The 55,186-nt window shown below is 73.4% G+C and carries 61 protein-coding genes (2 of these 61 only partly in view); 28 read left to right on the top strand and 33 right to left on the bottom strand.

The window, feature by feature from the left end; genetic code table 11:
* On the bottom strand, nt 1-380 hold the 5' portion of the coding sequence (locus tag GA0070213_RS07520; protein ID WP_091059528.1) for an SAV_6107 family HEPN domain-containing protein. Its footprint begins 148 nt before the window's first position; only the first 380 of its 528 coding nucleotides appear in the window; the start codon lies at nt 378-380; its stop codon lies beyond the left edge, outside the window.
* A gap of 546 nt (nt 381-926) precedes the next feature.
* On the opposite strand from GA0070213_RS07520, the gene GA0070213_RS07515 reads away from it, so the two are divergent.
* Genes GA0070213_RS07515 through GA0070213_RS07470 form a run of 10 tightly spaced genes read left to right on the top strand, consistent with a single transcriptional unit; the run spans nt 927 to nt 9,868 of the window.
* On the top strand, nt 927-2,324 hold the full coding sequence (locus GA0070213_RS07515; protein ID WP_091059525.1) for a ferredoxin reductase family protein: 1,398 nt from the start codon (nt 927-929) through the stop codon (nt 2,322-2,324).
* Between the two features lie 20 nt (nt 2,325-2,344).
* Nucleotides 2,345-2,869, top strand: a complete 525-nt coding sequence (locus GA0070213_RS07510) for an FMN-binding protein (RefSeq protein WP_091059520.1) — start codon at nt 2,345-2,347, stop codon at nt 2,867-2,869.
* Complete coding sequence (locus GA0070213_RS07505) at nt 2,866-3,663, top strand: FAD:protein FMN transferase (RefSeq protein WP_091059518.1); 798 nt, start codon at nt 2,866-2,868, stop codon at nt 3,661-3,663. Before GA0070213_RS07510 ends, GA0070213_RS07505 begins: the two co-directional genes overlap by 4 nt.
* Before the next feature lie 37 nt (nt 3,664-3,700).
* Complete coding sequence (locus tag GA0070213_RS07500) at nt 3,701-4,519, top strand: TetR/AcrR family transcriptional regulator (RefSeq protein ID WP_245716298.1); 819 nt, start codon at nt 3,701-3,703, stop codon at nt 4,517-4,519.
* 49 nt (nt 4,520-4,568) lie between these two features.
* Nucleotides 4,569-5,063: a YbaK/EbsC family protein gene (locus GA0070213_RS07495; protein WP_091059514.1), complete on the top strand. Its 495-nt coding sequence runs from the start codon at nt 4,569-4,571 to the stop codon at nt 5,061-5,063.
* A complete protein-coding gene (locus GA0070213_RS07490; RefSeq protein WP_091059510.1) occupies nt 5,060-5,791 on the top strand; it encodes a monooxygenase in 732 nt (243 codons plus the stop codon). The genes GA0070213_RS07495 and GA0070213_RS07490 overlap by 4 nt, the downstream gene beginning before the upstream one ends.
* Nucleotides 5,788-6,351: a GNAT family N-acetyltransferase gene (locus tag GA0070213_RS07485; protein ID WP_091059508.1), complete on the top strand. Its 564-nt coding sequence runs from the start codon at nt 5,788-5,790 to the stop codon at nt 6,349-6,351. The genes GA0070213_RS07490 and GA0070213_RS07485 overlap by 4 nt, the downstream gene beginning before the upstream one ends.
* A gap of 56 nt (nt 6,352-6,407) precedes the next feature.
* Nucleotides 6,408-7,244: a carotenoid biosynthesis protein gene (locus GA0070213_RS07480; protein ID WP_091060143.1), complete on the top strand. Its 837-nt coding sequence runs from the start codon at nt 6,408-6,410 to the stop codon at nt 7,242-7,244.
* Complete coding sequence (locus tag GA0070213_RS07475) at nt 7,241-8,368, top strand: glycosyltransferase family 2 protein (protein WP_091059506.1); 1,128 nt, start codon at nt 7,241-7,243, stop codon at nt 8,366-8,368. Before GA0070213_RS07480 ends, GA0070213_RS07475 begins: the two co-directional genes overlap by 4 nt.
* A gap of 12 nt (nt 8,369-8,380) precedes the next feature.
* Nucleotides 8,381-9,868: a phytoene desaturase family protein gene (locus GA0070213_RS07470; RefSeq protein ID WP_091059504.1), complete on the top strand. Its 1,488-nt coding sequence runs from the start codon at nt 8,381-8,383 to the stop codon at nt 9,866-9,868.
* Between the two features lie 64 nt (nt 9,869-9,932).
* Here GA0070213_RS07470 and GA0070213_RS07465 read toward each other — a convergent pair whose 3' ends face one another.
* Nucleotides 9,933-10,622, bottom strand: coding sequence for a CDP-alcohol phosphatidyltransferase family protein (locus GA0070213_RS07465; protein WP_091059501.1), 690 nt, complete (start codon nt 10,620-10,622; stop codon nt 9,933-9,935).
* Between the two features lie 44 nt (nt 10,623-10,666).
* A complete protein-coding gene (gene metF / locus GA0070213_RS07460; protein WP_091059499.1) occupies nt 10,667-11,584 on the bottom strand; it encodes a methylenetetrahydrofolate reductase [NAD(P)H] in 918 nt (305 codons plus the stop codon).
* 220 nt (nt 11,585-11,804) lie between these two features.
* On the opposite strand from metF, the gene GA0070213_RS07455 reads away from it, so the two are divergent.
* Both GA0070213_RS07455 and GA0070213_RS07450 read left to right on the top strand, forming a co-directional pair.
* Complete coding sequence (locus tag GA0070213_RS07455) at nt 11,805-12,230, top strand: helix-turn-helix domain-containing protein (RefSeq protein WP_245716297.1); 426 nt, start codon at nt 11,805-11,807, stop codon at nt 12,228-12,230.
* 9 nt (nt 12,231-12,239) lie between these two features.
* Complete coding sequence (locus tag GA0070213_RS07450; RefSeq protein ID WP_091059496.1) at nt 12,240-13,322, top strand: polyprenyl synthetase family protein; 1,083 nt, start codon at nt 12,240-12,242, stop codon at nt 13,320-13,322.
* Nucleotides 13,323-13,428: 106 nt separating this feature from the next.
* Here the strand turns inward: GA0070213_RS07450 and GA0070213_RS07445 are convergent, their stop codons facing one another.
* Entirely contained in the window at nt 13,429-13,809 is a 381-nt protein-coding gene (locus GA0070213_RS07445) for an Rv2175c family DNA-binding protein (RefSeq protein WP_091059493.1), read from the bottom strand.
* A gap of 143 nt (nt 13,810-13,952) precedes the next feature.
* Between GA0070213_RS07445 and pknB the strand changes: the two genes are divergently transcribed.
* Together pknB and GA0070213_RS07435 are read left to right on the top strand one after the other, a co-directional pair.
* Nucleotides 13,953-15,938 carry a Stk1 family PASTA domain-containing Ser/Thr kinase gene (gene pknB, locus GA0070213_RS07440; protein WP_091059490.1) on the top strand — a complete coding sequence of 662 codons (1,986 nt, stop codon included), beginning with the start codon at nt 13,953-13,955 and terminating at the stop codon, nt 15,936-15,938.
* 20 nt (nt 15,939-15,958) lie between these two features.
* A complete protein-coding gene (locus GA0070213_RS07435) occupies nt 15,959-16,816 on the top strand; it encodes a deoxyribonuclease IV (protein ID WP_175441258.1) in 858 nt (285 codons plus the stop codon).
* Nucleotides 16,817-16,819: 3 nt separating this feature from the next.
* Here the strand turns inward: GA0070213_RS07435 and GA0070213_RS07430 are convergent, their stop codons facing one another.
* From GA0070213_RS07430 to GA0070213_RS07420, 3 genes are all read right to left on the bottom strand, one after another.
* Nucleotides 16,820-17,839: a threonine aldolase family protein gene (locus tag GA0070213_RS07430; protein WP_091059484.1), complete on the bottom strand. Its 1,020-nt coding sequence runs from the start codon at nt 17,837-17,839 to the stop codon at nt 16,820-16,822.
* 1 nt (nt 17,840) lies between these two features.
* Nucleotides 17,841-19,247, bottom strand: a complete 1,407-nt coding sequence (locus tag GA0070213_RS07425) for a class II 3-deoxy-7-phosphoheptulonate synthase (protein ID WP_091059480.1) — start codon at nt 19,245-19,247, stop codon at nt 17,841-17,843.
* Between the two features lie 89 nt (nt 19,248-19,336).
* On the bottom strand, nt 19,337-19,825 hold the full coding sequence (locus GA0070213_RS07420; protein WP_091059476.1) for a hypothetical protein: 489 nt from the start codon (nt 19,823-19,825) through the stop codon (nt 19,337-19,339).
* Between the two features lie 214 nt (nt 19,826-20,039).
* Between GA0070213_RS07420 and GA0070213_RS07415 the strand changes: the two genes are divergently transcribed.
* Nucleotides 20,040-21,014, top strand: a complete 975-nt coding sequence (locus GA0070213_RS07415; protein WP_091059473.1) for a helix-turn-helix domain-containing protein — start codon at nt 20,040-20,042, stop codon at nt 21,012-21,014.
* Nucleotides 21,015-21,087: 73 nt separating this feature from the next.
* Here GA0070213_RS07415 and GA0070213_RS07410 read toward each other — a convergent pair whose 3' ends face one another.
* Nucleotides 21,088-22,728, bottom strand: a complete 1,641-nt coding sequence (locus tag GA0070213_RS07410) for a glycosyl hydrolase family 18 protein (RefSeq protein WP_091059469.1) — start codon at nt 22,726-22,728, stop codon at nt 21,088-21,090.
* A gap of 143 nt (nt 22,729-22,871) precedes the next feature.
* Between GA0070213_RS07410 and GA0070213_RS07405 the strand changes: the two genes are divergently transcribed.
* Nucleotides 22,872-23,360: a glutathione peroxidase gene (locus GA0070213_RS07405; protein WP_091059466.1), complete on the top strand. Its 489-nt coding sequence runs from the start codon at nt 22,872-22,874 to the stop codon at nt 23,358-23,360.
* A 63-nt stretch (nt 23,361-23,423) separates the two neighbouring features.
* On the opposite strand, the gene GA0070213_RS07400 is transcribed toward GA0070213_RS07405, so the two are convergent.
* Entirely contained in the window at nt 23,424-24,227 is an 804-nt protein-coding gene (locus GA0070213_RS07400; RefSeq protein ID WP_091059462.1) for an SGNH/GDSL hydrolase family protein, read from the bottom strand.
* 190 nt (nt 24,228-24,417) lie between these two features.
* Here GA0070213_RS07400 and GA0070213_RS07395 point away from each other — a divergent pair, with 190 nt between their 5' ends.
* The gene (locus GA0070213_RS07395) at nt 24,418-25,101 is read left to right on the top strand and encodes an NADPH-dependent F420 reductase (RefSeq protein WP_091059459.1); all 684 of its coding nucleotides are present in this window, start codon (nt 24,418-24,420) and stop codon (nt 25,099-25,101) included.
* Between the two features lie 99 nt (nt 25,102-25,200).
* On the opposite strand, the gene GA0070213_RS07390 is transcribed toward GA0070213_RS07395, so the two are convergent.
* The 5 genes from GA0070213_RS07390 to GA0070213_RS07370 all read right to left on the bottom strand — a co-directional run bounded on the left by GA0070213_RS07390 (nt 25,201) and on the right by GA0070213_RS07370 (nt 28,802).
* A complete protein-coding gene (locus GA0070213_RS07390; RefSeq protein WP_091059454.1) occupies nt 25,201-25,551 on the bottom strand; it encodes a DUF2203 domain-containing protein in 351 nt (116 codons plus the stop codon).
* Nucleotides 25,552-25,597: 46 nt separating this feature from the next.
* Entirely contained in the window at nt 25,598-26,407 is an 810-nt protein-coding gene (gene proC, locus GA0070213_RS07385) for a pyrroline-5-carboxylate reductase (protein WP_091059451.1), read from the bottom strand.
* 84 nt (nt 26,408-26,491) lie between these two features.
* Complete coding sequence (locus GA0070213_RS07380; protein ID WP_091060140.1) at nt 26,492-27,520, bottom strand: 6-phosphofructokinase; 1,029 nt, start codon at nt 27,518-27,520, stop codon at nt 26,492-26,494.
* Between the two features lie 178 nt (nt 27,521-27,698).
* On the bottom strand, nt 27,699-28,202 hold the full coding sequence (locus tag GA0070213_RS07375) for a pyridoxamine 5'-phosphate oxidase family protein (RefSeq protein ID WP_091059448.1): 504 nt from the start codon (nt 28,200-28,202) through the stop codon (nt 27,699-27,701).
* 102 nt (nt 28,203-28,304) lie between these two features.
* On the bottom strand, nt 28,305-28,802 hold the full coding sequence (locus GA0070213_RS07370) for a polyadenylate-specific 3'-exoribonuclease AS (RefSeq protein ID WP_091060136.1): 498 nt from the start codon (nt 28,800-28,802) through the stop codon (nt 28,305-28,307).
* 246 nt (nt 28,803-29,048) lie between these two features.
* Here GA0070213_RS07370 and GA0070213_RS07365 point away from each other — a divergent pair, with 246 nt between their 5' ends.
* Entirely contained in the window at nt 29,049-29,741 is a 693-nt protein-coding gene (locus tag GA0070213_RS07365; RefSeq protein WP_091059444.1) for a Crp/Fnr family transcriptional regulator, read from the top strand.
* A 134-nt stretch (nt 29,742-29,875) separates the two neighbouring features.
* Here GA0070213_RS07365 and GA0070213_RS31445 read toward each other — a convergent pair whose 3' ends face one another.
* Nucleotides 29,876-30,031: a hypothetical protein gene (locus tag GA0070213_RS31445; protein WP_175441244.1), complete on the bottom strand. Its 156-nt coding sequence runs from the start codon at nt 30,029-30,031 to the stop codon at nt 29,876-29,878.
* Nucleotides 30,032-30,245: 214 nt separating this feature from the next.
* Between GA0070213_RS31445 and GA0070213_RS07360 the strand changes: the two genes are divergently transcribed.
* Nucleotides 30,246-31,466: an MFS transporter gene (locus tag GA0070213_RS07360; protein ID WP_091059441.1), complete on the top strand. Its 1,221-nt coding sequence runs from the start codon at nt 30,246-30,248 to the stop codon at nt 31,464-31,466.
* Between the two features lie 52 nt (nt 31,467-31,518).
* Here GA0070213_RS07360 and GA0070213_RS07355 read toward each other — a convergent pair whose 3' ends face one another.
* Nucleotides 31,519-31,692 (bottom strand): hypothetical protein, encoded by a 174-nt coding sequence (locus tag GA0070213_RS07355; protein WP_245716295.1) that lies wholly within the window; start codon nt 31,690-31,692, stop codon nt 31,519-31,521.
* Nucleotides 31,693-31,902: 210 nt separating this feature from the next.
* Here GA0070213_RS07355 and GA0070213_RS07350 point away from each other — a divergent pair, with 210 nt between their 5' ends.
* Nucleotides 31,903-35,370: an ATP-binding protein gene (locus tag GA0070213_RS07350; protein WP_091059435.1), complete on the top strand. Its 3,468-nt coding sequence runs from the start codon at nt 31,903-31,905 to the stop codon at nt 35,368-35,370.
* A gap of 2 nt (nt 35,371-35,372) precedes the next feature.
* Here GA0070213_RS07350 and GA0070213_RS07345 read toward each other — a convergent pair whose 3' ends face one another.
* From GA0070213_RS07345 to GA0070213_RS07335, 3 genes are all read right to left on the bottom strand, one after another.
* The gene (locus tag GA0070213_RS07345) at nt 35,373-36,068 is read right to left on the bottom strand and encodes a lysophospholipid acyltransferase family protein (protein ID WP_091059432.1); all 696 of its coding nucleotides are present in this window, start codon (nt 36,066-36,068) and stop codon (nt 35,373-35,375) included.
* Nucleotides 36,069-36,342: 274 nt separating this feature from the next.
* Nucleotides 36,343-37,449 carry a hypothetical protein gene (locus tag GA0070213_RS07340; protein WP_139128641.1) on the bottom strand — a complete coding sequence of 369 codons (1,107 nt, stop codon included), beginning with the start codon at nt 37,447-37,449 and terminating at the stop codon, nt 36,343-36,345.
* 99 nt (nt 37,450-37,548) lie between these two features.
* On the bottom strand, nt 37,549-37,806 hold the full coding sequence (locus tag GA0070213_RS07335; RefSeq protein ID WP_091059425.1) for a hypothetical protein: 258 nt from the start codon (nt 37,804-37,806) through the stop codon (nt 37,549-37,551).
* Nucleotides 37,807-37,963: 157 nt separating this feature from the next.
* Here GA0070213_RS07335 and GA0070213_RS07330 point away from each other — a divergent pair, with 157 nt between their 5' ends.
* A complete protein-coding gene (locus GA0070213_RS07330; protein ID WP_091059422.1) occupies nt 37,964-38,176 on the top strand; it encodes a helix-turn-helix transcriptional regulator in 213 nt (70 codons plus the stop codon).
* Between the two features lie 153 nt (nt 38,177-38,329).
* Nucleotides 38,330-38,878 (top strand): hypothetical protein, encoded by a 549-nt coding sequence (locus GA0070213_RS07325; RefSeq protein ID WP_139128640.1) that lies wholly within the window; start codon nt 38,330-38,332, stop codon nt 38,876-38,878.
* 262 nt (nt 38,879-39,140) lie between these two features.
* Here the strand turns inward: GA0070213_RS07325 and GA0070213_RS07315 are convergent, their stop codons facing one another.
* From GA0070213_RS07315 to GA0070213_RS07280, 9 genes are all read right to left on the bottom strand, one after another.
* Entirely contained in the window at nt 39,141-39,467 is a 327-nt protein-coding gene (locus GA0070213_RS07315; RefSeq protein WP_091059414.1) for a hypothetical protein, read from the bottom strand.
* Between the two features lie 3 nt (nt 39,468-39,470).
* Nucleotides 39,471-39,749 carry a hypothetical protein gene (locus GA0070213_RS07310; protein WP_091059411.1) on the bottom strand — a complete coding sequence of 93 codons (279 nt, stop codon included), beginning with the start codon at nt 39,747-39,749 and terminating at the stop codon, nt 39,471-39,473.
* Nucleotides 39,750-40,034: 285 nt separating this feature from the next.
* Nucleotides 40,035-40,460 (bottom strand): hypothetical protein, encoded by a 426-nt coding sequence (locus GA0070213_RS31440; protein ID WP_175441227.1) that lies wholly within the window; start codon nt 40,458-40,460, stop codon nt 40,035-40,037.
* Nucleotides 40,461-40,530: 70 nt separating this feature from the next.
* Nucleotides 40,531-40,941 (bottom strand): helix-turn-helix domain-containing protein, encoded by a 411-nt coding sequence (locus tag GA0070213_RS07300; protein WP_091059404.1) that lies wholly within the window; start codon nt 40,939-40,941, stop codon nt 40,531-40,533.
* Between the two features lie 273 nt (nt 40,942-41,214).
* The gene (locus GA0070213_RS07295) at nt 41,215-41,745 is read right to left on the bottom strand and encodes a hypothetical protein (RefSeq protein ID WP_091059402.1); all 531 of its coding nucleotides are present in this window, start codon (nt 41,743-41,745) and stop codon (nt 41,215-41,217) included.
* A 65-nt stretch (nt 41,746-41,810) separates the two neighbouring features.
* Nucleotides 41,811-42,041: a hypothetical protein gene (locus GA0070213_RS31040; protein ID WP_139128638.1), complete on the bottom strand. Its 231-nt coding sequence runs from the start codon at nt 42,039-42,041 to the stop codon at nt 41,811-41,813.
* 245 nt (nt 42,042-42,286) lie between these two features.
* Entirely contained in the window at nt 42,287-44,494 is a 2,208-nt protein-coding gene (locus GA0070213_RS07290) for a phage/plasmid primase, P4 family (RefSeq protein ID WP_091059399.1), read from the bottom strand.
* A gap of 128 nt (nt 44,495-44,622) precedes the next feature.
* A complete protein-coding gene (locus GA0070213_RS07285; RefSeq protein WP_245716294.1) occupies nt 44,623-44,859 on the bottom strand; it encodes a DNA-binding protein in 237 nt (78 codons plus the stop codon).
* Complete coding sequence (locus GA0070213_RS07280; protein ID WP_091059391.1) at nt 44,856-45,071, bottom strand: helix-turn-helix transcriptional regulator; 216 nt, start codon at nt 45,069-45,071, stop codon at nt 44,856-44,858. The genes GA0070213_RS07285 and GA0070213_RS07280 overlap by 4 nt, the downstream gene beginning before the upstream one ends.
* 481 nt (nt 45,072-45,552) lie before the next feature.
* Here GA0070213_RS07280 and GA0070213_RS31820 point away from each other — a divergent pair, with 481 nt between their 5' ends.
* From GA0070213_RS31820 to GA0070213_RS07260, 6 genes are all read left to right on the top strand, one after another.
* The gene (locus GA0070213_RS31820) at nt 45,553-45,678 is read left to right on the top strand and encodes a ribbon-helix-helix domain-containing protein (RefSeq protein WP_217628595.1); all 126 of its coding nucleotides are present in this window, start codon (nt 45,553-45,555) and stop codon (nt 45,676-45,678) included.
* Nucleotides 45,675-46,079, top strand: a complete 405-nt coding sequence (locus tag GA0070213_RS31035) for a helix-turn-helix domain-containing protein (RefSeq protein WP_139128637.1) — start codon at nt 45,675-45,677, stop codon at nt 46,077-46,079. The genes GA0070213_RS31820 and GA0070213_RS31035 overlap by 4 nt, the downstream gene beginning before the upstream one ends.
* A 67-nt stretch (nt 46,080-46,146) precedes the next feature.
* On the top strand, nt 46,147-46,440 hold the full coding sequence (locus GA0070213_RS07275; protein ID WP_091059388.1) for a hypothetical protein: 294 nt from the start codon (nt 46,147-46,149) through the stop codon (nt 46,438-46,440).
* Nucleotides 46,437-47,687, top strand: coding sequence for a tyrosine-type recombinase/integrase (locus GA0070213_RS07270; RefSeq protein ID WP_091059384.1), 1,251 nt, complete (start codon nt 46,437-46,439; stop codon nt 47,685-47,687). The genes GA0070213_RS07275 and GA0070213_RS07270 overlap by 4 nt, the downstream gene beginning before the upstream one ends.
* A gap of 165 nt (nt 47,688-47,852) precedes the next feature.
* Nucleotides 47,853-48,692: a DUF308 domain-containing protein gene (locus GA0070213_RS07265; RefSeq protein ID WP_091059382.1), complete on the top strand. Its 840-nt coding sequence runs from the start codon at nt 47,853-47,855 to the stop codon at nt 48,690-48,692.
* A 174-nt stretch (nt 48,693-48,866) separates the two neighbouring features.
* Nucleotides 48,867-50,285 carry an alpha,alpha-trehalose-phosphate synthase (UDP-forming) gene (locus GA0070213_RS07260; RefSeq protein WP_091059379.1) on the top strand — a complete coding sequence of 473 codons (1,419 nt, stop codon included), beginning with the start codon at nt 48,867-48,869 and terminating at the stop codon, nt 50,283-50,285.
* Nucleotides 50,286-50,300: 15 nt separating this feature from the next.
* Here GA0070213_RS07260 and GA0070213_RS07255 read toward each other — a convergent pair whose 3' ends face one another.
* The 5 genes from GA0070213_RS07255 to GA0070213_RS07235 form a co-directional block, all read right to left on the bottom strand.
* The gene (locus GA0070213_RS07255) at nt 50,301-51,125 is read right to left on the bottom strand and encodes an alpha/beta hydrolase (protein WP_091059375.1); all 825 of its coding nucleotides are present in this window, start codon (nt 51,123-51,125) and stop codon (nt 50,301-50,303) included.
* The gene (locus GA0070213_RS07250) at nt 51,122-52,528 is read right to left on the bottom strand and encodes a flavin-containing monooxygenase (RefSeq protein WP_091059372.1); all 1,407 of its coding nucleotides are present in this window, start codon (nt 52,526-52,528) and stop codon (nt 51,122-51,124) included. Before GA0070213_RS07250 ends, GA0070213_RS07255 begins: the two co-directional genes overlap by 4 nt.
* Nucleotides 52,529-53,090: 562 nt before the next feature.
* Nucleotides 53,091-53,792, bottom strand: a complete 702-nt coding sequence (locus GA0070213_RS07245; protein ID WP_091059368.1) for an endonuclease/exonuclease/phosphatase family protein — start codon at nt 53,790-53,792, stop codon at nt 53,091-53,093.
* Nucleotide 53,793: 1 nt separating this feature from the next.
* Complete coding sequence (locus GA0070213_RS07240) at nt 53,794-54,741, bottom strand: ROK family glucokinase (protein ID WP_091059365.1); 948 nt, start codon at nt 54,739-54,741, stop codon at nt 53,794-53,796.
* A gap of 73 nt (nt 54,742-54,814) precedes the next feature.
* Nucleotides 54,815-55,186 carry the 3' portion of a hypothetical protein gene (locus tag GA0070213_RS07235; protein WP_091059363.1) on the bottom strand. It continues 282 nt past the right edge of the window, so only the last 372 of its 654 coding nucleotides appear in the window; its start codon lies beyond the right edge, outside the window; it ends in the stop codon at nt 54,815-54,817.

Here is a 55,186-nt window from a genome sequence, read left to right as displayed (position 1 = left end):
TGTTCGGCGGCGCGCAGCAGGTCGTCGGCCTCCCGGGCGGTGACCACCCGGGGGATGCCGGCCTCGGCGGCGGCCCGCTTGCCGGCGCCGGCGGCGAAGAGGGCAGCCCACTCGTCCAGCTCGGGCGCGACGGTGGCGAGCAGCACCCAGACGCTGGTGATCCGGTTGCGCCGGGTGGGGGCGGGACGGGCCCGGGCGGCGAGCACGGCGGCGGCGGCGCGCAGCGCCGCGAGGTGGGCGGCCGCGTAGCGGAGGCCGTCGGGGCGGGTGCGGGCGGCCTCGACCAACCCGTCGCGGGCCACCACGAGCAGCTGGGCGGGGGTGCGGTGCGGCAGCACGTGCGCGGGCACCGTGGGCGCCTGGGCCGGACTGGTCGGCATGGGTCTCTCCTCCGCGTGGGGCCGGGGCGGGCGATCGCGCGACGGGGAACCGTCGCCCGGTCACCCGGAGCGGTCGGTGCGGAGGAAGACGCACCAGTGTTGGCGGCCGGCCGGGTGTGAACGCTTCCCCACACCCACACCCGGCCGGCGTGCCGGCGGGTCCGTCGCCCGCCGCCCGGGGGTCGTGGGCGGCGGGCGACGACCTGCCTGTCGGGCTCGGACTCGCGACTGTCCGAAGCCCCGGTGCGGCCCGCGGAGCCGCACCTTCCGGAAGCCGGTGCCGCGAAACACCGCCTCCGGAGCTTGGCGAACGGTGTATGCCCCGATCGCGTCGGCGGGGAACCGATCGCGATCGAATCGAACACTCGTTCTAACTACCCTGACAGTACACCTCCCCACCGACGAAAACGCAATGTGTGACGCGCCGGGGACACGCCGGCGCGCGGTACGGATTCCCAGCCGGGGCACAGCCCCGACAAAGGAGAACCGGAACTCACCGGCAGACGGTTACCCCATGAACGTCTGCCGTACCGAGAAGACCGCCCGGTGACCGCCACCGTGGCCGGCCGGCGGGCCGGACGCCCGACGCCGCCGGCCGCCCCGACCTGGTGGGCCGACGTCGCCGGCACCCTCGCGGCGCTCAGCCTGCTGGTCGTCACCGCGCTGTGGACCGCCGACCGCGGGGTGCAGGAGCTGCTGGCCGGCGCCGCCACCGGGCTCACCTCGCTCGGCCGGCTCACCGGCCTGCTCAGCGCCGACCTGATGCTGGTCCAGGTGGTGCTGATGGCCCGGGTGCCGCTGCTCGAACGCCGCTTCGGCCAGGACCGGATCGCCCGCTGGCACCGGCTCGCCGGCTTCACCTCGTTCCACCTGCTGCTGGCGCACGTGCTGCTGACCGTCCTCGGGTACGCCGGCACCGCCCGCCAGGGGGTGCTCGCCGAGGCCTGGGACCTGGTCGTCACGTACCCCGGGATGCTGCTGGCCACCGCGGCGCTGGCGCTGCTGGTGCTGGTGGTGGCGACCTCGGTCCGCGCGGCCCGGCGGCGGCTGCGCTACGAGTCCTGGCACCTGCTGCACCTCTACGCCTACCTGGGTGTCGCGCTGGCGTTGCCGCACCAGCTCTGGACCGGCGCCGACTTCCTCGCCTCGCCGCTCGCCCGCGCCTACTGGTGGACGGTCTACCTGCTGGCCCTGGCCAGCGTGCTCGTCTGGCGGCTCGGCCTGCCGGCCTGGCGCACGCTGCGACACCGGATCGAGGTGGCCGCGGTGGTGCCCGAGGCGCCCGGGATCACCTCGGTCTGGCTGCGCGGGCGGAACCTGCACCGGCTGCCGGTCCGGGCCGGGCAGTTCCTGCTCTGGCGGTTCCTGGACGGCCCCGGCTGGTCGCGCGCCCACCCGTACTCGCTGTCCGCGCCGCCGCACGGGGACCTGATGCGGATCACCGTCAAGGACCTGGGCGACGGCAGCGCCCGGGTGGCCGCCCTGCGCCCCGGCACCCGGGTGCTGATCGAGGGGCCGTACGGGCGGCTCACCGGGCAGCACTGGCGCGGCGGCGGGATCACGATGCTGGCCTGCGGCGTCGGTCTCACCCCGCTGCTGGCGCTGCTCTGGGAGCTGCCGTACGCGCCCGGCCAGGCGGTGCTCGCCTACCGCGCGCGTACCGGCGAGGACCTGGCCTTCTCCGCCGAGCTGGACCGGCTCGTCGCGGAACGCGGGCTGGTGGTGCACCACCTGGTCGGCCCCCGGGCGGCCCGGCCGTCCTGGCTGCCCGCGTACGCCGAGGGGCTCGCCGACGCCGAGGCGCTGCGCCGGCTCTCCCCCGGCGTGGCCGGGCACGACGTCTTCCTCTGCGGCCCGGACGGCTGGGTCGACGCCGTGCGCGCCGCGACCCGCGCGGCCGGGGTGCCCGACGCGCACGTCCATCACGAACTGTTCGCCTGGTGACGGGCGCGAAGGGAGGATCCGTGCGACGGATCACCATCTGGCTGCTGTCCACCGTGGCCGCGCTGGTGCTGCTGTTCAGCTACCGGACCAGCACCATGGGCGCGGGCGGGGAGACCGGCGCGGTCGCCACCGGGAACGACCCGGGCGGCGGCACCTGGAGCGGCACGGACGGCGGCTCGGGACCGTCGGGCGGTGACACCGGCGGCGGCTCCTCGACCGGCGGCGACGGCGGCACGACCGGCGGCGACGGCGGCACGACCGGCGGTGGCGGCACGGCGACCGGGTCGGTGGCGCAGACCCGGTGGGGTCCGGTGCAGGTGAAGATCACCGTCTCGGCCGGGAAGATCACCGATGTCGCGGCCGTGCAGGTGCCCGACGGCAACCGGCGGGACCAGGAGATCAACGACTACGCGGTGCCGATCCTGCGGCAGGAGGCGCTGGCCGCGCAGAGCGCCGAGATCGACAGCGTCTCCGGGGCCACCGTCACCAGCGACGGCTACCGGGAGTCGCTCCAGTCCGCCATCGACGCGGCGCACCTCAAATGAGCGGGCCGGAGCGCCGGGCCTGGGTGGCGCAGGTGATGGGGCTGCCGGTCAGCGTGCACCTGCGGGGCCCGCTGGTGCGTACCCCGGAGGTCGAGGAGCGGGTGGCCCGGGTCCTCGCCGAGCTGCGCGCCGCCGACGCGGTGTTCAGCACCTGGCGGCCGGAGAGCGTGCTGGGCCGGCTCCGGGGGGCGCCGCCCGGCCCGGCGGCCACCGCCGACCCGCTGGTGCGCGAGGTGGTCGGGCTCTGCGAGACGGCCCGCGCGCGAACCGACGGGTGGTTCGACGCCCGCCGCCTGCCGCTGCCGCTGGGCGGCACCGGCTACGACCCGTCCGGCCTGGTCAAGGGCTGGGCGGTGGAACGGGCCGCCCGGCACCTGACCGACCTGGCCGACCACGACCTGTGCCTCAACGCGGGCGGGGACGTGCTGCTGCGGACCGCGCCGGGCCGGCCGCGCTGGCGGATCGGCATCGAGGACCCGGACCGGCCCGAGCGGATGCTCGACGTGGTCGAGCGGGCCGGCGGCGCGGTCGCCACCTCCGGCACCGCGCGGCGCGGCGCGCACATCACCGACCCGCGTGCCGGGCGGCCGGCCGAGGCGCTCCGGTCGGTCACCGTGGTCGGCCCGGACCTGCTCTGGGCCGACGTGTACGCGACCGCGGCGGTCGCCCGGGGCGCGGACGCACCGGACTGGCTGGCCACCCTGGACGGGTACGCGGCCCTGCTGGTGGACACCGCCGGCCGGGCCCGGGCCACCCCGGGCTGGCCCGGGCGGGCCACCGTATCGTCTCCCTGACGGCGGACCCGGGCCGCCGGAGGCGGGAGGGCGATCCGTGCGGGCCGGTGAGGTCGACAAGAAGCGGCTGTTCGAGCTGCTCTGGGGCGCGCCCGCCGGCCCCCGGCGCGGGCCCCGCCCCACGCTCTCCCCGGCCGCCGTGGCCCGCGCCGGCATCGCCGTCGCCGACGCGGACGGGCTCGACGGGCTGACCATGCAACGGGTCGCCGAGTCGCTGGGCGTCACCAAGATGGCGCTCTACCGCTATGTGCCGGGCCGGGCCGAACTGGTCGCCCTGATGCTGGACGAGGCGCTGGGCGAGCCACCGCCGCCCGGCCCGGACGCCGGCCGGGAGGCGGCCGGGGCCGACGCGGACTGGCGGGCCCGGCTCGACGACTGGACCCGGCGGCTGGTCGAGCGGTTCCGCCGGCATCCCTGGGCGCAGGCGGCGGCCGTCGGGGCCCGGCTGCCCGGCCCGAACGAGCTGTCCTGGGTGGACCGCGTGGTGGCCGCGCTCGCCGGGACCGGGCTCACCGCGACCGAGCGGCTCGACGTGGCGACGCTGCTGGTGGGGCACGCCCGCAACCTGGCCGGCCTGCCACCGGACTCCGGTCGGGAGGCGGCGTTCGCCGCGCTGGTGCACGGCCGCGAGGCCCGCTTCCCGGCCCTCGCCGCCGCCCTGGCCGCCCCCGCCACCCCCCACTCCCCCACGGACCCCGCCTCCCCGACCCCCGACCCCACCCTCGACTTCGGCCTCACCCGCATCCTCGACGGCATCCAGACCCTGCTCCACTCCCGCGCCGCCGCCACGCCACCCTCGGTCGACCACGAGGTTGGCGGTCCGACACGCCGGGCGGCGACACCGCCAACCTCATGATCGACGCACCCGGCGAGGGTGGTCCGGCCGGCGGGGGGAGAATGGGGGCATGCAGTCTGAGCCACATCCGAACGTGCGGGCGGTGCAGCGGGCGCTCGACGAGGCGGGGGCGCGGGACTTCTCCGGGCACGCCAGCGCCGTCCGCCTGCTGCCGGAGGCGGTGCACACCGCCGCCGCGGCGGCCGCCGCGCTCGGCGTCGACGTCGGCGCCATCGCCAACTCGCTGATCTTCGACGCCGACGACGCGCCGCTGCTGGTCCTCACCTCCGGCGCGCACCGGGTGGACACCGCCGGGCTGGCCGCCACGCTGGGCGTGGCCCACCTGCGCCGGGCCAGCCCGGACTTCGTCAGGCGGCACACCGGTCAGGTGATCGGCGGGGTCGCCCCGCTCGGCCACCCCGGGCCGCTGCGCACCCTGGTCGACACCGCCCTGAAGAAGTACGACGAGGTGTGGGCGGCCGGCGGCGTGCCGCAGGCGGTGTTCCCGACCACCTACCCGGAGCTGCTGCGGCTCACCGGCGGCGACCCGGCCGAGGTGGCGTGAACCCCGGTCTCGTCACGCTGCACGTGTGGCGCGTCCCCCGCCGGGCGGTGCCCGGCGCGCTGGCCCGGATGGCGACCCACCCGGCACGGCTGCGCCGGCTGCCCGGCGTCCGCTTCGCCAAGCTGCTCGGCACCGGGACCGGCACCGGCTTCGGCCCCGGCGACGCCGACCTGACCCGGTGGGCCGCGCTGGTGGTCTGGGACTCCCCCGCCGCCGCGGCCTGCTTCGACGCCTCCCCGGTCGCCCGCTCCTGGGCCCGGATCGCCGACGCCGCCGTCCGGCTGGAGCTGCGGCCGCTGACCAGCCGCGGCGAGTGGTCCGGCCGGGAGCCGTTCGGCACGCCGGCCGGTGGCCGGGTCACCGGGCCGGTGCTGGCGCTGACCCGGGCCCGGCTGCGGGCCCGCCGGGCGGCCACGTTCTGGCGGGCGATCCCGCCGGTCGCCGCCGAGCTGCACGCCGCCCCCGGGCTGCTCGCCCGGTTCGGCGTCGGCGAGGCGCCGCTGGGCTGGCAGGGCACGGTGAGCGTGTGGCGCGACCCGACGGACCTCGTCGCCTTCGCGTACCGTTCCCCCGAGCACCGCGCCGCGATCACCCGCACCCCCACCGAGGGCTGGTACGCGGAGGAACTGTTCGCGCGGTTCGCGGTGGGCGACGTGGTCGGCGACCGTACGGTGCTCGGCTGGGTCGCCGCCGACGGCGACCCCGACTCGGCGAGAGGGAACGCATGAGGCTGGTGCGCTGGACGCCGGACGACCTGGTCCGCCGGCTGGACGACGTGGTCGCCGTCTACGGCGAGGCGATGGGCTACCGCGCCGACCTGCTGGAGGCCCGGCGCGGCTACATCGCCACCCACGTCCGGCGACCCGGGTTCCGCGCCGTCGCCAGCCTCACCACCGAGGGGCACCTGGCCGGCTTCGGGTACGGCTATCTGGGCGCCACCGGGCAGTGGTGGCACGACCAGGTGCACCGGGCGCTGGACGCGGAGACCCGGCAGCGCTGGCTGGCCCGCCCGTTCGAGGTGGTCGAGCTGCACGTGCGCCCGCCCGCCCAGGGGCACGGCGTGGGCGCCCGCCAACTGCGCGCGTTGCTCAGCGTGGCCGAGGGCGACACCACCCTGCTCTCCACCCCGGAGGCGGACGAGCGGACGTCGCGGGCCTGGCGGCTCTACCGCCGGTTCGGCTTCGTCGACGTGCTGCGCCACTTCCACTTCCCCGGTGACGAGCGGCCGTTCGGCGTGCTCGGCCGGGACCTGCCGCTGCCCGCCGCCGGCCCGGCGGAAGCCCCGTGAGCTCGGGGGGTGAACCGGGCCCGCGAGCCCCGCGCTCGCGGTCCGGCGCGTTCCGGCTGCCCTGGGCGCTGTTGGCCGTGCTGGTCCTCGCCCAGATCTGCTATCCGCTGACCGGCGGTGCGACCCGGGCCGGGCTGACGGTGGCCACGGTGGTGCTCGGTTGGCTGCTCTCCGTCGCCCACGCGCTGCTCACCCGGGGCGCCCGGGTCGCGGCCGCGCTGGTCGCGGTGGTGACCGGCGGCGGGTTCGCGGTCGAGGCGCTCGGCGTGGCCACCGGGTTCCCGTTCGGCAGCTACGACTACTCCGGCGAGCTGGGCCCGAAGCTGGCCGGCGTGCCGCTGATCATCCCGCTGGCCTGGACCTGGATGGCCTGGCCGGCGTGGCTCACCGCGGTCCGGCTCACCCAGGGGTTAAAAGGGGGCCCCGCCTCTACCGGAGGCGTTAAGAAGGGGCCCCGCCTTGCACGGGTCGCGCTGGCGGCGGTGGGGCTGGCCGCGTGGGACCTGTTCCTCGATCCGCAGATGGTGGCCGAGGGCTACTGGACCTGGCGGGACGCCACCCCGGCGCTGCCCGGCCTGCCCGGCATCCCGGTCAGCAACTACCTCGGCTGGCTGGGCTTCGCCGTGCTGCTCGCCGTCGCGCTGCGCCCGCTCGCCGGGCCGTCCGTCGACCGGGTCGACCGCCGCGACGCCCCGATGTTCGCGCTCTACCTCTGGACGTACGCCTCCAGCGTGCTGGCGCACGCGGTCTTCCTCCGGCTGCCCGCCTCCGCGGTGTGGGGCGCCGCCGGCATGGCGGTGGCCGCGGTGCCGCTGGCGGTGGTGCTGTGGCGGGGCCGCCGGGAGCGGGCCGTCGCCGCCGAACCCGCGCCCCGGGTCGACGCGCCGGCATGACCGCCGCGCTCGCGCTGGTGGTGGCGGTCGCCTCGCTCACCGGGCACACGCTCGTCAACGCCCTCGCCTGGCTACGCCGCCCCACCGGCGGGCCGGCCGGGGTCGGCGAGGGCGTGGCAGTGCTGCTGCCGCTGCGCGACGAGGCCGACCGGGTCACCCCGTGCCTGCGCGCGCTGCTCGCCCAGCGCGGCGTGCCCGGGCTGCGGATCGTGGTGCTCGACGACGGGTCCACCGACGGCACCGCCGACGTGGTCCGCGCGGTGGTCGGCGCCGACCCGCGGGTCACGCTGCTCACCGGCGTCGCCCCGCCGCCCGGCTGGCTGGGCAAGCCGCACGCCTGCTGGCAGCTCGCCACCCGCACCGATCCGGAGCCGACCGTGCTGGCCTTCGTCGACGCCGACGTGGTGCTCACCCCGTACGCCGTCGCGGCGGCGGTGACCGAGCTGCGCGCGGCGGGCGCGACGCTGCTGTCGCCGTACCCCCGGATCGTGGTGCGGACGGCGGCCGACCGGCTGGTGCAGCCGCTGTTGCAGTGGTTGTGGCTGACGTTCCTGCCACTGCGCGCGATGGAACGCTCGCGGCGGCCCTCGCTGGCCGCGGCCGGCGGGCAGTTCCTGGTCGTGGACCGGGCCGGCTACCTGCGGGCCGGCGGGCACGCGGCGGTGGCCGACAAGGTGCTGGAGGACATCGAGCTGGCCCGGGCGGTGAAGCGGGCCGGCGGCCGGATCGCGCTGGCCGACGGCTCCCGGCTGGCGTCCTGCCGGATGTACGACGACTGGCCGCAACTGCGCGACGGCTACACCAAGTCGCTGTGGGCCTCGTTCGGCCATCCGGCCGGCGCGGCGGTCGTGCTGGCCCTGCTGCTCCTGCTCTACACCGCGCCACCGCTGCTGGCCGGCGCCGCGCTGCTGGCCGGCGCGCCGGCGGTGGCCGGGATCGCGACGCTCGCCTACCTGGCCGGCGTGACCGGGCGCGTGGTCAGCGCCCGGGCCACCGGCGGGCGGGCCTGGCCCGACGCGCTGGCGCACCCCGTGTCGGTCGTGGTCCTCGGTTGGTTGACCGTCCGGTCGTACCATCTGCGGAAGCGACGCCGGCTCACCTGGCGGGGTCGCCCGGTCACCTAGGAGGAGCACCCCATGGCGCGCATCGTGGTCATCGGCGCCGGCGTGGGCGGACTCGCCGCCGCCGCCCGGCTCGCGGTCACCGGGCACGAGGTCACCGTCCTGGAACGGGCCGGCACGGTCGGCGGCAAGCTGGGCCGGTGGGCGCACCACACCCCGGAGGGGTCGTGGCGCTTCGACACCGGGCCGAGCCTGGTCACCCTGCCGCAGGTCTTCCACGACCTGTTCGAGGCCACCGGGGCGAAGCTCGACGAATACCTCGACCTGGTCCCGCTGGACCCGATCGTGCGGCACGTCTTCCCCGACGGCGGCCCCACGCTGGACTCCTGCGCCGACCCGGACGAGTTCACCGCCCGGATCGGCGCCGCGTTCGGCGACCGGTCCGCCGCCGACTGGCAGCGGCTGTGGCGGCGCGCCGCCCGGGTGTGGGAGGCGTCGCACCGGGACATCCTGCGTCGCACCGTGGACTCGCCGCGCGACCTGGCCGCGCTGGCCTGGCGGCTGGGCGACCTGGCCGCCATCGGTCCCGGCCGCACGCTGCGCGGGCTGGGCCGCCGGCACCTGTCCGACCCGCGGCTGCGGATGCTGCTCGACCGGTACGCCACCTACACCGGCGCCGACCCGCGCCGCGCGCCGGCCGCGCTGGTCGCCGTCCCCTACGCCGAGCTGGCGTTCGGCGGCTGGTACCTGCGCGGCGGGCTGGGCACGCTGGCCGACGCGTTGCTGTCGCGCTGCCTGGACCTCGGCGTGGTGGTGCGCACCGGCGCGGCGGTCACCCGGATCGACGCGGCCGGTGGCCGGGTGCACGGGGTCCGGGTCGCCGGCTCGGCCGCGCCGGTCCCGGCCGACGTGGTGGTGGCCAACACCGACGCGCTCACCGTCTACCGGGACCTGCTGCCGCACCCGCGCCGGCTGGCCGCGCTGACCGACCGCAGCCTGGCCGGCTTCGTGCTGCTGCTCGGCGTGCGCGGCGACTCCGGGCTGGCCCACCACAGCGTCTTCTTCCCCCGCGACTACGACGCCGAGTTCGACGCCGTCTTCGGCGACCCCGGCCGCGGCGTACGGGCCCGGCCGGCGCCCGACCCGACCGTGTTCGTCACCGCAGCCGACGACCCGGCGGTCCGGCCGGACGGCCACGAGGCGTGGTTCGTGCTGGTCAACGCGCCCCGGCACGGCACCGCCCCGGACGCGGTGGACTGGCGACGGCCGGGGCTGGCCGAGGCGTACGCGGACCGGATCCTCGACGTGCTGGCCGAGCGCGGGGTGGACGTGCGGGACCGGCTGGTGTTCCGGGAGGTCCGCACGCCGGCCGACCTGGACGCGGCCACCGGCGCGCCGGGCGGGGCGATCTACGGCACCGCCGGCGGCCTGCTGCGTCCGCCGAACCGGGGCCCGGTGGCCGGGCTGTGGCTGGTCGGCGGCTCCACCCACCCCGGCGGCGGCCTCCCCATGGTGACCATGTCGGCGGAGATCGTCGCCGACGCCATCGGCCCGGCGTGGTAAGGCGGGGCCCCCTGTCAACGCCTCCGGTAGAGAAGGGGCCCCTTCTCACCACCCCGCCGGGCGGTCAGCCGGCGTCGACGAGCGCGCGGCGGACCGCGGAGAACAACTGACCGAGGCCGAAGCCGGCGAGCAGCACCCAGACGGTGGTGGCCATGGTGGCGGTGCCGGCGGTCAGGTCGGCGTCGATCAGCCCGGTGAGCCCGGCCACCAGCAGCCCGACCAGGGCCACGCAGACCCGGGTGGGCCGCTCCCCCACGGTCACCGCGCCGATCTCCCGCATCCCCGCCGACACCGAGCGGGCGCGCACGTACTCGTGCAGCCAGGACAGGCCGCCGGCGGCGACGACCAGCGCGCCGGGCGCGCCCAGCAGCCAGAACGCGATCAGCCAGGCCACCTCGCCGAGCCGGTCGGCGACCGAGTCGTAGACGTAGCCCAGCCGGGTGGTGCGGGCGGTGGCCACCGCCACCGCGCCGTCGACGCTGTCCGCCACGGCGGCCAGCAGCACGAAGAGCGAGCCCAGGAACGGTCCGTCGCCGGGCCGGCCCACCAGCAGGGGTACGCAGAAGCAGAGCAGCACCCCGAACACGGTCACCGCGGTCGGGCCGACCCGGAGCCGGCCCAGCACGAAGCCCACGTGGTAGGCGAAGCGTAGCCAGGCGCGCACCACCGGCGCGGCGCTACGGGGATCGAACCCACCGTGCAGCCGCGCCCACGCGGTCGCGTACTGGTCCCAGTTCAGCTGTGTGCCCACCACGGATCAACCGTAGAAGGGCGCTCCGGGTGTCGTGTGGCGGGTGGTCACACCCGCGCGTCGGCGCGCAGGCGCTGCCAGACCTCGCGGGTCGCGGTGGACCGGTTGAGCGTGATGAAGTGGATCCCCGGCACGCCCTCGTCCAGCAGCTTCGCGCACATCTCGCCGGCCTGCTCGACGCCGAGCCGGTGCACCGCCTCGGGGTCGTCGGCCACCCGGTCGAACCGCTCGGCCAGCGCCGGCGGGAACGGCGCGCCGGAGAGCTGCACCGACCGCGCGATGGTGCCGATCTGGGTCACCGGCATCACCCCGGCCAGGATCGGGGTGTCGCAGCCGGCGGCGGCGACCCGGTCGCGCAGCCGCAGGTAGTCGTCGGCGTCGAAGAACATCTGGGTGATGGCGAACTCGGCGCCGGCCCGGCACTTGCGGACGAAGTGCGCGGTGTCGCTCGCCACGTCGGGCGAGCGCGGGTGCTTGTACGGGAAGGCGGCCACCCCGACGCTGAAGTCGCCGCTGTCGCGGACCAGCCGGACCAGATCCTCGGCGTAGCGGACGCCCTCGGGGTGGGTGACCCACTCGCCACCCGGGTCGCCCGGCGGGTCGCCCCGCACGGCCAGCACGCTGCGGACCCCGACCGAGGCGAGCCGGCCGATCACGTGCCGCAGCTCGGCGACCGAGTGGTTGACCGCGGTGAGGTGCGCCATCGGCAGCAGGGTGGTCTCGGTGGCGATCCGCTCGGTCACCGCGACGGTGGTGTCCCGGGTCGAGCCGCCCGCGCCGTAGGTGATCGAGACGAACGACGGGAGCAGCGACTCCAGCTCGCGGATGGCCTGCCAGAGCAGTTTCTCGCCGGCGGGGGTCTTCGGCGGGAAGAACTCGAACGAGAAGGTGGGGCGGCCGTCACGGATCAGCTCCCCGATCGCCGGCTGCGGATTGGGGAGGACCGAGGGGAGACCGAGCGCCACGGACCGACTGTAACCGGATCGGGCCGGTGTGCCGAGGACCTTCCCAGCCCGCGAGCGGGCCGGGCGCGACGTCGTACCCCGGGGGTAGAAAGACCTCAGCGCGGTGGGCGGCCGACGGCCGGCCCGGGGGCCCGCGCGGGGGTCGCCACGACGGCGACGCGCCGGTGCGCCACGGCCGGGTGTCCGCGTCGCCACCCGCGCCGTCGCCCCGGAGGTCCCGATGATCCCGTCCTCGCCGCCCGGCCCCCGCCTGCTGGGGCCGCTCCTGGCCGAGCTGCGGGCCGCCCGCGGTTGGAGCCAGCAGCGGTTCGCCGCCGAGCTGTGCGCCGCCTCCGGCGTGCCCACGCTCACCCGGCACGAGGTGTCCCGGTGGGAGCGTCAGCTCCGGCTCCCCGGCGATTTCTGGTCCGCCTGGCTGGCGACCGTCCTCGGGGTCCCCGGCACGTTGATCGCCGAGGCCACCGCGCGCAGTCGCCGGCTCGGCGCGGCGGCGGGTCCGGCCGGCAGGTCCCGGGCACGCCCGGGCCAGCGCGGGCGCGGCGGGTCCGGGCGGCAGGTCCCGGGCGCGCCCGGGCGGGCGCGGGCGCGGCGGGTCCGGGCGGCGCGCCGGGGCGGCGACGGGGCAGGCCCGGCGGGGACCGACTAGCGTCGGGGCGTGACCCACGCTGCTCCCGTCTCCCCCGTCGATCGCGCCGGCCTGCGCCAGCGGATCGACAAGGCGCTCACCGAGTTCCTCGCCGGCCAACGCGCCCGGCTGGCCGCCGTCGACGACGGCCTGCTGCCGGTCGCGGAGGCGATCGAGGCGTTCGTGCTGGGCGGCGGTAAGCGACTGCGCCCGGCCTTCGGCTACTGGGGCTACCGTGGCGCCGGCGGGATCGACTCCGACCAGGTCGTCGCCACCCTGGCGGCGTTGGAGTTCGTGCAGGCCAGCGCGCTGATCCACGATGACCTGATGGACCGGTCGGACACCCGGCGCGGTGAGCCGGCGGTGCACCGGCGGTTCGCCGCCCGGCACCGCGCGGCCCGCTGGGGCGGTGACGCCGACGCGTTCGGCGACGCCTCGGCGATCCTGCTGGGCGACCTCTGCCTGGTCTGGTCCGACGAGCTGCTGCACTCCGCCGGCCTGGCCCCGGCCACGGTGGCGCGGGCCCGGCCGGTCTTCGACGAGATGCGCACCGAGGTGACCGTCGGGCAGTACCTGGACGTGCTGACGCAGGCCACCGGCGACACCTCGGTCGAGCGGGCCGGCAAGGTGGCCCGCTACAAGTCCGCGAAGTACACCGTCGAGCGTCCGCTGCTGCTGGGCGCCGCGCTGGCCGGCGCGCCGGCGGAGGTGCACGCGGCCTACTCGGCGTACGGGCTGCCGCTGGGCGAGGCGTTCCAGCTGCGCGACGACGTGCTCGGGGTGTTCGGCGACCCGGAGCGCACCGGCAAGCCGGCCGGCGACGACCTGCGCGAGGGCAAGCGGACCTACCTGGTGGCGGCGGCCCTGGAGGCGCTCGACCCGGCCGGGCGGGAGCTGCTGCTGGGCGGGCTCGGCGCGGCGGACCTGGACGCCGCCGGGGTGACCCGGCTACGCGAGCTGATCACCGCGAGCGGCGCGTTGGCGCGCACCGAGCGCCGGATCGCCACGCTGACCGAGGGCGCCCTGGCCGCGCTGACCGCCGTCGACCTGGACACCGAGGCACGTCAGGCGCTGGTCGACCTGGCCATCGCCGCCACCCGCCGCGCCGACTGACCCCGCCCGCACCCCGCCCGCGCCCCCACCCGCGCGGTCGATCATGAAGTTGGCGGCGGAATCGATCTCCAACAGTGCCGCCAACCTCATGATCGACAGGGGTGGGTCAGAAGGCGACGGCCTGGGCGCGGCGCTTGACCTCGCGGGCCAGGTCGCCGGCGAGCGCGGCGGCGGGAGTGCCGGGGAGGCTCGGGTCCTCCCGGTAGAGCCAGCGCAGCGCCTCCTCGTCGTCGTACCCGGCGTCGGCGAGCAGGTTGAGCACGCCGGGTAGGTGCTTGAGCACGTTGCGGTTGGCCACCAGCTCGGCCGGGATCCGGCGGACACCGTCGCGGCGCACCGCGAGCAGCTCCCGGTCCCGGATCATCTGGTGCACCTTGCTGATCGACAGTTCGAGGCGCTCGGCCACGTCCGGCAGGGTCAGCCAGCCGGCCGGGTCGGTCGGTCCGGGCAGGTCGGCCCCGGTCTCGGCGGGTACGGAATCGGTCACCCGACCACCCTGCCACGTGCCGCCGCCGGCGGGTGCACGGCACCCCTGGAAGCCTCCCGGTAGCGTGCCGGCCCACCCTCGTCGGACCCCGGCGGTAGCATCCTGTTCAACCTTCACCGTCCCGACACATAGACTGCCTGCCGATGGACACACAGGTCGCCGACACGTTGCTGGGCTCGCTGCTCGACGGGCGCTACCGCATTCGCGGTCGCGTGGCCCGTGGCGGCATGGCGACCGTGTACACCGCCACCGACGAGCGCCTGGAGCGCACCGTGGCGGTCAAGATCATTCACCCGACCCAGGCACCGCAGGCGCGGGCCCGGATGGCCGGCTTCGTCGAGCGCTTCACCGACGAGGCGAAGACCATCGCCCGGCTCACCCACCCGAACGTGGTAGCGGTCTACGACCAGGGCATCCACGCCGGCCTGCCCTACCTGGTGATGGAGTACGTCCGCGGCCGCACGCTGCGCGACGTGCTCGCCGAGCGACGCCGGCTCAACCCGGACGAGGCGCTCGCGATCGCCGAGCAGATGCTCGCCGCGATCGCCGCCGCGCACCGGGCCGGTCTCGTGCACCGCGACGTCAAGCCGGAGAACGTGCTGGTCGCCGAGGCGCCCGCCGGCGGCAGCCGCAACCTGGTCGACAGCGTGGTCAAGGTGGCCGACTTCGGCCTGGCCCGGGCCGTCGAGGCCAGCGCCGAGGAGGAGAACGGCAACCAGCTCATGGCGACCGTGGCCTACGTGGCGCCGGAGCTGGTCACCCAGGGGCACGCGGACCCGCGCACCGACGTCTACTCGGCCGGCATCGTGCTGTTCGAGATGCTCACCGGCCGGGTGCCCTACGACGGCGACCGCCCGGTCGAGGTCGCCTGGCAGCACGTCGACCGCGACGTGCCGGCGCCGTCGACGCTGGTCCCGGCGCTGCCGCCGGTCCTCGACGCGCTCGTCGCCCGCGCCACCCGGCGCGATCCGGCGGCCCGCCCGGCCGACGCCGGCACGCTGCTGACCGAGGTGCAGGCCACCCGCGACGAGCTGGGCGACCCGCACGCGCACACCGCCGTGCTGCGCCAGATCAGCGACGACACGGCGGTGCTGAGCCAGCCGACCCAGGTGGTGGCCGCGGTCCGTCCGGCCGAGCGGCCGGCCTGGGCCCGGCTGCCCGAGGGCGGCGGGCAGCAGCGCCCGCACCGGCGTCGCGCCGACGAGCCGGAAGGGCCGGGCGCCCGGCTGGCCGCCCTGCGTACCCGGGTCATGGGCTCGCCGCGCGGCCGGCTGGCCGTCGCCGCGGCGGCCGTGGTGCTCGGCCTGGTGGCCGCGCTCGGTGGTTGGTGGTTCGGGGTGGGCCGCTACACGGTCGCGCCGCAGCTGGTCAGCATGACCAAGGCGGAGGCCGAGGCGCAGGCCCAGCGCGGCGGCTTCACGCTGCGCTACGCCGACCCCCGCTACGACGAGACGGTGCCGAAGGACACGGTGCTCGGGCAGGCGCCCGGGTCGGCCGCCCGGATCGTCAAGGGCGGCACCATCACCCTGACGCTGTCGCTCGGCCCGGAGCGGCTGCCGGTGCCGGACGTCGTCGGCAAGGACTACGAGCTGGCCCAGGCCGACCTGAGCGGCGCCAAGCTGGTGCCCGCCAAGGGTGCCTCCCGCTACGACGACGCGCTGCCGGCCGGCGTGGTGCTGGCCACCGACCCGAAGGTGGGCACGGTGGTCAAGCCCGGGTCGAAGGTGACGCTGATCCTCAGCAAGGGCCGCGCCCCGGTCACCGTGCCCAACCTGGTCGGCAAGAACATCAACGAGGCGCGCGGCATCCTGGCGAAGCTCGAGCTGACCGCGGAGGAGAACTACAAGGACTCCGACAAGCCGAAGGACGAGATCCTCGGCCAGAGCCCGGCCGACGGCACCGGCGTGGAGAAGGGCGCCAAGGTCAAGCTGGAGATCAGCAAGGGTCCGCCCCAGGTGGCCGTCCCCCGGGTGGTCGACATGCCCTGCCAGCAGGCCAAGCAGACGCTGGAGAGCCAGGGCTTCCCGGTCAACGTGCAGCTCAACCCGAACGGGGTGGCCCGGCTGCAGAACCCGGCCGAGAACACCCCGGTGCCGCCGGGCACCACGGTCACGGTGACCTGCCTGTGAGCGCGAGGAGCGAGCCGGTCCTGCCAGCCCGGCGGGTGGGCTCGCACACCCCCACCTCCGGCGGGCTGGCCCGGGCGGCGCTGCCCTACGCCGACGCGGCCGCCTCGGAGGTGGTGCAGGTCTACGTCTCCAACTCGCGCGGCTGGGCACTGCCGGCGGGTGACCCGACGCAGGACGCGCTGTTCCGCGACGGCTGCGGCGAGCGGGGCCTGCCCGTGTTCGTCCACGCCTCGCTGCTGGTCAACCTCGGCTCCCCCACCCCGGCCACGGTCACCCGGTCGGCCGAGACGCTGGCCCACGCGCTGCGGCGGGGTCGGGCCATCGGCGCCCAGGGCGTGGTGTTCCACGCCGGCAGCTCGGTCGACGACGGGCACGCCGAGGCGGCCCTGCGGCAGGTGCGGGAGTCGCTGCTGCCGCTGCTCGACGAGACGGCGGCGACCGGTGGGCCGATGCTGCTGGTCGAGCCGAGCGCCGGGGGCGGTCGGTCGTTGGCCTCCCGGGTCGAGCACCTCGGCCCCTACCTGGACGCGGTCGACCGGCACCCGATGCTGGGCGTCTGCTTCGACACCTGCCACGCCTGGGCCGCCGGGCACGACCTGGCCGCCGAGGGTGGCATGACCGCCACGCTGGACACGCTCGTCGACACCGTGGGCGCCGACCGGCTACGGCTGGTGCACGCCAACGACTCGAAGGACCTGTGCGGTTCCACCCGGGACCGGCATGAGAACATCGGCAAGGGCAGCATCGGCGAACCGGCGTTCGCGGAGCTGATGCGCCACCCGGCGACGGCGGGCGTGCCGGTGCTGGTGGAGACGCCCAGCGAGAAGCACGTCGGCCACGCGGCCGACATCGCCACCCTCAGGCGCCTCCACCCCTGATCGTCAGCCTCGCAGCGCCGCGGTCAGGACGTCCGCGGCGCGGTCGATCTGGGCGTCGGTGACGTCCAGGTGGGTGACCAGCCGGGCGGTACGCGGGCCGAGCACCGAGATCAACAGGCCCTCCGCCCGGGTGGCGGCGGCGAGGGCGTGCGCGTCGAGCGGGTGCTTGGTCAGGTCCAGCGGCACGATGTTGGTCCGCACCCCGGTCGTGAGCACGCCGTGCGGGGCGACCGCCTCGGCCAGCCGGGCGGCCTTGGCGTGGTCGTCGGCGAGCCGCTCGACGTGGTGCGCCAGCGCGTACCGGCCGGCGGCGGCGAGGATGCCGACCTGCCGCATGCCGCCGCCCATCCGCTTGCGCAGGAAACGGGCCCGGGCGATCTTCTCGGCGCTGCCCACCACCAGCGAGCCGACCGGCGCGCCGAGGCCCTTGGAGAGGCAGACCGAGAGCGTGTCGAACAGCGTGCCGTACTCCGCCAGCGGCACCCCGTCGGCCACGTGCGCGTGCCAGATCCGGGCGCCGTCGCAGTGCAGCACCAGCCCGTGCTCGTCGGCGACCGATCGGAGCCGGCGCAGCGTGGGCAGCGGGATCACCCCGCCGCCGCCCCGGTTGTGGGTCTGCTCCACAGCGATCGCCCGGGTGGGCACCGCGAAGTAGCCGTCCGGCCGGATCATCCCGGCGACCACGTCGGGGTCGAGGTCCGCGCCCACCGCCGGCCAGGTCCGCGACGAGATTCCGGAGTACGCGGCCGCGGCGCCGACCTCGTACGTGACCACGTGCGCGTCGGCGTCGCAGAGCAGCTCGTCGCCGGGCGACACGAGCAGTTGCAGGGCGATCTGGTTGGCCATCGAGCCGCTCGGGGCGAACAGCGCCGCCTCGTGGCCGAACCGGGCGGCCACCTCGGCCTCGAGCGCGGTGACGGTCGGGTCCTCGCCGTAGACGTCGTCGCCCACCTCGGCGGTGGCCATGGCTTCCCGCATCCCCGGCGTCGGCCGGGTCACGGTGTCGGTCCGAAGGTCGATCACTCTATCCACGCAACATCTCCGCAACCAGGAAGGCCAGCTCCAGCGACTGCTGGGTGTTCAGTCGCGGGTCGCAGGCGGTCTCGTACCGGTCGGGCAGGTCGAGGTCCTCGATGCCCTGGGCTCCGCCGAGGCACTCGGTGACGTCCTCGCCGGTCAGCTCGACGTGCAGGCCGCCCGGGTGGGTCTCCAGGCCGCGGTGCACCTCGAAGTAGCCGAGCACCTCGTCGACGATCCGGTCGAAGTGCCGGGTCTTGTAGCCGTTGGAGGACTCGTGGGTGTTGCCGTGCATCGGGTCGCACTGCCAGACCACCTTGGCGCCGGCGGCGGTGACCTTGGCGACGATCGGTGGCAGCGCGTCGCGGACCCGGTGGTTGCCCATCCGGCTGATCAGCGTGAGCCGGCCGGGGACGTTCTCCGGGTTGAGCTTCTCGCACAGCTCGATCGCCTCGTCCGGCGTGGTGGTGGGGCCGAGCTTGACGCCGATCGGGTTGGCGATCCGGGAGATGAAGTCGATGTGCGCGCCGTCGATCTGCCGGGTCCGCTCGCCGATCCAGAGGAAGTGCCCGGACAGCCCGTACGCCCGGCGGTCCGAGATGCGGGTGAGCGCCCGGTCGTACTCCAGCGCGAGGGCCTCGTGGGAGCAGTAGAGCGTGACCGTCCGCAGCGCCTCCTCGTCGGTCATCCCGCAGGCCCGGATGAAGGCGATGGCCCGGTCGATCTCCCGGGCGATCGCCTCGTAGCGTTCGCCGGCCGGGGACTGCCGGACGAAGTCCTTGTTCCAGTCGTGCACCGCGTGCAGGTCGGCCAGCCCGCCGGCCAGGTAGGCCCGCAGCATGTTCATCGCGGCGGCCGAGTTGGCGTACGCCCGGATCATGCGCTGCGGGTCGGCGACCCGCGCCTCCGGCGTGGTCTCCAGCGAGTTGATCATGTCGCCGCGGTAGGCCGGCAGGCCGCGGGCGTCGGTGGGCAGGGACCGGGGCTTGGTGTACTGGCCAGCGACCCGGGCCACCTTGACCACCGGCAGCGACGCGCCGTAGGTGAGCACGATCGCCATCTGGAGCAGGGTGCGGGCGTTGGCCAGCAGGTGACTCTCGGTGTTGTCGGCGAAGGTCTCCGCGCAGTCGCCGCCCTGGAGCAGGAACGCCTTGCCCTCGCAGACCAGCGCGAGGCGCCGCCGCAGCTGGTCGACCTCGTAGGGCGCGACCACGGACGGCACCGTGTCCAGCACCGTGCAGACCTCGGCGACCTGCGCCGGATCGCCCCAGGGCGGGGTCTGCGCGCGCGGCAGCTCCCGCCAGCGGTCGAGGCCGAGGGCCACGTCCTCGGCGGAGTCGGCGGTCGGGCGGCTGGTCTGCAGACCCGGGCTGCCCACGGCGGGGTGACTCAGCTGGTGCCACTCATGGCGCATGCAGGAAAGCGTACGGCGACCGCCCGGCCCGCCCGACGCCGAGGGGGACGGTTCCGGTGCGTGGGAGACCGGTGCCCACCCGGCCGGGGTCAGGGCGTGACGGCCGGCTGGGCGGAGTTGCCGCCCGGCGTCTCGCCGGCGATGCACCAGTCGGCACCGGTGCGGGTGACCGTGAACAGCAGCGACCGGGTGGCCTTGCGCGACCCGGCGGCCACCGTGATCGAGGCGCTGACCTCTTGGCCACGCGGCCCGGTGCGGACGTCGGTGATGGTGGCCTGCGGCACCGTGAAGTGGTCGGCGAAGTCGCCGTTCGGGCCGGTGGCGGTGGTGTCGAAGGCGGCCTGCAGGGGCGCGCAGAGCTGGCTGCGGCCGGCGGCGGCGTCGCGGGCGGCCAGCGCGTCCAGGTATGCCTGCACCCGCTCCCGGCTCTTGGCGGCGGCCTCCTCGGCCGGTGCCCGACCGGTGGGCGCGGCGGCGTTCCCCCCGGCGTCGCCCGAGCCGCAGCCGGCGAGGCCGGCCGGCAGAAGCGTGAGCAGGGCGAGAGCGGCCACCGGGCGGCGGCGGTGCTGCGGAACCATCGACCCTCCTCCTCGGCACGGACCGGTCGAGCGGCGAGTCTGTCACACCGACCCGCGCGCCGGCCCCCGGCCTCCCCCATCCTCGCCTCGATCGCGCCGCCCGGCCAGCCGGCACGCCCGCCGACTCCCGACCCCGGCTCGACGATCACTAGTCTCGGGTGGCGTGGCGGCACCGGACCGCACCCTTCGGCGGAGGTGACGAACCATCCTCACCGTGACGTCGGTCGACACCGCGTGGCTGCCCCCGGCCGAGCGGTTCGACTTCTGGCAGGACCTCGTCGCCCGGCAGTCGTCGACGGCCACCATCCGCAGCGCGTACGCGGACGACTTCACCGCCTCGGCCCGCGTCATCGATCTCGGCACGATCCGCCTCGGCGTCTGGCGTTACCCGTCGCTGGAGTTCACCCGCCCGGCCCAGATGATCGACAGTGGCGACCCGGAGCTGTACCAGCTCGCCCTGCCGCTGTCCGGACGCGGCGTGGTGACCCAGCAGCGCCGCGAGGGGCCGCTCGACCCGTCCGCGTTCACCCTCGTCGACACCGTCCGACCGCACGGCTCCCGGCTGCGGCCGGACGGTGCGACGCCGGGGGCGGTGGAGACGTTGACCGTCCTGGTGCCGCACCGGGCGGTGCCGTTGGCTCCGCGCCGGCTGGCGCAGTTGTGCGCCGCGCCCATCCCGGCCCGCACCGGGATGGGCGCGCTGCTCGCCGCGTTCCTGGGGCGCGTCGCGGCGCACCCGGAGCAGTACGCGCAGTCCGACGCCTTGCACCTCGACCGGATCGCCCTGGACCTGGTCGCCGGCGCCCTGGCCGGGCGGCTGGACGTCGAGCGGGACCTGCCGGCCGACACCCGGGTGACCGGACTCCGGGCGCGGGTGACGGCGTTCGTCCGGCAGCACCTGGCCGATCCGGACCTCACCCCGGCCACCGTCGCGGCGGCGCACCACCTGTCGGTGCGGTCGCTGCACCGGCTCTTCGAGGGCACCGGTACGACCGTCGGCGCGCTGATCCGCACCGGTCGGCTGGAGCGGGCGGCCCGGGAACTGGCCGACCCGACGCTGGGGCGGCTGAGCGTCGCGCAGATCGCCGCCCGGTGCGGTTTCGCGCACCCGGCGCACTTCAACCGCGTGTTCCGGGCCGCCTACGGGTCGTCCCCGGGCGAGCACCGGCACCGGGCCGCCCGGGGTTGACCACGCGGGCGGGGAGGGGCCGGTGCGGCCCCTCCCCGCCGGGTGGGTGGTGCGTTGGTGCGTCGACCTCGGCTCAGCCGAGACCGCCCTTGATGGCGCCGATCAGCTCACCGTTGCTGGTGTCTCCGGAGAGCTCCCAGAAGAACGCGCCACCGAGGCCCTGGGTGTTGGCGTAGCTCATCTTCCCGCCGATGGTCGCCGGGGTGTCGTAGCTCCACCAGTTGCTGCCGCACTTGGCGTACGCCGTGCCGCCGACCGTGGCCGTGGCCGGGCAGGTGTTCTTGAGGACCTTGTAGTCCTCGATGCCGGCCTCGTAGGTGCCCGGCGCCGCGCCGGTGGCGGTGCCGCCGGGGGCGGTCTGGGTGACGCCGGTCCAGCCCCGGCCGTAGAAGCCGATGCCGAGCAGCAGCTTGTTGGCCGGCACGCCCTTGGACTTGAGTTTCTGGATCGCCGCGTCGGACCAGAAGCCCTGCTGCGGGATGCCGGTGTACGAGTAGAGCGGCGAGTGCGGGGCGGTCGGCCCCTGGGCGGCGAACGCGCCGAAGTAGTCGTACGTCATCGGCATCAGCCAGTTGAGGTTCGTCGCCGCGCCGGCGTAGTCGGTCGCGTCGATCTTGCCGCCGTTGCTGCCGTCGGCGGTGATCGCCGCGGTGACCAGGAAGCTGGAGCCGAACTTGCTCCGCAGCGCGGAGACCACGTTCTTGAACGCGTTCGGGCCGCTGCTGTCGCACTGGAGGCCGCAGGCGTTCGGGTACTCCCAGTCGACGTCGATGCCGTCGAAGACGTCCGCCCACCGCGGGTCCTTGACCAGCGAGTAGCAGGAGTCGGCGAACGCGGCCGGGTTCTGCGCGGCCTGGGTGAAGCCGGCCGACCAGGTCCAGCCGCCGAAGGACCAGAGCACCTTCAGGTTCGGGTACATCTTCTTCAGCTTGCGCAGCTGGTTGAAGCTGCCGCGCAGCGGCTGGTCCCAGGTGTCGGCGACACCGTCGACGCTGTCCGCCGCGGTGTACGCCTTGTCGTAGTCGGCGTAGCTGTCACCGATGCTGCACCGCCCGCCGGTGGTGTTGCCGAAGGCGTACAGGATGTGGGTCAGCTTCGCGGCCGAGCCGCTGGTGTGGATGTTCTTGACGTGGTAGTTGCGGCCGTAGACGCCCCACTCGGCGAAGTAGCCGACCACCTTCTTGCCACCGGTCGGCGGCGTCGTGGTGGGGGGCGGCGTGGTCGGCGGCGGCGTGGTGGGCGGCGCCGTCGTCGGCGGCGTGGTGGTCGGCGGCGTGGTGGTGGGCGGGGCGGTGGTCGGCGGGGTGCCGCCACCGGCGCAGGAGCCGCCGTTGACGGTGCAGTTCAGCGGCCCCTTGTACGCCCCGGTGCCGTTGTAGCCCCAGTTGAAGCTGGCCCCGGGCGCGAGCGACCCGGCCCAGCTCTTGTTGACCGCGACGTAGTGGTCGCCGGTGCGGGTCACGTCGGCGTCCCAGGAGCTGCTGATCGAGGTGCCGGAGGGCAGGTCGAACTCGATGCGCCAGCCGTTCACGCTCGCGCCGGTGCCGTTGGTGACGGTGACCCGTCCCTCGTGACCGGTCCCCCAGTCCTGCACCTTGGTGAACGTGGCGGTGACGCTGCCGGCGGCCGACGCGGTGGTCACGGGCACCGCGGCGACCGCGAGCGCGACCACGGCGCCGGTGGCCCAGAGGGCCCGGCGGAGCGATCTCTTCATACGGCGTCTCCCCAATAGTTAGGAAACTTTCCAAATTGATTGCTGAGACGCTACTCACGCCGTCATCAGTTCGTCAAGATGTAGATGCGTCGATTTCACGGGTGGCGCGGGGCGAGCCGCCCGACGGCCCGTAGCCTCGTCGCATGACCGTTTTCGACGTACCCATCGACGCCCTCGCCGGCGGCCCGGCCGACCTCGACCGCTACCGCGGCCGCGCCCTGCTGGTGGTCAACGTGGCCTCCCGCTGCGGCCTCACCCCGCAGTACGCGGGCCTGCAGGCGCTCGCCGACACCTACGCCGGGCGCGGGCTCACCGTGCTCGGCGTGCCGTGCAACCAGTTCGCCGGTCAGGAGCCGGGCGAGGCCGCGGAGATCGAGGAGTTCTGCCAGGTCAACTACGGCGTCACCTTCCCGCTCACCGAGAAGGTCGACGTCAACGGGCCGGACCGGCACCCGCTCTACGCCGAGCTGGTGTCCACGCCGGACGCCGAGGGACACACCGGCGACGTGCGCTGGAACTTCGAGAAGTTCATCGTCGCGCCGGACGGCACGGCGGCCGCCCGGTTCGCCCCGCAGGTCACGCCCGAGGACGCCGAGCTGCGCGCGGCGATCGAGAAGGTCCTGCCGGCCTGAGCGCACGGCGGAGCGGCATGCCCCCCGTACCGGGGCATGCCGCTCGCGGGCCGGGCGCCTCGCTCAGCCGGCGGCGGACCGGAAGACCGGGTAGTAGCCGCCGGACTGGCCCGCGGCCGTCGGGTGGTAGGAGATGGTCAGGTTCAGCACGTTCAACGCGTGCAGCCACTTGGTGCCGTAGCTGCACAGCTGGTGACCGACGAAGATGGACCGGACGTCGGCGAACGTGAAGCCGGCGGAGGTGGCGGCCGTCCGGGTGATGTCGTCGAGCAGGTTGATGCCCTCGTTGATCTTCGCCCGCGAGGTCGCGGTGAGCCCGACGCAGACGGTGCCGAGCTGGTAGAAGACCGGGTAGCCGACCACCACGACGCGGGCCGAGGGGGCGCGGTTGCGGATGCCGTTGTAGACGTTGGCGAGCCGGCCCGGCATCTGGGTGCGGGCCACGTTCATGGCCGAGTTCACCGCCGCCACGCACTGCGACTCACCCTGGAGCACGCAGGTGCTCATGATGTTGGCGAAGCCGACGTCGTTGCCGCCGATCGTGACGCTGACCAGCGTGGTGGTCGAGGAGAGCGCGGAGAGCTGGTTGTTGATGACGTCCGCGGTGGTGGCGCCGGAGCAGGCGACCGAGCGGTAGGAGGCCGGTTGGATGTTCGCGTTGTAGAGCGCCGGATAGGCGTTCGTGCTGCGCAGGCAGTTGCCGCTCTCGGAGGTGTAGCTGTCGGCGCCGACGCCGGAGGCGTACGAGTCGCCGAGCGCGACGTAACGGTCGGACGGGGCCGCCTGGGCGGGGGCGGCCAGCGGCAGCGTGAACCCGACCGAGGCGGCCAGGGTCAGGGCGATGGTGGCAAGACGGGATCTCCGCACGTCGCACTCCTGGGGGTGGGAAGTGGTGGTGAGAGATTGATATCAATGAGATCACCAAACATGGAAGATCACCGATTCGCGGTCTCAGTCCATTGAGACTTGTCCATACAAATCGATGCCGGTCGGCGATCTTTCAATGAAGGATTCCGCCAGGGAATGCCGCGGGGCGTCGACGGGGTTGGCACCGGACATGACGACTGTGGGACTGATCGGCAGCGGCAACATCGGCGGCACGGTGGCCCGGCTCGCGGTGGAAGCCGGCCACGACGTGGTACTCAGCAACTCACGAGGACCGGAAACGCTCAAGGAACTGGTCGCCGAACTGGGCCCCCGGGCCCGGGCGGCCACCGCGGCGGAGGCGGCGACCGCCGGCGACCTCGTGGTCGTCACGATCCCGCTGCGCGCCTACCGTGAGGTGCCGGCCGCCCCGCTCGCCGGAAAGATCGTGATCGACACCGGAAACTACTACCCGGACCGGGACGGGCGCTTCGCCGAACTGGACGACGAGTCCACCACCACCAGCGAACTGCTCCAGCGGCACCTGTCGGAGTCGCGCGTGGTCAAGGCCTTCAACAACATCTACTTCGCGCACCTGCGCGCCCTGGGCCGCCCGGCCGGCGCGACGGACCGCACCGCCCTGCCGATCGCCGGCGACGACGAGGCCGCCAAGGCCAGCGTCACCGCGTTCCTCGACTCGCTGGGCTACGACGCCGTCGACGTCGGGCCGCTCGCCGAGGGCTGGCGGTTCCAGCGCGACACCACCGCGTACGCCGGCATCTACGCCACCGACGGCGACTGGGAACGGCCCGCGACGGTCGACGCGCGACGGTTGCGCGACGCCCTCGCCGCCGCCCGCCGCTACGCCGACAGCTGACCCACGCGCGCCCGGCGGCCGGTCACGATCGGCCGCCGGGCACCGGGCTCGTCGTCGGCCGCCGGCGCGGACCGGCGGCAGCGGCGCGGACCGGACGGTTCAGACCGGACGGCGGCCGGCGAAGCCGCACTCCACCCGGTGGTACCAGCGGACGTCGGTGTCCCCCTCCAACCAGCACCAGAGCACCGCCCGGCCGGCCCGCTCACCGGGGAAGTCGAGCAGCACCGGGGCGATCCCCTTGACCTCGATGTCGTGCTGGTGGAACTCCTCCACCACGGCGTGCAGCCGGGCCTCCAGCGCCTTCACCTCGGCGAGCCCGCCGAGCGCGCTGGCGCCGTGGTCGGCCAGGTCGACCCGCAGCTCGGCGAGGTCGGCACGCAGCTTGATCAGCTCGTTGACGCGGGGCCGCAGGGTGGCCACCAGGTGTCGCGCCTGGGCGAGAGTGAACACCGGGCCAGTATGGGGCACGGGAGCGGCGCTCGGCGGGGCCGCCGCCTCACACCTGGGCGGCGAGTTCGCGGGCGCGGTCGCGCGCGGCCTCCAACGCCGCCAGCATGGCCGCGCGTACGCCGTGGTTCTCCAACTCGCGGATGGCGGAGATGGTGGTGCCGGCCGGCGAGGTGACCGCCTCGCGCAGCTTCACCGGGTGCTCGCCGGAGTCGCGCAGCATCACCGCCGAGCCGATCGCGGTCTGCACGATCAACTCGTGCGCCACCTGGCGCGGCAGCCCGAGCAGGATGCCGGCGTCGATCATCGCCTCGACCAGCAGGTAGAAGTAGGCCGGCCCGGAGCCGGAGAGCGCGGTGACCGCGTCCTGCTGCGACTCGGGCACCCGGACGGTCGCGCCGAGCGGGGAGAACATCTCCTCGGCCAGGGCCAGGTGCGTGCCGGTGGCGTGCGCGCCCGGCGAGATGGCGCTCATCGCCTGGTCGACCAGGGCCGGGGTGTTGGTCATCACCCGCACCACCGGGGTGCCCTCGGGCAACCGGCGGTTGAAGAAGGCGGTCGGCAGGCCGGCGCAGAGCGAGATGACCAGCTTGCCGGCCGGGACCTTCGGGCCGATCTCGTCGAGCAGCGCGGCGGCGTCCTGCGGCTTCACCGAGACGGCCAGCACGTCGGCCTCGGCCACCGCGGTCGGGTTGTCGACCACCCGCACGCCGTAGCGGTCGGCCAGTTCCTGCGCGCGGGCCGGTCGGCGCGCGGTGGCGAGCAGCCGCTCCACCGGCCAGCCGGAGCGCAGCAGCCCGGAGAGCATCAGCTCGCCGATCTTGCCCGCGCCGATCACCGCGACCGTGTGCCCGCCCACCCGCGCCTCCTCGTCCGACTCCGGCGACTGTCAAAGGGGGCCCCTGCTATACGCGAGGCGTCAACAAGGGCCCCTCTTCACACCTCAGCTGCCGAAGAAGACCTCGGCCTCGGCGTAGCGCTCCAGCGGCACGGTCTTCAGCTCCGCGGTGGCGTCGGCCAGCGGGACCCGGACGATGTCCGTGCTCTGCATGGCGACCATCTTGCCCCAGTCGCCCTCGTGCACCGCGTCGATCGCCTGGAGGCCGAGCCGGGTGGCGAGCACCCGGTCGAACGCGGTCGGGGTGCCGCCGCGCTGGATGTGGCCCAGCACCACGGTGCGGGCCTCCTTGCCGGTCTTGGCCTCCAGCTGCTCGGCGAGCCACTGGCCGATGCCGCCGAGGCGGACGTGGCCGAACGAGTCGAGCTCCTGGTTGTGCAGCACCATCTGGCCGTCCAGCGGCTGGGCGCCCTCGGCGACCACCACGATCGGCGCGTACTGGTGCTGGAAGCGCTTCTCGACGTAGCCGGCGACCTGCTCGACGTCGAACTGCCGCTCCGGCAGCAGGATCACGTTGGCGCCGCCGGCGAGCCCGGCGTGCAGGGCGATCCAGCCGGCGTGCCGGCCCATCACCTCGACGACGAGCGTGCGGTGGTGGCTCTCGGCGGTGGTGTGCAGCCGGTCGATCGCCTCCATCGCGATGTTGACCGCGGTGTCGAAGCCGAACGTGTAGTCGGTGGCGCCCAGGTCGTTGTCGATCGTCTTCGGCACACCGACCACGTTGACGCCCAGCTCGTGGAGCTTGGTGGCGACGCCCAGGGTGTCCTCGCCGCCGATCGCGACCAGCGCGTCCACGCCCTGCGCGGCCAGGTTCTCCTTGATCCGCTGCACGCCGTTCTCGATCTTGAACGGGTTGGTCCGGGACGAGCCGAGGATGGTGCCGCCGCGCGGCAGGATGCCGCGCACCTCCGCGATGCCCAGCGGCTTGGTCAGCCCCTCGAGCGGGCCCTTCCAGCCGTCCCGGAAGCCCACGAACTCGTGACCGTAGGTGGCGACGCCCTTGCGGACCACCGCCCGAATCACCGCGTTGAGACCAGGGCAGTCGCCGCCGCCGGTGAGCACGCCGATACGCATGATCTGCTCATCCTCCTGAAGCATCAGGTGAAGCCCGGATTAAGCCCCAGGATATGTGTCGGATCAGACCATCGGCGCCGTTGCCGGCCCGGGGCGGGCCGTCACTGCGAACTGTAGTCGGCGCTGGTGTGCGCCGGCACCGCGCCCCGGGCCGTCCCGCCCCCGAGCCGGCTACCGGTCAGTAGCCGACCTCCTGGTTCTCCCCCGCCTTCGGCGGCTTCCCGGTCACCGCCGCCTTGGCGAAGCCGAGCAGGTTGACCACCGTGCTGCCCGGGGAGTCCCAGTACTCCGCGGAGCCGGCGTGCACCTTGATCAGGGTGATCCCCGGCGTCTCCAGGCCGTCCGGGAACCAGGCCTTCAGCAGCGGGTTCCACAGCTCCTTGGCCCGGGCGGCGTCCCACTCCTCGGTGGCGGTGCCGGCCACCGAGACCCAGGCGTTGTGCCTCTGGTCGGAGAAGCCGAGGTTGACCTGCGGGTTCACCCGGATCTGCCGGACCTTGGCGGAGTCGGCGTAGGCGAAGAACCACAGGTCGCCGTCGAAGTCCGCCTCCTGCAGGCCCATCGGCCGGCTCACCAGACGCCCGTCGACGGCGGTGGTGGTGAGCAGGCAGATCCGGGCGTCCCGGATCAGCTCGGTGACCTTGCGGCGGGCGTCGGCCGCGCTGGACGGCTCGTTGCTCATGAACCCCTCCTCGGATCGGCGTGATGCCGCTCCGGTGCCCCGGGCAGAACGGGTCAAACCTGCCGCGCAGCCTGGGGCAGGCGCTCACGGCCCTCGCTGCGCTCAGCGCGTGGTCATGGCCCGCCAGCGGGCCAGGTTGTGCCGGGCGTCGACGAGCGCGTCGTGCCGGCCGGACTCGGCCTCCGGCAGCCGGGGCCGGCCCCGGTCGTCCCAGAGCTGGCGCAGCTCCTTGGTGAACCGGGGGATCTCCCGGGGCAGCGCCGGCATGGCGCCCCAGAGCTGGGCCAGCACCACGTGGTCGTAGGCCGCGTACCAGGCCCAGAGTTCGAGCTGCTCGCCCGGCCGGTCGCGCACCGGGGCCAGCAGGAACTCGTGCAGGTCGTCGCGGATCCGCTCCCGCGAGCGCCACGCCCGGTCGGCCGGCGAGGGGAGCTTGTCCAGCACGTTGCGCCGCACCCAGGGCACCGCCCGGGAGTCGTCGAACTCGGTGGAGACCGCGTAGAACTCGCGGCCGTACTCGTCGACGACGCCGATCGACACCAGGTCGACGGTGCGGCCGTCCTCGATGAATTCGCAGTCATAGAAGTAGCGGTAGGCCATCGGCACCATCCTCGCCCATCGGCCCCGCCGGGCCGTCGCCGGGGCGTCCGCCGAGGTCGGCGCGGCGCCGGTCGCCGGCCGGGCATGGTCACGGAAGTGTCTCCAGGGGTGTACAGCACGCTACCGGGACGTCATGATCTGATGTGTACCGCCGTCGGGCGCCGAACCGGTTGAGCTGCCTCGTACCGGGACTGACAGCTTCACCCGGTGTGCGAGTGGTGACTTCTGACCGGGGAGGGGTTGGCCGTGGAGTCTCGCCTGCCGGAGCCAGGTGACGCGCTCACGGGCGTGGAGATGTTCGCCGGGCTGGAGCCGGAGGTGCGGCAGCGCGTCATCGCCGCGGCCGTGCCGCGCACCTACCGCAAGGGGCAACTCCTCTTCGTCGAGAACGACCCCGGTGAGTCCCTGATCGTGCTGCGCCGCGGCGCCGTGGCGGTGTTCCGCACCGCCCCCACCGGCGAGCGGGCCGTGCTGTCGGTGATCCGACCCCCCGACGTGCTGGGCGAGGTCTCCCTGTTGGACGCCTCGACCCGGTCGGCGTCGGCCGAGGCCATCGAGGACTGCGCCGCGCTGGCGCTGTCCCGCCCCGCCTTCATGGAGCTGGTCCACTCCAACCCGCGCATCCTCGACGCGGTGATGCGCTCGCTCGGCCAGCTGATCCGCCGGCTCACCGAGCAGAACGCCGACCACGTCTTCCTCGACCTGCCCGGCCGGGTGGCCAAGACGCTGGTCCGGCTGGCCGGCGAGAGCCAGGCTCCGATGATCACCATCGAGCTCAACCAGAGCCAGCTCGCCGAGATGGCGGGCGGGTCGCGACAGAGCGTCAACCAGGCCATCGGCTCGTTCGCCAGCCGCGGCTGGCTGCGTACCGAAGGTCGTCGGATCGTGGTGACCGACGTGGCCGCGTTGCGCCGCCGCGCCGGCATGAGCGACCGCTAGGTCCACCACCGGCGCCGCGCCCACCGCCGGCGCCACCCCGGGAGCGCGCGCACCACGCGCCGGCGCGCCCCGGCCCACCCCACGCACACGCAGGCGCCGACCGCCTCGGGCGGTCGGCGCCTGCGTGTGCCGCGTCAGCGTGTCGGGCCGAGCCAGCCACGCGTGGGGCCGACCCAACCGCGGGTCGGGCCGGCCCAACCGCGGGTGGGGCCGATCCAGCCCTGCGGGGTGGTGGCGGAGAAGCCGGGGCCGGCCCAGCCGGTCGCGGTGGCGTTGGTCGAGGTGGTCATCGTTCCTCCCGGAGATCGTCGGTCCGCCGCGTCTGGTGCGGCGGTACGGGACAGACGCTACGGCCGATGCGAGTCGGACAAAATAGACATATGTGCATTAATTGCTGCCTGAAGAGCCGTTGTCCGGCCCCGATCCCCGCTGCCAAGGTTGCCCCGCGCGCCCCTGCCCCGGTGCCCCGCCGGACAGACCGATCGCAGCGAGGAGTTGACGGGCATGTCACTGATCCGCGGCAATGTCGCCTTTCGTCGTTACTGGTCCGCCCGCCTCGTCTCCTACCTGGGCGACCAGCTGGCCCGCACCGCGCTGTTGATCGCCGCCTACGACAGGTACGGAGGCACGGCGGTGGCCCTGCTGCTGCTGGCGACCACCGCGCCGAGGCTCCTCGGACCGTTGCTGGGCGCGCTCGCCGACCGGTTCGACCAACGCCGGCTGATGGTCGGCTGCGACCTGACCCAGGCCCTGCTCTACCTCACCCTGGCGCTGCTGGCCCCGCCGCTGCCGGTGCTGCTCGCGGCGGTCACCGCGGCCACCCTGGCCGCCACCGCCTTCACCCCGGCCGGCCGGAGCCTGCTGCCCCGGCTGGTGGGCCAGGAGCGGCTGCCCGCGGCCAACGCCCAACTGGCGGTCGGCATGAACATCGGGTTCGCCGCCGGCCCGGCCCTCGGCGGGCTGATGCTGGCCACCATCGACCTGACGTCCACGCTGATCGTCGACGCCGCCACCTTCGTGGCGTCCGCGCTGCTGATCGGCGGCGTACGCGGGCTGTCCGCGCCCGGCGCGCCGACCCCACCGCGCGAGCCGTACCGTCAGGTGCTCGGCGCGGGCATGCACGTCGTGCGCACCAGCGGCGTGGTGCGGGCGGTCTCGATCGGTTTCCTGGTGCTGGTGACGTTCGCCGCGCTGGACAACCTGGCCCTGGTGCCGCTCGGACGCACCGCGCTCGCGGCCGACGAGGTCATGATCGGCCTGCTCGGCACCGCCTACGGCGTGGGCATGGTGCTCGGCCCGATGCTGCTGGCCCGCGCCGGCGGACGAACCAGGATGCAGTTCGTGCTCTACGGCGCGGTGCTCGCGCTCGGCGTCGGCACGCTCGTCACCGGCGTGAGTCCGGTGATCGGCGTGGCGCTCGTCGGGCAGGCGCTGGCCGGGGCCGGCGCGGGTTGGCACCACGTGGCGTCGGACACGCTCATCCAACAGCACGTGCCGGCCGAACGGCTCGGCGTCGTCTTCGGCACGGTCTACATGTTCCCCTACGGGGCGGAGGTGCTGGCGTACCTCGCCGGGGCGTCCCTGCTCGGGGCGATCGGACCCCGGTGGCTGCTGGCCGTGTCCGGCGTCGGGATCCTCGCCACGCTGGCGCTCGTGGTGCCGCTGCTGACCCGGGCCCTCGGTGGGCGGGTGGGGCGGCGGGCGGCGGTGGCGGCGGTGGCCTGAGCCGACCGGGCACGGCGGAGCCGGTGGCCGCGGCCACCGGCTCCCCCTGGTCTCAGTTGTCCTTGGTGTCGGCCGGCGGCGCGCTCGGGCCGGGGCCGATCTTCGACGGGTCGGTCTTCTTCGGCGGCGTCGTCGTGGTGGTGGTCGTGGTCTCGGACGATCCGCTGCTCGTGGGCTGCTCCACCATGCCTTTTTCCTCCAGTTCGGCGAGTGTGACGGCGTCCACGTCGACCGTGTCGCCCGAGGCCCACACCGTCCCTCGTGGATCGGTCCATGGGGCGGAAAGCCGGACGTGCACGGCACTCTCCCTGTCGACGGGACTTCCTGCTAGGGGAGACTAGACCCGGCCGAACAGCCGTGACGTCCCGCCGAGGGGTCGGTTACCCGACTGCCGGCCGCGCGGGACACTGGTGACCTCACGCGTACGGAGCCGGACATCGACCTCACCTGTGGACACTGCTCCCGGAGCGCCGGGCCGGACGACCGCTTCTGCGGCGGGTGCGGCCGGCCGCTCGCCGCCGCCTGCCCGGGCTGCGGTCACGCCAACGACGCCGGGGCCAACTTCTGCACCAACTGCGGCCAGCCGCTGCGCGACCACGCGGTCGCGGTGCAGGAGGACCGCCGGCAGGTGAGCGTGCTCTTCATCGACATCGTCGACTTCACCACGTACGCCGAGCGGGCCGACCCGGAACAGGCCCGCGGCCTGCAACAGGTCTACTTCGCCACGGTGCGCCGGCTGGTGCACCAGTACGGCGGCGTGGTGGAGAAGTACATCGGCGACGCGGTGATGGCGTTGTTCGGCGCGCCGGTGGCCACCGACAACGACGCGCTGCGGTGCGTACGCGCCGGGTTGGAGCTGCAGCGGAGCCTGGCCCGGCAGCCGGCCGGACCGCAGCCCCCGCTCGGCTTCCGGGTCGGCATCGCCACCGGCGAGGCGCTTGTCGACCTGGCCGCGGCGCGCGACGGCGGCCAGGCGTTCGTCACCGGCGACGTGGTCAACACCGCGAGCCGGTTGCAGGCGCTGGCGCCGGTCGGGGGCGTGGTGGTCGACGAGAGCACCTGGGCGGCCACCCGGCGCGAGATGGAGTACGCCGACCAGCCGCCGGTGACGCTGCGCGGCCGGTCGGCGGTGAGCCGGATCTGGCTGGCCGTGCAGGCCCGGCCCCGGCGCGACGACCAGGGCGCCGAGCTGACCCCGATGGTCGACCGGGACCACGAGCGGGGCCTGCTGGTCAGTGCGCTGCACCGCACCGTCACCGAGCGCACGTCGCAGCTGCTGACCGTCTTCGGCCCGGCCGGGGTGGGCAAGAGCCGGCTGCTGCGCGAGCTGGCCCGGCACGCGGCGAATCTGCCCGGCGCGCGGGTCACCTGGCTGACCGGTCAGTGCCCACCGTTCGGCGAGAACGTCACCTACGCCGCGCTCGCCGACATCGTGCGCCGCTGGACCGGGCTGACCGGCGCCGACGACCCGGCCGCCGCCCGGGAGCGCCTGCGCGAGCGGCTAAGCCGGCTCGCCGACCCGCACGCGGTGCGGCTGGCCGAGGCGCTGGGCCCGCTGGTGGGCGTGCCCGGGGAGCGGCTCACCTCGGCCGAGACCGAGGCGGCGTGGCGGCGTTTCCTGCTCGCGCTGGCCGCGACCGGCCCGACCGTGCTCGTCTTCGAGGACATGCACTGGGCCGACGAGGCGATGCTCTCCTTCGTGGAGCAGCTCGGCGCGGCGGCCCGCAACGTGCCGCTGCTGGTCGTCGCCACCGCCCGGCCGGAGCTGCGCGAGCGGCACCCGGCGTGGACCGGCACGATCAGCGGTGCGATGTCCATCTCGGTGCCGCCGATGCACGACGGCGACATCGACACGCTCTACTCGCTGCTGCTCGGCCAGGCCACGCTGCCCAGCGACGCCCGCGCGCCGCTCATCGAGTTCGCCGACGGCAACCCGCTCTATGCCCAGGAGTACGCCCGGATGCTGCTCGACGGCGGCCTGGTCGAGCGCGCCGCCGGCCCGGTACGCCTCGACCCGGCCGGCGGCGCCGGGATGCCGCGTACCGTCCAGGCGGTCATCGCCAACCGGCTGGACCTGCTGGACGCGGCCGACCGGGCGGTGCTCCAGGCCGCCTCGGTGGTCGGGGTGCAGTTCTGGGCGGCGCCGGTGGCGCTGGCCCTGGGCCGGCCGGCGGAGTGGGTGGAACGGGCGCTGCACCGGCTCCAGCGGCGCGACCTGGTCTTCGAGCTGCCCACCTCGACCATGCCCGGGCAGCCGGAGTACCGGTTCCGGCACGTGCTGGTGCGGGACGTCTGCTATCAGCGGCTGCCGCGCGCCGAGCGGGTGGCCCGGCACCAGCGCGCCGCCGACTGGCTGGAGCAGCTCGCCGACGGCCGGCAGCACGACCTGGCCGAGGTGATGGCCAACCACCGGTGGGCGGCGCACGAGATCGCCCGCACGGTGGGCCTGGACCAGGCTCCGCACGCCGCCGCCACCCGGTCCGCCTTGCACCGGGCCGCCCGCCGGGCGTACGACCTGCACGCGCTGGACACCGCGGCCACGCTCGTCGAGCGCGCGCTCAGCGTCGAGTGCGGGCCGGATCCGGCGCTGGAGCTGTTCCAGGCCGAGTTGGCCTTCTACGCCGACCAGGACGGGTTCCTGGTGGCCGACGGCACGGCCCTGCTGACCCGTCTCGCCGGGCAGCTGACCGACGCCGGTGACCTGCCCGGCGCGGCGAAGGCGTGGCGGCTGCTGGCCACCGCGGCGTGGGCCCGGGCCGACCGGTCGGAGACGTTGCGCTGCCTGGACCGGGCGATCCGGCTGCACGCCGCGCTGCCGGACAGCGAGGACAAGGTCGGCGTGCTGCTGGAGCTGGCCCGGGCGCACATGCTCGACGCGGAGACCGAGCCGGCCTGCGCCGCCGCCGGCAGCGCCGCCGAGCTGGCCGAGCGGCTGGAGCTGCGCGAGGCGCGGGCCAACGCCCGGATCACCCTGGCGGTGGCCCGCTACCAGGCCGGCGTCGAGGAGGCGTACGCCGAGCTGGCCGAGGTCACCGAGGAGTGCCGGGTGGAGCGGCTCACCAGCCGCCGTCGCGCGGTGCACAACCTGGCGTGGGCGTTGCAGGAGGAGGGCGACCTGGCCGGCTCGGCCCGGCTGGTCGACGAGCAGCGGTCGCTGGACCTGGCCGGCGAGCACGGCCTCACGGTGAGCTTCAGCGACCAGTGGACCCGGTCCTACTACAGCGGGGACTGGACCGCGGCGCTGCGGATGGCCGAGGGGTCCACCCGGCGCCCGACCGACGAGTGGGACCTGCACATCGTGGCGATCTCCGGCTGGATCCGGGCGCTGGGCGACGGCCCGGCCGCCGCCGACGGCGCCCCGGACCTGGTGGACCAGGCGCTTGTCGCCGCGCGGCGCAGCGGCTTCCACCGGGTGTTGCGGTCCACCGTGGCACACGCCGCGCTCTGCCGCGCGGTGCAGGGCCGCCGGGACGAGGCGCTCGCGCTGCTGGCCGAGCTGGACGCGGACTGGCGGCGCACCCGGATGATCCCGTTCGCCGAGTGGGTGCCGGCGGTCGGTCACGTCGCCGGCCTGCTCGGTGACGACGCCGCGCTGCTGGTGCGTGACCTGCTGGGCCGCGCGCCGCGCGCGACCCGCTGGGCGCGGGCGGCCGGTTGCTCGGCGGACGCGGCGTTGGCCCGCCGCGACGGCGACCTGGCCCGGGCCGGCCGGCTGTTCACCGCCGCCGCGGAGGGGTACGCCGGAATGACCGACGTCACCGACGAGGTCATCGCCGCCGCCCTGGCGGTGGGGCCGCTGACCGAGGCGGACCCGCCGGCCGCGACGGAGACGCTGGCCCGGGTGCGCGCGTTCGCGGACCGGCACGCCGCCGGTGGTCTGCTGCGGATCGCCGGCGCCGGTTGACCTCAGGCGGCTACCGGCCGGCGCGGCGGCGCGTTCTTCACCTTCTGGGCGTACGTGTCGACGTACTCCCGGCCGGAGAGTTCCATCAGCTCGTACATGATCTCGTCGGTGACGGCGCGCTCGACGAACCGGTCACCGGCCAGGCCGGCGTAGCGGGAGAAGTCGAGCGGGGGGCCGAAGCGGATCCGGATCCGGCCCAGGTTGGGGATGATCTGCCCGGTCGGCTGGATGGCGTCGGAGTTGAGCATGGCCATCGGGACCACCGGGGCACCGCTCTCCAGGGCGAGCCGGGCCACCCCGGTCTTGCCCCGGTAGAGCCGGCCGTCGGGTGACCGGGTGCCCTCCGGATAGATGCCGGCGACGCCACCGGCGCGCAGCACCTCGAGCTGGGTGTCGAGTGCGGCCCGGGCGGCCTGCCCACCGGAGCGGTCGACCGGGATGGTGCCCGCGCCGACGAAGAACAGCTTGGTCAGCCATCCCTTCACGCCCCTGCCGGTGAAGTATTCGGCTTTCGCGATGAAGGTGACTTTTCGCTTGACGATCAGCGGGGTGAAGATCGAATCCGAGAAGGAGAGGTGGTTGCTGGCCAGGATCACCGGGCCGGTGGCCGGCACGTGCGCCAACCCCTCGACCTGCGGTCGGAAGACCAGCCGCAGCAACGGGCCGAGAATGATGTACTTCAGCAGCCAGTACAGCACCGGGGTCCTTCCGGATCAGGTGGTGACGCGGGGGAACGTCCGGGATGAGGGTACGAACCACGTACGCCGCGCCACAACGCACTCCCGGAACCGGGCCCCGACGTGTCAGGATTCATCGCCCGTCAGGTGTCCCGGCCGCTCCCCCGCCGTGTCCCGCAGTGCCCGGACGTGCGTCTCCGTCCCCGGCCGATCCCGGCTCGTACCTGTCCGTACCGGGCCGTCCCTGCCCGTTGAGTAGCAGCCGGATTAGCAACGGCCCGGCACGGCGAGCAGGTCAGCTCAGGCCCTGCCCGTAGAGGTCGAACCCGATCTTCGCCACCTGCGCCAGGTGCTGCAGGTTCGCCGGAGCGCCCTCCAACAGACCCTTCCCCCGGTCCAGCAGCGACCGCACCCAGGTCTTGTCCGGCTGCTCCTTCGCCGCCTCCTGCTCCAGCTCAGACGCGACCATCTCGTACCGGGGCTGCTGGTCCTCCGGCAACAGCCGGGCGAACTCCCGCAGCGCCTCCGCGAAGATGGCCAACACCTGGCCTTCGTTGGTGTTGGTCTGGGTCTGGGCGACGTCCCGGTTCGCCACCGCGAGCTGGCCCTTGTTGTCACCCAAGATCGTCACGTTCACGCCGGCACCGTCTCCCCGGTTCAGGTAGTCCACAACCCCTCCGTACTGCTCGATGCACTCGGTCCCGGCCGGCTCGATGGTCGGGATTTCGTCGGTCCCGCCCAGCAGCCGCCGCTCCCGCAGGAACTGGACCGCGCCGGCCAGGTCGGCCCCGCTGTACAGCTCCCCGCTGAACCAGCCGTACGGGCTGGTCACGATCTCGGCGATCTCGGTCGACTCGCCGTTGGCGTCCCGCTCGTACACCCATCGCAGGACCGCGTCCCGACAAGCGTTGCGGCGGGCGCGGTTGTCCCTCCGGCGCTCGATCCGCTGGGCGGCTTCGCGGTTCCCGGCGTCCGTCAAGCTGATGCGCCGGAGCATGCCGAACCGGCCCATCGCCTTGGCCTCCTTGACGAGGTCGTCCTGAACCAAGGCGTCCACTGCGACGTCACCCTGCGCCTCGACCATGGGCAGGAACTCCTGGTTGCCGGTCGACTCCACCAACTGGCTGATGGATGGCCACGCCCCCCGCTGCGACTTCTGCAGCACGAACAGCCAGTCGAGGAAAAACCCGGCGACAAGGTCGAATTCTGAACCGGTCACACCTCCCCGACCGCCTCCGCCGCCGCTTACGGCCCCCGTGCCGGCCGCCTCGGCCTGGATCGGGATCCGGACCGGGTGCTTCCGGGCCTCCCTCTCCAGCGTCCGCTGAATCTCCTTGAATACCCCTGGTTTGGGCTTGAACCCGCTTGCCATGTGGTCCCCCCGGATCACTAGCTGGAACATCTGGGGAACCACGCTAACGGGCGCAGCCGACATCCCAGCGACTGTCCAGATCGGAGTCATTTTCACGTTCATCAACCAGATCGGGGCCACCACCCTCCGCTAGACGATGGGCCGGGGTCGCCGGGACAAATGCCGTCCGACTTGCCGCAGACTCTGTGGCTCGGAGTACAGCGCCGCGTTGATCGCGCCGAACGCCACACCCGGGGCGCGCTTCGCCCGTTCGAGATCTCCGGCCACCCGGGCGATCAACGCCAACCGGCAGCGCACGTCGATCAACTCCCGCCGCGAGCACTGCAACGCGGTCTCCAGCCCCTTGACCCGTTCGCGCAGCCACTCCAACTCGGTTGCCTGGTCCACGGGCGGCTCCCTCCGGTCGGTGTTGAAGTGGGCGACCGCCCGCCGGGCCTCGGGTCCTCCACCGGACGGTCACCACAGGATTACTTTGGCCACTCGAACGGGTCTGCGCAAGTAGGTAGTCCTAAACCGGCAGTCCAGCCGCAAATACGGTCGCCGTGTGGGTGAGGTCCCGGGGCCGCTGGTCGGTCCGCACGAGCTGCAAGAGCTGCTCGGCGTGAGCCGAACCCGGATGCGCCAGCTCGTGCGCTACCCGACCTTCCCGCAACCGTTCCAGCGCCTGCACGGGATGACCGTCTGGCTGCGCGCCGACGTCGAGGCGTGGATCGCCGAACACAGGCCACCCCGCCCGATCGACGCAGACCCCAAGTAGCCGACCCGCCCTGAGAGCCTCTCCGCCGGCCCCAGCCAGCCAGCCCCGCCTACACCCCGCCCGCGCGCCGCGAGGCCGTCGGGAGCCACGGGAGACCCACGAGCGACCCCACGGGCCGCGCGGAGCGTCGCAGGCAGCCGCCAGACTGACCAGATGGAAGCAAGCACTCCCCTGTGGGTGCCGATCGTCGTAGCTGCGGTCGGCGTCAGCGGGACCGTCGCCGCCGCTTGGCTCACCCAGCGCGCCAGCAAGAAGCGAGAAGACGAGCGGTGGCGAAGAGAGCGTGAGGTCGACGAGATCCGCTGGCAACGTCAGCGGGCAGATCGGCTTCGCGAGCTGCGAATCAAGCTGTACGTGGACATGGCGGAGTATTCGCAGAACTTCGAGGCCACGCTGGATGCGGTCACCGACGAGCTTGGAAATACCAAATCCAAAGGACCCGACGACCTAATCCACCACGAGAAGCTCACCGCCCAGGTCAAGCTACTGGCACCGAAGGCCGTGCGGGATGCGTGGTACCAGCTACGCCGCTCTGAGGAGGATCTGCGCTGGGAACTGTACGAAGGCGACCCCAACCACACCCCCCAAGGCAGCCCTTACCTAGACGCCGACAGCCCTTTCATCATCGGCATCCAGCGTGACCTGGCCGAGCTGCAGTTCAACCTCCGCGCCGCGATGGCGGACCCCGATCTGGCGGAGTAGACCGTGAATACAGACCGGCTCCCACCTGCGGCCCGAGGTAGCCAGGTGGGAGCCGGAGTCCCTGCCGGTCAGTACGTCGTGTGCTGCGTACCCTCGACCGTCCGCGAGTGCGCCTCCCGGCCACGCGCATCCGCCGACTCCTGACGCGACCGCTCCCGGTCCAACGCCCGACCCGACGCCGCGACGTCCTCCGCCGGCCGCACCTGACCCATCGCCGTCGCCCTCGGCGACCTCTGGCCGCCCCGAACCACCTTGCCCACCGTCACCACTCCTCGTCGCTGTAGACGTCCTGGTCCAGCGGCCGGCTCCGCGCCGCCGCCTTCGTCACCCACGCCGGCCGTACGTCCTGCGGCCCGTGACTGGCACGCGGCTCCTTCGCCGCCACCTCCCGCGCCCACTCCCGGCCGTCGTCGCTGCTGCCGAGCACCTGCCGCATCGCCCGCTCGTTCGCCTCCAGCTCCCGCTCCAGGCTCCGGGTCGCCGTCGGAACCAGCCGCTCCATCGCCTGCTGCTGCTCGGCGATGTAACGCCGAGTCAGCTCCTCCTGCTCCCGTGGCGTCGGGACGTACTGACCCCTGCCCCTGCGCATCGCTCAGCCCTCCTGGACGTTCAGGGTCTGCTCGGCCAGGCACCGCAGCCGGCGCACCTCGGTCAGCTCACGGTCAAGCGCGGTGATCCGCAGCTCGACGTACTGGTCGGGGACCTCCCGCTCCTGGGCGCGGCGGTTCTCGCACTTCGGGTGCTGCAACTGCGCCATCTTCGCCTCGACCAGCCGGCGCATCTGCTGCGCGGTCGCCAGCTCGGCGGTCAGCTCCTGCTCCCGGGCGGTCGCCCAGTCCAGGGCGGCGGTCGCGTCGTCCTGCAAACTCATGCCTAGTCCTCACATCGAATGTGGTCCGGTGCCTGCGGGTGTTGCCCTGGGCATCCGTGGCGAGGAGCGCGGGTCGGGCGGGCTCGTGGAGCCGGGCCGGCCGCTGGTCTGGGCACGGTGTTTGCTGGTCGGGCGGGGTGGTCGGGTCGTCGTCGCTGCGGGACCTCGCTGGCCAGTGCTCGGTGCGGCAGCCGTCCGGGTCGACTCGACCGGATATCGAACGGGTGTGTCAATTCTACCAATTCGGACGTGCTCGCAGGATGGTCGGCCTGCCGGTCGCCGTCGCTACGTCACGTCGATTACGTCGAACCAGGGCCTGCGGCGGGGCCGGCGCTTCCGTGGGGTCTCCGTGCCCTCTCCCTTGCCCTCCGGGGCCACGGGAGCCGCCTGCCGGGGTTCAGGGCGGGGTCGGGCACCGAAAAGCTCCGAGGGGCCGTCGTCGTGCATCACCGCCCGGTGTCGTCGCTCCAACGCGGCAGCCTCCGCCGCCGCAGCTTCCGCCAACATCGCCGGCTCGTGCGCCGCCCGCAGCTCCGCCCGCCGCCGCTCGACCTCCCGCTCCGCCTCGGCCAGCAGCCCCGCCAGCTCCCGAGCCGCCCGCTTCCGCGACGCCTCGCTGCACGGCTTGCGCGGCTCCGCGAACGGCCCCGGGTCCGGACGGCCCTCCCGCACCGCCACGTCCCGCCGCGCCTCGTGTAGGAGCTTCGCCAAATCCCGCTCCTGCTCCCTGGCAGCCGCCCACCAATCGGCGCAGCGCGGCCCGCAGGCCCGGTGTGTGGCCCTACTGCCGGCCAGCGCGATCGGCACCTCGGCTCACCTCCAACTCGTTCCCGAACTCCACCGTCGCCACCACATGGGCCGGCACCCGCACCCCGAGCAGAGCCGCTCGGTCCCGCTCGCACTGCAACACGATCCCGAGGACCCGGGTCCGCTCGTTCACCGACAGGTCGGGGTTGGCGAGCAGCCGGTGCGCCTCCCGCAGGACCCCGTCGATCTGGTCTTCGACCCGCCGCCGGATCTGGTCGAAGGTCTCGCTTCCCATCCGGTGGAACGCCGCCGCCAGTCGCCTGGAGACAGTCCGCTCGTCGACGCCCAACTCCTTGGCGATGTCCTCCAGCCGCAGCCCCTTGCGGCGCATCTCCAGCGCTCGCAGTTCCTCCGCCGCGCGTTGCAACCGCGTCTTCCCCGCCACCAGACCCCTCCTCAAGATCAACTCCGGCGTCTAGGAAAACACACCGACCAGACAGGAGCCGGCACCCGCGACAGGCCCGGAGGCACCTTCCGAACCCCGCCGTGCGCCACCTCCTGGCACGTCCGACCGGGTCCGACCTGCGGCGGAGCGCCGTTGCTACGCCCCGGTGCTAACAGGAGCTGTTCTCCGGGCGGGTCTCGACGGCCACCGGCACCCGACCGGACGTCGACCGACAGGTCCACGGCTCCGGCAGCGAGTGGGATCCCGACGGCTCTATTCGGCGATCTTGGGTCGCTTCACTCCGGCGGCTTGGGCGATCTGGTCGATGTCGACGGTGGTTTGGAGGGGTGAGGGTTTCCAGCCGGTGTGTTCTTGGATGAAGCCGCCCTTGGTGCCGTGCGGTTGCCAGAGCTTGTCGACGACGGGCAGCCGGGTCCATTGGAGGCGTTCGCCGGTCTTGGGGTCGACGGGCCAGGTGTAGAAGCTGAGGAAGTCTTCGGGTTGCCGTCGGAGGTCTCGGCCGGTCCAGTCTCGGAAGGGTGCGGTTTCGCTGATGCCGGGGCCTTGGACTGACCAGTAAATGGTGACGGTGTATGGGGTTGGGCGTGGCCTGCGGGGGTGGTTGATGTACTGGTCGATCCAGCGGTCCCACAGGTCGGCAGCGGTGATCTCGTCGGGGGTCCAGTCGTCGGTGAGGGGGTCGCCGTCGAGTTCCCAGTACAGGTCGAGGGGTTCGGTCCGGCTGTAGCCGCTGCGGTGGGTGGCGAATTCCCATTCGCGGTCGGGGTCGTAGCTGGTGACCAATGTGTCGCTCGCTCTCTCGTGTCGGGTTGAGGTTGGCGCCGGGGGTTGTGCGGGGCTGCGTGGTTTCAGTGTTGCGTGAGTTGGGCGATCCGGTGGGTGGGGATGGCGTGGCGGTGGGTTGGGTGGTTGCGGGGTCGGCCGTCCCAGTCGTGTTGTTGGGCGTTGTGGAGGATGGCCCAGCCGGGGGTGAGTTCGTAGTTGGTGCAGGTCCACCTTTCGATGGCGGCGAGTTGGTACCGGCGGGCTCGGTAGCGGATGGTGAGTCGCTGGCGGGGTGGGGGTTGGGTCTTGACCATGGTTTGCCTTCCCTGGTTCGGGTCGTGGGGTCTGGGACGGGGGTCGTGGACGGCCTCGGGGTGGGCGTCCGCCCGTCTCGCAGATTGATCGCGGTAGGTGATTGAGCGCTATACGCGGAGTTCGGTGTAGGTGGGTGTAGTTCCCGAGACAGGCCCTACACGAGGCCCGGAAGCTCCGAAAGCTCCTTCCGGAACTACACCCACCTACACTGTGGCCGGTCAGAGGGGGTGCAGACCCCGCCGAGCTACCACCTGCACTCCGCGTGCTTCTTCTCGCCGTAGTCCATCGGCTCGCGGCACACGGGGCAGGTGGGTCGGTTCTCGTCCCCGCTCTCGTCCGCGAGCAGGACCAGCCCAACGACCACCCGGCCGCTGCCCCGACGTTTGTTCGGGAACCCCTCCCGGTCCAGCGCGGCCTTGAACTTCTGTTGGTCCATCGACGGCTCGCCGTTGACCTTGGTCCACTGCGTCCAACGTTCGTACAGGACCGAGATCTTCTCCGCGCCGGCCGTGGTTCGCATGCAGCACTCCTCCACGAACCGGCCGACCGCGTTGTTGTCGGCACGGACCTGCTCGGTCTTCTCCCGGACCGCCTCGGGTTCTTTCAGCCCGGTTTCGCGGTACAGCTTGTAGCCGAGCACCAACCAGGACAGGACCGCCGAGGACTCCTCGCGGAGCTTCCCCAACAGGTCGGGGTCGCGTTCGCCGGCCGGGATGACCACGTCGAACGGGACGACTTTGAGCCGTCGCCAGGCGGCGGGGTCGGTCCCGTCGACCTGCGGCGGGTGGTTGGTCGCCATCACAAGGGTGTGGCTGTACTCGAACTCGAACGACGGTTTGAACTTCCGTTCGGCTCGTCCTCGGGTCTCGCCGGTCAGCCGCTTGAGCATGGCGACGTTGAGCTGCGCCGCTTCGTTGGTCTCGGAGGTGATCGCGAACCGGACTCCAACCAGGTCGGCGAGAGCGAACTTGTCGACGAACCGGGTCTCGGCGAGCAGTTGGGGTTGGCAGATCCCGCCGTAGTCGCCGATCGCGTGGTGGATCAGCTCGATCAGGGTGCTTTTGCCGTTGGCTCCTTCTCCGGTGCACAGGATCAGCGCCTGTTCGAGGGGTGTGCCGTACATGGCCATCCCGAATGCTTTCTGGACGTAGTCGCGTACGTCGAGGTCGGGCAGGACCCGTTCGATGAAGGTGTTGAACCGGGTGCCGGCGTCGGCGAGGGCGGTCCGGTCGTATTCGGCTCGGGTGATCTTGGTGCACAGGTCTTGTGGGTTGTTGGGTTGGAGCTGGCCGGTGTCGAGGTTGAAGGTCCCGGTGGGGGTGTTGACCAGCGCGGGGTTGGCGTCGAGCTGCTCGATGTCTCGGTGGATCTCTTCCTGTCCGGAGGCGAGTCTCAGGACCCCGTTGGCTCCGTTGGCGCTTTCGGCGGTCTTGGCGTCGTCGTAGAGGTCTTTGCCGGGTCCGTGGACTCGGGGGTCTCCGAGGTCGACGGCTGCTTTCTTGGCGGCTCGGACGGTCCGGGCGACGAGGGGGTAGAGCTGGGCGTCGGTGACTTCTTTCCACCGTCGGCCGTCCCACTTGAGCCACCCGAGGGCGGGGACGTGGACGACCTGGTTGTTGTGCTCTCGGGCGAACCGGATGGCCATCCGCATGTGGCCTCGGTGTTCCAGCTCGTGGTTGCGCTTGAGCAGGTCGAGCCGGTTTTGCTGCAGGTCGGTCAACGGCGCCACAGCGTGTGGCAGGTTGTGTGTTGCGGTTTTGATCAGCTCGGTGACGCTGCCACCGGCCGCGAGGTAGTCGTCCAGGCCGGTCTTGCTGCCGTCGCCGGCCGGGACGATCAGATACGCGGGTTTGGCCCTCTTGAGTTCGAGCCTGCTGTAGAGCCTGCCGGCGGCTTCCCGGACTGCCCTCTTGGTGTAGGCGTCGCTGTCGAACGCGATGTAGACGGTGCGACCGTCGAGGTTGACGTCTGCCCACTGGGGCAACGCGCCGTGGCGGTCCTGCCAGTTGTCGACCCCGGACAGGGCGATGCAGGGGATCCCGTGGGCCGCTGCGGCGTCGCCCTTCTTGACGCCTTCGGTGATCCACAGGGGGACGTCGGGTTGGACGAGCTTGTCGGCCTGGCTGGGGTGGATGTCCATGACGATGGCTCGGCCGGTAGGGCTGACGTACTTCGGTCGTTTCTTGCCGGTCTTGGTCTCGCCGGGCAGGTCGGGGCGGTACTGGTACCCGACGATCTCTCCGCCGGTCCACCGCATGGGGATGAGCAGCCCAGGGGTGCGCTTCTCTTTCTCGAACCCGCCGCCGCTGACGTGCCGCTGGAGTTGGGCTCGGCTGTCGATGCTGACGTACCCGCGTGCCGCTGCGATGGCGGGCGGTACGGCGCTTTCGCGCAGCATCTGTTGGTGGTTGTCGAAGATGGACATCGGATAGCTGTCCTGAATGTCCGCCATGGTCGTTTCCGCTGGTAGAATGGGCGGTGCCTCGTCCGAGGTCCTGTTGGTGATGAACGGGTGTGGGGTTGCCCCCAGGTGGTCGCCTTCCGTGGTGGCGGTTTCCTGGGGGCTTCTCTGTACCTGACTCACGGGGCACCGCCGTCCGTGGCCTCGGTGGGCTCTCCGAGGGCCTGGAGCAGTGCGGCGCGGGTGACGACCAGCCGGCGGCCGAGCCGCAGGACGGGGCACGGGAACGCACCTTGGCGGGCGAGGTCGTACGACAGGTTGCGGCCGAGTCCGAAGCAGCTTCCTGCGGTCGGGACGAGGTCGACGGTGACGGGGTACGCCCGGACCTGCTCGATGGTGGGGACGTTGACGGTCACGCGGCCACCGCCTCGAACAGGTCGTCCATCGGGCAGTAGAGGACGGTCGCCAGGTCAGGCAGCCGGTGGTTGGCCGGCGTCTTCCGCCCGTTTTCCCAGTCGCACACGGTGGCGGGGGCGACGTTGAGCACCTCAGCGAGCTTCTTCTGGCTGACGCCGAGTTGGGTGCGGCGGGCGCGGAGGGCGTGCGGCGAGAATCGCCTTCTGGTCATGAGAGTTCTCCCGGTGTCGGGAGCGCACGGCCGAGCCTCCGCCCGGGGTGGGCGGTTGGTCTCGGCAGTGCCGTCCCTCTACGCGGGGCGTCTCGCTGGCAACGCCGTCTCCGGCGCTCCCTCGGGCCGTAGCCGTTGGGCCTGTGCTTCTCCCCGAAGGGTCCTCTGGGCCACTGTCGCTCTTTTGCGGCTCCAAGCTAACCGCATCGATTAACTCTCGGGCAATGTGACGCTTGCCCCACACACCGCGTGTTGAGAGTTCCACGTGAAACAGCAAGGCTTCCCCTCGCTGCCCAGCGAATCCAATGCATCCGGATCAGCACAGGATTGTGTCCGGATGTGATCCGGTGGTGGGATTTTCTGTGGGACCCCTCGTTCCCTACCCACCCTGGGGAACGAGGGGTTCCGCAAATCGAACCCTATTCGAGGAGCACCCGAATTGGACCCCACCCCTAAGAACGACGCCAAAGTGTGGCTTCTGATGCCCACCCCTATGAAGGCCAACCTGGAGCAGGCCGCCCGGCAGGACCGCCGGCCGGTCAACTTCCTGATCCGCGAGGCCATCACCGAGTACCTCAACCGCCGCGACCAGGAGCCCGCAAGATGAGCCAGGAACCATCCGACGGCCTCGCCGAGCGGGTCGCAGACGCGCTTGTGGTGCGGCGCAGTCTGCACGAGCCGTACCCACCGGAAGCGCAGATTGAGCAAGGGCGTTATTGCCTGTCTCGATTCAGTGCCGGCGAAGCGGTCGGGAAGATCGCCCGGGATGCTGGTCTTGCTGAGCGCACCGTCAAAAAGCGGATTGCCCAAGCAGCAGATCCAGATTGGCAACCCAGCCTTGATCAGCCGAGTTGGCGGTACAGCACCGAGCAGAGAAAAGAGCAGGCGGATAAGTGCCTCGCGCTGCGACGCGACGGAATGACTATCGCCAGCATTGCAAAGGACGTCGGAATCGACCGAACCACCGTCTGGAAGCGAATCAATCAGGCGCTGCGCGACGAGCGATGAGAGCGGCCCCGAGCCGGTGCTGCACACACCCGCCCGGGGCCTTGACCGCCTAACGAGGAGGCGACCCGTGGCTAAGGAAACCACAACCAACTACCCCGTCCCCCACCACGACCCCGACCACCGGCTGTCCTTCGGGCTGCTGGTCGACCTGCGGACCGCCCTACTGCGGCACGGATACCCCGAACTGACCAGCGCAGACCTCGACGACCTGCGGACCGCCGTCCGCGTCTTCGTCTACGGCCCCCGACCCGACCCGCAGGAATACGAACGCGAAGAAGACACCCCGACCGGGCAGCCGCTGCCTCCCGGCGTCCACGGCACCGCGATCAACACCCGCGACAAGAGGAGGAACCAGCGGTGAACCGGCCGTACATCTACCGAGGCCAGCAGGTCCCCGGCGTGTTCCAGCGCTGCAACTCCGCCTGCCCCGCCGGTAAGTGCACCGTCCACACCTGGTCGTTCCACCTGGTGCTGCCGGCCGGACCGGACGGCCGACGGCCCCAGGTCACCAAGGGGGGATTCGCCAGCGGCCAGGAAGCGAAGAAGGCACGCGAAGACGCCGCGACCGCCGCCCGCAGCGGGAAGGTCAGCAGCAAACCCGGATTGACCTTCGCCGACTGGTCCGAGCAGTGGCTGGCCGGCAAGACCGCGCTCGGGAAGCTCCGCCCGTCGACCGCCCGAGCCCACCGGGACGCCCTTCGGCTGCACCTGGTGCCGCAGCTCGGCCGGTACAAGTTGAAAGACCTCACCCCAGCCCACCTGGAGAAGGCGTACGCGGCGATCGTCCGGGACCGTCAGGCGCAGATCGAGCGGGCCGCCCGGACCGGTGGGACGGCACCCCGGCCGCTCTCCCCGTCCAGCGTCCACCGGATGCACGCGATCGTGGCGAGCTGCCTCGGCAGCGCCGAGAAGAACAACCTCGTACCTCGCAACGTCGCCCGGTTGGTGGAACTGCCCAGCGGGGCGGAGAAGAAAACCGCATGTTGGACCCCCGAGCAGGGCCAGCAGTTCCTGGACTGGCTCGGCCAACGCGGCGACCGGCTCCACCCGCTGATCCACCTGGCGATCTACACCGGGCTGCGGCGCGGTGAGCTACTGGCGCTCGGCTGGGCGGACGTCGACCTAGACGGCGGGACGCTGCGGGTGTGGCGGCAGCGGACGGTGGTCGCCGGGCAGGTCGCGGTCATCGAGCAGCCGAAGACCGCAGCCGGTGACCGCCTGGTGCCGCTCGCGCCGGAGACGGTCGCGGTGCTGCGGCAGTGGCGGGCGCAGCAGAACCGGGACCGGCTGGCGTGGGGGCCGGCGTGGGCGGACGGCGGTTGGGTGTTCACCCACGAGGACGGGAAGCCGCTGTTCCCGGACACGGTCGGGCGGGTGTTCCGGAGGTTGGCCGACCAGGCGGGGTTGCCTCGGCTGCGGTTCCACGACCTGCGGCACACGTTCGCCTCAACTGGGTTGGACGTCGGGGTGCAGATGGCCGCCCTGTCGAAGGTCATGGGTCACACCAACCCGAACTTCACGGCGAAGCAGTACGGCCACCTGTCCGCCGGGCAGCATCGGATCGTGGTCGAGGCGATCGCCAAGCGCCTGAGCAGCGCCACCGGCTGATGTTCCTGTTAGCAAAGGATTAGCAAAAACCGACATAGAGGCCCTGTCGCGACCTGCGACAGGGCCTCTGACTTCGTACGCCGCGCCACAACGCACTCCCGGAACCGGGCCCCGACGTGTCAGGATTCAGGGCACGACGTCAGGCCGCGGTGAAGGGGGTGTCCGGTGTCAGGGGGCGGGCCTCGCCGAGGGCGGCGGGACAACGGGCTCGACGCGGCCGAGTACGCGGTCGCGGGCGACGTCGATCCGCGCGTCGGCGAACATCTGCTCGACGTGCTGGCCGCCGGCGGCATCGCCGCCTACCTCCAGCCCTCCGCCGACCTGAACCCGGTGACCCGCACCACCACGGTCCCGGCCCGCCCGGTCGACCGGCTCTACGTCGACCGGTTCCACCTGACCACCGCCCGCGACTACCTCACCCAGCTCGCCGACGAGGGCGGCACCGAACAGCCGCGCGCCGACGAGCCGGACATCGAGGCCGAGTGGGCCAAGATCGTGGCCGGGTTCCACAGCGCGCCGAGCGCCGGCAGTCACCCCTGGCCGGCCGCCGAGGACGTCGACGACCCGGCCACGCCGGGCGGCGGCCCCACCGGCCGCACCGAGGAGCCGTCCGGTCCGACCGCCACCGACATCCGCCGGCTGCCCTACGCGGCGGACGTCTCCGGCATCTCGGTCAGCCGCGACCGGCACGACGAGCCCTCCCTGCTGGACGGCCTGGACACGTTCGGCGCCGGCCTGCCGGACGACGCGTCGGAGGAGGAGCACTACACCCCGCCCCCGCCGCCCCCGCTGCCCCGCTTCTCGAAATACGCGGTGCTGGGCGTGCTCAGCATCGTGCTCGGCTTCCTGCTGTTCCTGTCCCCCACCGTGATGTCGCTGGTCGACCCGAAGGTGGTGACGCTGCTCGGGTTCACCGGCATCCTGGCCGGGTTCGTGATGCTCGTCTGGCGGCTGCGCCCGGGCGACCGGGACGACCACGACCCGGACGACGGCGCCGTCGTCTGAGTGCCGTCCGGGCGCCGTGCCCGGATCGCGGGACGCCGCACGCCCTGGGTCGTACGTGTAACAGGGGTGTAACTTACGGTCAGTAGGAATACCGCTGCACGTCACGTCCCGCACCGGCTGTCCGGTTTGCGCTTGATCCGGTCGCCGGTACCCCTGCTGAGCGGATTGCCTGAGATGCGACAGAGCCCCCTCGTGGTGGTGGCCAACCGCCTCCCCATCGACGACAGTGTGGCGCCGGACGGCGCCTTCGAGTGGCGCCGCAGCCCCGGCGGCCTGGTGAGCGCCCTGCACCCGCTGCTCCGGCACACGCCCGCCACCTGGGTGGGCTGGGCCGGTGGCACCGGCCCGGCACCCGAGCTGCCCGACGTGGACGGCGTCCGGATGCGCACCGTCCCGCTGAGCGCCGAGGATTTCCGCGACCACTACGAGGGCTTCGCCAACGCCACCCTCTGGCCGCTCTACCACGACGCCGTCGAGCAGCCGGAATACCACCGCCGCTGGTGGGAGGCGTACCAGCGGGTCAACCAACGGTTCGCCGAGGCCGCCGCCGAGGCGGCCGAGCCGGGCGGCCTGGTCTGGGTGCAGGACTACCACCTCCAGCTGGTGCCCGGCCTGCTCCGCGCGCTCCGCCCCGACCTGCGGATCGGGTTCTTCCTGCACGTGCCGTTCCCGCCGCCGGAGCTGTTCATGCAGCTCCCCCGCCGCTCCGAGCTGCTGCGCGGGATGCTCGGCGCCGACCTGATCGGCTTCCAGCGGGCCCAGGCCGCGCACAACTTCGCCCAGCTCGCCGCGAAGGTGCTCGGCCTGTCCGCGACCGACCGGCGGATCGGGGTGGACGACCGGGTGGTGCGCATCGGCGCCTTCCCGGTCGCCATCGACACCGCCGAGATGTCCGCGCTCGCCGCCCGGCCCGAGGTCGCCGACCGGGCCCGCCGGCTCCGGCAGGACCTCGGCCAGCCGGAGAAGGTGATCCTCAGCGTCGACCGGATGGACTACACCAAGGGCATCGAGCAGCGACTCAAGGCCTACCGCGAGCTGCTGGCCAGCGGCGACGTCAAGGTCCGGGACACCGTGCTGGTGCAGGTGGCGGTGCCCAGCCGGGACCGGGTCGGGCAGTACCAGATCCTGCGCGACCGGGTGGAGCACCAGGTGGGCCGGATCAACGGCGAGTTCGGCCGGGTCGGCGAGCCCGCGATCCACTACCTCAGTCAGCCCTTCGACCGGGCCGAGCTGGTCGCGCTGTACCGGGTCGCCGACGTGATGGCGGTGACCCCGCTGCGCGACGGGATGAACCTGGTCGCCAAGGAATACGTGGCCGCCCGCGTCGACGGCACGGGCGCGTTGCTGCTCAGCGAGTTCGCCGGGGCAGCCGCCGAGCTGGAGCAGGCGTACCTGGTCAACCCGCACGACCTGGACGGCCTGAAGCAGGGGCTGCTCGCCGCGCTGCGGGCCGGCCCGGAGGACGTGGCGGCCCGGATGCGCGCGATGCGGGAGCACCTGGCGCACAACGACATCCACGCCTGGGCGGCGTCCTACCTGAGCGCGCTCGAGGAGAGCGGGTCGCTGGTCGGCCGCCGGCCCGCCGCGCGTTGAGCCGGCACCCGGCGCTCACCCGGAGGTGGGCGCCGGGTCCTTGTCCAACCAGTCCAGGATCGCGTCGATCGGCTCCCGCCAGCGGGCGTCGAGCATCAGGTCGTGGCCCATGCCGGGGAAGAGCAGCGGCGCCGAGGCGTACCGGCGGGCCGCCCTGGTCAGCGCGGTCGCCGGCAGGATGCGGTCGTCGGGGCTGCCCAGCACCAGCATCGCCGGCCGGCCCACCGCCGGCTCCGGCTGCCGGCCGGTGAGCAGCTGCCACTGCGCGCGGCGGCCGGCCCGACCCAGCCGGGCGACGTGCCGGCGGGCGTCCGCGTCGGGCAGCTCCCGGCTGAACAGCTGCCGCCGGTTGAGCCGCAGGCCGGCGCCGAAGACCGCCGGCAGGGTGCCGGCCGGGTTGCGACGCAACGCCGTGCCGAACGTCGCCCAGCCGCCGAGCACCGGCGCCACCAGCACCGCGGCCCGCGCCGGGTAGCGGGCCAGCGCGTGGGTCACCACCCGGGCGCCGGCGCCGTGCCCCACCAGCACCGCCTGCCGCGGCAGGCTCGCCGCCACCTGCACCACGTCATGGGTGTACGCGCGCAGCGTGGCCTCCGGCGCCGGCTCGCTGCCGCCGTGCCCGCGCAGGCTCACCGCGTACGCCGGGAAACCGCGACCGGCGGCGTGGCCGAGCCAGTGCTCGGCGAACGCCCACGCGCCGTGCCCGAAGCCGGGCACGAAGAGCAGCGGCGGCTTGGCCTCGTCCTGCTCCGGCACGGCGGCCAGCACCTCGCGGCGCACCGGCCGCTCCGGCCGGGCCCACTCCCAGCCCCGGACCACCCGCACCCGCTCGCTGGTCATTTGTCGCCCTCCAGCTCGTGCAGCGCCTTCTGCAGCGCGCGCAGGTAGTCGGCGTGCCCGACCTCGAACCAGTGCCGGGTGCTGTCCTTGACCTTCGCCGAGTAGCGCTCGCCGAGGCCGGCGCGGACCCGACGGTCGAACGCGGCGACCCGCTCCGGTCGGGTGGCGCGCAGCGTGAGCAGCCGGGCGAAGAGCACGCTCTGCCAGTGCGAGATGGTGAAGATGCCGGAGTCCGGCTGGACCAGGCCGACCACGGCCAGCGTGGGAAGGCCGGCGCTGAACGCGTTCAGCCAGAGCCGGGGTTTCCCGGAGCCGTCCTCGTCGCCGAGCACCCGGCCCTGCATGAACTCGAAGCGCGGCAGGTAGCCGGTGGCGAAGACGACAAGCTCCGGGTCGATCCGCCGGCCGTCGGTCAGCTCGACGCTGCGGTCGTGGAACCGGGCCACGTCCGGCATCGGGGTGATCTCGCCGTGCCCGACGTAGTAGACGAGCTGGCTGTTGGCGATCGGGTGCGTCTCGTAGACCCGGTGGTCGGGCTTGGGGAGGCCGAACCGGGTCAGGTCGCCGACGGTCAGCCGCAGCGTCCAGTGGTAGAGCCACTGCCGCACCCGCAGCGGCACCCGCAGCGCCAGCAGCGTGTCGTTGACCTGGTCCGCCGGGCGGCCGAGGACGTACTTCGGGGCGTACCAGTAGCCGCGCCGGGTGGAGTGCCAGCAGTGCGACGCCTGCTGGGCCGCCTCGACCGCGATGTCGCAGCCGGTGTTTCCGGCGCCGACCACCAGCACCCGCTTGCCGCGCAACTGGGCCGGGTCCTTGTAGGACGAGGCGTGCATGACCTCGCCACGGAACTCCGCCAGGCCCTCGTACCGGGGCAGCTTCGGCGACCAGTTGTGGCCGTTGGCGAGCACCACGGCGGCGTACCGGGAGGTGCGTTCCGGTCCGTAGCCGCCGGTGCTGCGGGTGGTCACGTCCCACCGGTCGCCCTCGACCGGCTCGACCCGGACCACCTCGGTGCCGAACCAGACGTGCTGGCGCAGGTCGAAGTGGTCGGCGTAGCGCTCGAAGTAGGAGAGCAGCTGGCTGTGGTGCGGGTAGTCCGGCCAGTCGTCGGGCATCGGGAAGTCCGGGAACTGGGTGAACGGCCGGGACGAGATGAGGTGGGTGCTGGCGTACACCGGGCTGCGGTCGTGCCGCCAGTTCCACGCCCCGCCGACGCCTGTCTCCCGCTCGTAGCAGTCGACGCCGAAGCCGGCCTCGCGGAGGTTCTTCACGGCGGTCAGCCCGCTGGCGCCGGCGCCGATGACGCAGACCGTGTCGCCCCGGTCGGAGACCGGCCGGTCGTCCCGGCCGGGGGCGGCCGCGGCGGCCGGGTCGGGGCGGCCGGTATCGGTGGAGGAGGGCACCGGGAAATTCTCCTTTTGTGCGGCACGCATGCCGGTCGGTGCGAAATCCTGCCGAGAATGCCCGCCGTTGTCCAGCCACCCCGAAACGCCGTCCGGGTTTCGGCACGGCACTGCCTCGCGACCAGCCTGACGCACGGTAACCACGGGTTACTCACCCAGCGTGAGGGTGAGGCCGCGCGGTGGGCATACCTCGTCCGCGCCTTTGCTCTGCAGCCACCGACGCAGCACGGCCATGAGCTGCGCAAGCCCGCGCGCCCCCGCGCGTCGGGTGTCGCCGCCACCATCACGTCGGGTGACTGCTGCGCATGTGGCTGCAGAGCAAAGGCACCGACGGGCGACGCCTCCCGCCCGCCGGTGCGTCACGCTCCGTCGCGGCGTTCGGCGTCACCTCCGGCCTCACACGCGCGCCACCCCACGCCGCACCGCCCGTGCCGCACGCCCGCAAGGCACCCGCCCGCGACGCACCGTCCGTGCCACACGCCCGCGAGGCACCGCCCGCGCCGTCGCCGACGGCCGGCGCGGGCGCCCGTCCGGCCCTCGCGGGCCGTGGCCCCGGGGGCGGTCAGCCGGCGGCCGGCAGCAGCAGGTCGACCAGGACCGGGAAGTGGTCGCTGGCCCGGCGGGTCCGCGGCGTGTCGACCACGTCGTAGTCGACCACCGTGATCCGCTTGTCGACGAAGAGCGCGTCGATGCGGCGTCGCGGGTCGGCGCAGGAGAACGTGTGCCGGTCGGCCCGGTCGGCGGCCACCGCGGTGTCGGTCAACCCCTCGGCCACGGTCCGCCAGGCCGGCCCGTCCGGCCCCTCGTTGAGGTCCGCTCCGGCCACCACCGGCAGCGGGGACGCGGCCAGTTCCCGCTTGAACGCCGCCGCCTGGGTGGGCCGCTCCGCCGGATCGGTGGACAGGTGCGAGCCGGCGAGCAGGAAGTCGACGCCGCCCACCCGGCACCGCGCGTACGCGGCGCCGCGCAGGTGCCGCCCCGGGGTCAGCGGGTATCGCTCGCACCGGGTGTCGGTGACCCGCACCCGCAGGCTGGTCAGCAGCACGTTGCCCAGCGACGGCAGGCCGCCGGCGGCCACCACCAGGCCGAACGAGTCGGCCAGCGTGGCGCACTTCTGCCGCCACCGGAACCGGCGCGGCCCCTCCTGCACGATCACCACGTCCGGCGCGGCCTCCCGGACCACCTCGCCCAGCGCGGCCGTGTCGTCGCGCTGCGAGTGGACGTTGTACGACAGCACCCGCAGCGGCACCCCCGGGCCCGGCACGTCAGATCCGCCGAGCCAGGTCGGCGGCGCCGATCACGCCGGCGGTGTTGCCCAACTCGGCCGGGCGCACCTCGGCCACGGGCAGGCGACTGCGTTGGGCCAGCGCATCGGTGAACGACCGCCGGGTCGGGCCGAGCAGCAGGTCACCAGCGTCGATCACGCCACCGCCGACCACCAGCACCTGCGGGTCGAGGATCTGCGCCATGTCGGCGAGGCTGGTGCCGAGCCAGCGGCCCACCTGGGCGAACGCCTCGGTGGAGACCGGGTCGCCGCCCTTGGCCGCGGCGGTCACCATCGGACCGGTGATCGCCTCGGCCTCGCCGTCGGCCAGCTCCAGCAGCGCGGTGGCCCGGTGCGGTTCCTGCCGGGCGGCGGCGCGGGCGAAGCGGACCAGCGCGCTGCCGCTGGCGTACTGCTCGATGCAGCCGAGTCGGCCGCAGCCGCACTGGTGGCCGTCCGGCACGGTGAGCATGTGCCCCAGCTCGGCGGCGATGCCGTTGGCGCCGCGGACCAGCTCACCGCCGAGCACGATGCCGCCGCCGACGCCGGTGCCGATGGTGAACATGACCATCGAGTCGTCGGCGTCGCGGGCCGCGCCGTAGCGGAACTCCGCCCAGGCGGCCACGTTCCCGTCGTTCTCCACGATCACCGGCAGGCCGGTGGCGTTGCCGACGTACTCGCGCAGCGGCTCGTCCCGCCAGGCCAGGTTGGGGGCGAAGAGCACGGTGGAGCGAGAGGCGTCGATCCAGCCCGCCGCGCCGACGCCGACGGCCTCCACGGTACGGCCGGCGGACAGCTCGGTGACCACCTCGATGATGACGTCGCGGGTCTTGGCCACGTCGTCGGCGGGGGTGTCCCGTCGCGTCTGCACGAGTACCGCGCCGGTGTCGTCCACGACACCGCCGGCCACCTTCGTGCCACCGACGTCGACTCCGATGGTCAGCGTCACCGCTGCCACTCCCCTCTGCTGTGCTCCCCCGGCACCGGCCGAACCGGCCGTGCGCTCCCGGGATGTCCGGTGGTCAGGCCCCGTCGCCTGGTGCGTCCGCGCCCGCCTCGCCGGGCGCCCGCGAGGCGGGCACCACTGGACTGCCGGCCGGCGGCCGGCTCGCCGCCGGCGCGTCCGGCCCGGCGGCGTCGACGGGCGGTTCCGAGGCACCCGGATCGGCCGCGCCCTCCCCCCGGGTGGCGGCGGCCCACACGTCCTGCTCGGGTGCCGGCTGAGAATCATGCCCGGTACGGGTGGCCTCGCGCCACACGTGGTCGGCGGACCCGGCCGGCGGCGGATCGGCCGGGCCGGTCGGCGCGGCCGGGCCGGTCGTCTCCGTCGGCCCGGCCGGTGGGCCCGACGTGGACGGCGCGAACGCGCGCAACATGCTGGCCACACCGGCTGC

This window comes from Micromonospora humi (assembly GCF_900090105.1).
GTDB classification, from domain to species: Bacteria; Actinomycetota; Actinomycetes; order Mycobacteriales; family Micromonosporaceae; genus Micromonospora; species Micromonospora humi.
This window is presented reverse-complemented; position numbering and strand designations above follow the sequence as displayed.

Bases quoted from the DNA above. Each gene is read 5' to 3' on its own strand.
- GA0070213_RS07505 (WP_091059518.1), top strand. From the start codon at position 2,866: ATGAGCGGGCCGGAGCGCCGGGCCTGGGTGGCGCAGGTGATGGGGCTG.
- GA0070213_RS07495 (WP_091059514.1), top strand. From the start codon at position 4,569: ATGCAGTCTGAGCCACATCCGAACGTGCGGGCGGTGCAGCGGGCGCTC.
- GA0070213_RS07485 (WP_091059508.1), top strand. From the start codon at position 5,788: ATGAGGCTGGTGCGCTGGACGCCGGACGACCTGGTCCGCCGGCTGGAC.
- GA0070213_RS07475 (WP_091059506.1), top strand. From the start codon at position 7,241: ATGACCGCCGCGCTCGCGCTGGTGGTGGCGGTCGCCTCGCTCACCGGG.
- GA0070213_RS07470 (WP_091059504.1), top strand. From the start codon at position 8,381: ATGGCGCGCATCGTGGTCATCGGCGCCGGCGTGGGCGGACTCGCCGCC.
- GA0070213_RS07455 (WP_245716297.1), top strand. From the start codon at position 11,805: ATGATCCCGTCCTCGCCGCCCGGCCCCCGCCTGCTGGGGCCGCTCCTG.
- pknB (WP_091059490.1), top strand. From the start codon at position 13,953: ATGGACACACAGGTCGCCGACACGTTGCTGGGCTCGCTGCTCGACGGG.
- GA0070213_RS07425 (WP_091059480.1), bottom strand. From the start codon at position 19,247: ATGCGCCATGAGTGGCACCAGCTGAGTCACCCCGCCGTGGGCAGCCCG.
- GA0070213_RS07420 (WP_091059476.1), bottom strand. From the start codon at position 19,825: ATGGTTCCGCAGCACCGCCGCCGCCCGGTGGCCGCTCTCGCCCTGCTC.
- GA0070213_RS07410 (WP_091059469.1), bottom strand. From the start codon at position 22,728: ATGAAGAGATCGCTCCGCCGGGCCCTCTGGGCCACCGGCGCCGTGGTC.
- GA0070213_RS07405 (WP_091059466.1), top strand. From the start codon at position 22,872: ATGACCGTTTTCGACGTACCCATCGACGCCCTCGCCGGCGGCCCGGCC.
- GA0070213_RS07395 (WP_091059459.1), top strand. From the start codon at position 24,418: ATGACGACTGTGGGACTGATCGGCAGCGGCAACATCGGCGGCACGGTG.
- GA0070213_RS07380 (WP_091060140.1), bottom strand. From the start codon at position 27,520: ATGCGTATCGGCGTGCTCACCGGCGGCGGCGACTGCCCTGGTCTCAAC.
- GA0070213_RS07375 (WP_091059448.1), bottom strand. From the start codon at position 28,202: ATGAGCAACGAGCCGTCCAGCGCGGCCGACGCCCGCCGCAAGGTCACC.
- GA0070213_RS07370 (WP_091060136.1), bottom strand. From the start codon at position 28,802: ATGGCCTACCGCTACTTCTATGACTGCGAATTCATCGAGGACGGCCGC.
- GA0070213_RS31445 (WP_175441244.1), bottom strand. From the start codon at position 30,031: ATGACCACCTCGACCAACGCCACCGCGACCGGCTGGGCCGGCCCCGGC.
- GA0070213_RS07360 (WP_091059441.1), top strand. From the start codon at position 30,246: ATGTCACTGATCCGCGGCAATGTCGCCTTTCGTCGTTACTGGTCCGCC.
- GA0070213_RS07340 (WP_139128641.1), bottom strand. From the start codon at position 37,449: ATGTTCCAGCTAGTGATCCGGGGGGACCACATGGCAAGCGGGTTCAAG.
- GA0070213_RS07325 (WP_139128640.1), top strand. From the start codon at position 38,330: ATGGAAGCAAGCACTCCCCTGTGGGTGCCGATCGTCGTAGCTGCGGTC.
- GA0070213_RS07315 (WP_091059414.1), bottom strand. From the start codon at position 39,467: ATGCGCAGGGGCAGGGGTCAGTACGTCCCGACGCCACGGGAGCAGGAG.
- GA0070213_RS07310 (WP_091059411.1), bottom strand. From the start codon at position 39,749: ATGAGTTTGCAGGACGACGCGACCGCCGCCCTGGACTGGGCGACCGCC.
- GA0070213_RS31040 (WP_139128638.1), bottom strand. From the start codon at position 42,041: ATGGTCAAGACCCAACCCCCACCCCGCCAGCGACTCACCATCCGCTAC.
- GA0070213_RS07290 (WP_091059399.1), bottom strand. From the start codon at position 44,494: ATGGCGGACATTCAGGACAGCTATCCGATGTCCATCTTCGACAACCAC.
- GA0070213_RS07280 (WP_091059391.1), bottom strand. From the start codon at position 45,071: ATGACCAGAAGGCGATTCTCGCCGCACGCCCTCCGCGCCCGCCGCACC.
- GA0070213_RS31820 (WP_217628595.1), top strand. From the start codon at position 45,553: ATGCCCACCCCTATGAAGGCCAACCTGGAGCAGGCCGCCCGGCAGGAC.
- GA0070213_RS31035 (WP_139128637.1), top strand. From the start codon at position 45,675: ATGAGCCAGGAACCATCCGACGGCCTCGCCGAGCGGGTCGCAGACGCG.
- GA0070213_RS07260 (WP_091059379.1), top strand. From the start codon at position 48,867: ATGCGACAGAGCCCCCTCGTGGTGGTGGCCAACCGCCTCCCCATCGAC.
- GA0070213_RS07255 (WP_091059375.1), bottom strand. From the start codon at position 51,125: ATGACCAGCGAGCGGGTGCGGGTGGTCCGGGGCTGGGAGTGGGCCCGG.